Source organism: Bacillus sp. ok061, from assembly GCF_900108285.1.
Taxonomy (GTDB): Bacteria; Bacillota; Bacilli; order Bacillales; family Bacillaceae_G; genus Bacillus_A; species Bacillus_A thuringiensis_S.
Genome location: NZ_FNUW01000019.1, coordinates 57,672 through 107,311 on the forward strand (window position 1 = coordinate 57,672; position 49,640 = coordinate 107,311).

Consider the following 49,640-nt stretch of genomic DNA (forward strand, 5'->3'; position numbering starts at 1 on the left):
CAAGAGCCAAAGGAAATGGTAGGAGTTACTTTCTGCATAAAGTTATCGGTTTATTTTAAAATTCACTTCCGGGTATTTGGTTATCAGCCTTTTAAGGGTTGAGCCGTCATCCTTCTGTTTTACATACTGGTCAAAAAATGCCAGGCTGAATTCGTTAATAATATGATGAACTTCCTTTGGATTTTCACCTGGGCTCTGCAACAGAGGTGAGAACAAATGTAAATCGGTAAAGCTTGTATGATCCGTATGAGGAATGACCATTGACATACCACCGCCAGCTAACCCGCGTCCGTATCGCTCCCTCACTTCAAAGGGATCTGCTTCATCAGGCTCTTCTGCATTCATGAGCAGAAATGGTTTTCCAATGCCACTTTCAGGCAAGATTTCACCATACAATGTACCATCCATATTGATAGCTGCTTTGACACGAGAATCTTTTGCAAGTATTTGTGCTGCGGTAGCTCCACCGTAAGAGTGGCCAAACATTCCAATTCGCGAGGTATCCAGTCTTCCTGTAAAGAAACCGGTCTCATCGTTTTCGTTAAGTTTCTCTATCTGATTAAGGACAAAGCTGACATCTTCCTCCCATAATTTTATGTGACTATCTCCTTCATCAGTTAAATTGATGGGCTGTACATAAGCAGTTCGACCACCTGGAAAGACGGTAGCTGCAGCATCAAAGGTATGATCGATACTTAGAACAATATATCCTTGACTAGCCAACTCCTCAACTTGAAACGTGTTTTGATTACGAAAACCATTAAAACCATGAGAGAAGAGTAATATGGGATAGTGATTCTCTGAGTCTGAGAGTTGTAAATCCATAAACGAATGAGACTTTACCAATTCCATGTGGCTGAATGCAAATGCAGGAATAGACAATGTTTTTTCCAATCCCTTGGAAAGCTCATTTATGTTACGAATATAAGGTTCTGGATCCCCCTTGCTTTTTTCAGCTGCAGGATACCAAATTTGCACCATCAGTTCGCGCCGATTATTTGGATTTTTCGAATATGGTTCATTTCTCTGATGATCAACCCAATGATATAGCTTCGTACCGATCCTATGTGGACCAGTTGGTTCTTCAAATGAAAATACTGGCATAAGTAAGGGTAGCGCAACTGCTACAAACAAATAGATACATAGTAACGAAGTCTTAACTATGAATATACCCGAACTTCTAAAGCCCTTTTTCTGCCCAGTTAATAAATAGCATAAAATTAAGATAACTGGGGATACATATGCCGGAATCATCTGCCACCTAAAACCTTCTGCCAATAACTGAACTGTAACCATTACAACGGCAATCAAAGTAGCTAATTTAGACCACTTTTTCGTTTCTCTGCCTATTAACAGTATCCAACTCAATAGACTAAAATTCACTACTATCAAAACAACTTCCCAGAAATTCATTGGCCTATCTCCTTTGCATGCATTTTACTTCTAATTAAAGAGGTTGTTTTCAGCCTAAGCAAAAGCAGGTGAAACACCTATATAGTTGCACCGATTATGCTAATCGTTTCATCCACTCTACTCCTTTATTCAAATTAAAAACTTAAAATGCCCAGCTACCTTTACGGAAAATTGGTTCTACAGTTCCATCTGGTAGAATACCGTCGATGTCCATCTCACTGCTGCCAATCATAAAGTCCTCATGTGTTACTGAAATATTTGCCCCTAACGTTTCAAGCTGATCGTTTGCTAGATCTCTTCCACCCTCTAAGCAAGTTGGATAAGCTTTACCAATCGCTAAATGGTTCGATGCATTTTCATCAAACAATGTATTAAAATATAAAATTCCCGATGCTGAAATTGGTGATTCATGTGGTACAAGTGCTACTTCACCTAAATAGCAAGAGCCTTCATCCACATTAATAAGCTCTTGTAATAAATCATGTCCTACCTGTGCTTCAGCTTTAACAATTTTTCCTTCTTCAAATGTCAGTTTAAAGCCATCGATAATATTCCCTTGATAAACTAATGGTTTTGTATTGCTTACATAGCCATTTACACCTTGTTTCATCGGTAACGTATAAACCTCTTCTGTCGGCATATTAGCCATAAAGATAGTATTATCAGGAGTTTTACCACCTCCAGTAACCCATTTATGCTGTGGTGCTAATGCAATTGTTAAATCAGTACCTGGCGCTGTATAGTGAAGCTTCATATATTTTTTATCGTTCAGTAGGACCGCACGAGATTCTAAATTTTTTACATGTTCACGCCATTTTTCAATAGCACTGCCGTCACCAATACGAACAGCTTTAAAAATAGCCTCCCATAATGCTGGTACTTGATCCTCAGTTGCTAAACCTGGGAACACCTTCGATGCCCACTTTGGTGAAGGAACTGCTACCATCGACCAAGCTATTGAATCCTTCATTACGGCGTTGCGATTGTTTCTCAGAGCAGCTCCTGCTACCTTTTGATAGGTAGCTAGACGATCAGATGAAATACCTGTAAATTTATCAGGATCTGTAGCATCTATCATTAATAGTGCTCCTTTACGTTCGATCAGCTCATCATTCATTTTGACTATCCACTCTGGGAAGCGATTAAATTCTTCATCTGAGGCATAATCAAAGTAAGCACGTTCCATTTCTTCATCCGAAAAATTAACATGAACACGCCCTGCCCCAGCCTTATAAGCCTCTTTCACAATTATACGGGCGAAATCCAATGCATCCACTGATGTATTGACTAATAAGTATTGCCCTGGTTGAATATTGACACCGATTTTCACCGTAAGTTCTGCATATGCTTGTAATTTTTCTTCAAAAGTCATATTATTTACCTCGCTTTTATTAAATTGGTTTTGAATTCCCCTCACTAACTTACTTTCATACCATACTTTCTGAACAGGTTTTCTCAGAATTTCCATTTTCTATTTTTTACATTTTTTATCAGGACATGATAACAACTAATGGATTTTTTCTACTACTCATATATTTAATTTCTAAACTTTGATTCAATTAATATTGATTTGTTTTTCAAAAAATCTAATCGAAGGGTATCAAACACTACATAAAGTTATAGAGTTCTTTATTGTGAAAGCTCACTCAGTTCTTCCCAATCTTTTCAATGCTGCTGTACCTAAAGACTTACCATCAATGGGGCGTTTAACATTCTCAATCACTCCTTTATCTTTACAAAAGCATTTTTGATAGATAAACATATCATTTGATATAAGATTAAATCATTTTAAATGAATTATCAAGCCATAAAATTTAATTTTTAAAAAATTCGGTAAAAAACCCACATGAAAATGGATTCTATCAAAGGGAGCGATAACGAAAAGATTTTTATACACACATGGATAAAACACATGACAAACTTATATATAATTGCAAGTTCAACTCTCACAAAAAACAGGATAAAAAAATAAACAGCAGAACTAGTCCACTGTTTACTTTGCCACACCTTCATGTAATTTTTCTGTATAATCCTTTACATCTTTCCAGCTATCTTTCGCTGTATGTAAATCTTCTTTTATAAACGTAAACTCTTCTGGAGTAATTCCTTTTACGTTTTGTAGTAAATTATTATATTTTGCACCTACTGTATACCATTGATTTGATATGTTTTGTAGTGCTGTAATTGCTGCATCAATTGTTTCTGTCATGTTTGTTGTTTTATTTTTTACATCAGTCAAAATTAAGACTTCTGCTTGTGCTCCTGAAATTCTATCTTTTAAATTGGCGATTTCTCTTTCTGCATTTGCGATATCTTTTTTCGCAACCGCAATCATCGGCCCGCCAGCAAGACATGTTATTAGCGCTACGCAAAGTACGCCACCAGCAATGACCATATCATTACTCTTTTTAATTGAATCGTTATATGTATTTATTTGTTGCTCTAGAGCTGGAATACCAGCATTCGTACTTGCCAATATCGCTGTTAACTGATTTGTATCCTCTTTGAAACTATTTGTATCTTTCGCCATTCTATCGCGAAAAGCTTTCAAATTTCCTAATAATCCATCTACCTCATTTTGATTCTTTACAATATCCGCATACAACTTTTCTAAATCCGCTTTTAATTTTCCGCTATCCTTTTGATCAATCGCTATTAACATGTCATTATAATAAGATTGGAAAGTATTATTGTAATTAATAATATTTTGATCCGTTTTCATAATTTGAGGCTTCATATTATTTAACCAATATGCTGCATTAACTTTTGCATCTCTTTGATGCTGAATCATATTCCCTTTAAATTCACTATTAATCGAACTTATTTTACTTAAATCCGTCTCTTGTTGATTTTGAATTAATTTTGCATATGAATCCATTGCAAATATACTTGATGTCGTTTGTGCCATTACATCTTGGAATCCAGCTGGTCCAAGAGAATAGTTTTTCACATTTTCTTGTAACACCTTTACATTTTGTTCTGCTGCAAAAGGATGTAAAGGAAATGCGTTACTTGTTGCCACCCCAGCAATCATTACCGCTAAAAGACATTTTTTATAAAATCGTTTCTGCATATTTTTCACCTATTCTCTTTATAAGGATATCAAAAGCTCCTGCTCACAACTGAACAGGAGCTTCAAATCATTCATCAACACTTAACGCTCTAACGATTCGTATTCGATTATGCTTTTTTCGTATCTACTACTTTAATATCTTCAGCATAAATCTTTTCTGCATAGTCTTTAATGTTTTTCCAGCTATCTTTCGCAATGTTTAAATCTTCTTTAATGAAAACTAGGTCGTTTGGACTAATAGAATCTACATTTTGAAGTAAAGAATTGTATTTTGATCCCATTGTGTACCATTGGTTTGAAATATTTTGTAACGCTGTAATTGCAGTATCAATTGTATTTGTTAAATACTCTGTTTGTGTTTTAATGTTCGTTAATCCTGCTACTTCTAATTGCGCAGTTGTAACTTGTCCTGTTATCTTTTGAATTTCTGCTTGTGCATTATCAAGCTCTTTCTTCGCTAATACGATTCCAGCTGTACCACCGCCTACAGCTGCTGCACCACCTGCAATTAATGCTACTCCTAGCGGTGTTCCTGCGCCCGTAGCAATAACTACTGCACCACCGATAATTGCAATTGGTCCTAGAGCTGTCGCGACAGATGAACCGATAATAATTGCATTATATTTACTAATTGCTTCATTGTACGTTGTAATTTGATTTTGCAGAAGCGGAATTCCTGCATCTTGACTAGCTAATATAGATGTAATTTGATTTGCATCACCCTTGAAGTTTTGCGTATCCGAAGTCATTTTATTTCGGAATTTCTTCAAGTCTTCTACTAACTGATCCACTTGCGCTTTATTTTCATTAATACTACTTGATAATCTAGTTAAGCCTTTCGTAAGAGTCGCTTTATCCTTTGCATCAACTGCAGCAACTAAAGTATCATAATAGTTTTGGAATTTCGTATTGTAGTTAATGATATTTTGATTCGTTGAAATAAGCTGTGGTTTTAATACATCTAACCATTGCTTCGCATTTCCTCTCGCTGTATCTTGATGCTGAATGACTTTTCCTTTTAAAGCCGCATCAACAGACGATACATTTCCAAAGTTAACATTACCTTGTTTAATAATTGTTAAAGCATACAGATCCATTACTAAAGCATTTGAACCTGTTCTTTCCATTGCATCTTTTAAGCCTTCTGGTCCTAATGAATATTCTTCATAGTCATTATAAGCTTTTGCTACCGCATGAACTGGAGCTTGTTTCACTGTGCTTTCAGCTGCATACGTATGGGCTGGCATAATGTTTCCTCCTGCAAATACTGCCATAAGTGCTGATAGAGCCATTACTTTATATGGTTTTTTTGTCATTTTTCTTCTCTCCCTATATCGCTAATTATTTTTCTGCTTAATGTACTTCAACGTTTGTAACGTAATCTTCAAATTGATTTGTTTGTTTATTCATTTCATCACTTACTTTTTTAATTTGATTGAAATGTTTTTGAAGTAAACTACTGTCTGTATACGTGCCTTCTTCAACATTCTTTTGAATTTGGATCATATTATTGTTTAAAACTTTCCAGTCCGTTAATAACGTTTCTAAAGTTGTAATTTGACGATTGATTAGTTCTGTAAAGCTACTTACTTGGTCTTCAACGAATGTAATTTGTGTCGCCTCTGCTTCAGTTTGTGATAACTTTTGAATAAGTGGTAGTAGCTCTTTTTGCTTTTGCTGAATGCGAAGAGCTGCTTCTCTCGTTTGACTATCTGCAGCATTTACAATTTCATTACTTAAAGTACCGATAGAAACAAAATCGATTGTTTTCGTTTGTGCAGTTTGATTTGTGATTGTAAATACTTGTTTACCGATATTAATAGAACCTTTAATGATTTCTTGAGGTCTATTCAAAATAGTAGTTAGTTCAGCTTGAATTTCCCCTTGAATTCTTTTAATATCTTCTCTTAATTTCACAATATCTCCACTTGATCCTTGCAGTGTTTTTATTGCTTCATCGGCTTTAATTGATAAGTTGTTACTATCTTTGTCTAATACTGTTTTAAATCGATTTAACTCTAATAAATCTTGCTCCATACTCTCTTGGATGCTTTGTACTTGCAATTGTAATTTTCCATATGCACTCATAAAATCTGCTTTTGCTTGCTGATCTTCATTTACGTTTCCTGCTAGTTCATAGAGCTTACTATAATAGCTATTAAATCTAGTGCTGTATCTCATCATTTCTTGATTTAAGTCAATTAGCTTCGGATTATATTCATCAATCCATTCTCGTACATTCGCCTTTGCAAACTTTTGATGATTCGTTAAGCTACTCATCGCATTTACCTTAATGTCTGGCTGTTGCAAAATAATTAATCCGTATGCTTGAATAAGCGGTGATTGTGATCCTAACATTCTAATTGAATTGGATAATGTATTTGGAGCAATTACATTTTGCGCATATACTGTTTTCACTTCTGTTTGCCCCTCCTTGGCGTAAGCGCTTACAGGAATGAAGCAACTCGTAGATACTGCTGTAACCAATAACCCTGTAATTAAAGTCTTTTTCACTTTAACTCCTCCTATGTATTAGCAACTATTACTATCGCATTTTATTATTCTATTTTCTTGCCCATAATTTGAGATGGTTAAAATAGAGAACGTTCTCACCGCGATCCATGTATGAACCACCTCTCTCGTATTGCTACAGTACTTACTTATCGTCACAAAACATTTTATTATTTTTCATATGTGTTTAGTATGGATAACATTGTATAAATTTTCTATTTCATCGAAATTCCCACATTCACATAGTGAATATATTACGTAAAAATATTATTCATTTTAAACTAAACAACATGCGTAAATATGAAATTTCGTTTTGTTTTCATATATGTTTTGTACTGTAAGGTCATTTAAACACAGCTGTTTATATAACGTAAAGAAGTATTTTCATTCCCTTTATTTTCAAGCTTTCATGTCCTTATTTCAAAATATAATCCGATTCACTTTATCGATTGAAATATCTACATATCACAACAGAAAACACTACTTGCAAATAACCGATAAAATTATATCGATATAATTTTTAAACCCATATGCAATTATGCATAGGATATACACAAAAAGGATAGCTTCATTTTCACGAAGCTATCCTTCAAAAATCTTCTTATTTTTTCAAATGATATGGAACTGTCGTAATAACAACATTTCTTTTATAAAGTAAATACGCACGTATGAGTAAACTGGATTGATTATGAAGAATGTTATGCCAACCTTTTTTCGGAATGAACTGTGGTATAACGACCGTAACGCGGTAATTCGATTCACTTGCCTTATACTGCACTGTATCAATGAACTTCGTTAGCGGCTGAATAATACTTCTATAATGAGAATGTAATGTAACAAGCCTTACTTCAGGTTGCCACACCTTCCATTTCTCTTCAAATTTCTTTTCCTCTTCTCTGTCAAAAGCAACATATACAGCGATAACTTGATCTGCCGAAAGAGATTTCGCATAGTTCAATGAATTTTCTACTACATGCGTCATACCTGCTACAGGAACGACAATTACATTCCCCTCAATTGGAATAAGAGGTTCACAAGTTTTTAAACTTAATTGATCACCCACTGCATCATAATGCTTCTTAATTCGATGAAACAAGAAGATAATAGCAGGTAAGAAAATAAGAATCGACCAAACTTGTGCAAATTTAGTTAAAAAGAACATGCTCATTACGATAAAACTAATAACTGCACCAATTAAATTAACCGTTAATTTTAAAACCCATCCTTCAGGTTTTTCGCGAAGCCACTTTAATACCATCCCTGTTTGAGAAAGTGTAAATGGAATAAATACACCTACTGCATATAACGGAATTAAATGTTCTGTTTGTCCTTGGAAAGCTACAATTAAAATAATCGAAGCAACTCCAAGTATTATAATACCGTTTGAGTAACCTAGACGGTCTCCTCTAATCGTAAACATTCTCGGTATAAATTTATCTTTTGCGAGGTTAACCGCTAATAAAGGAAATGCAGAATAGCCTGTATTAGCTGCGAGAATTAATATTAAAGCTGTTGTACCTTGTATGAAATAGTACATGAAATTACGTCCAAATGTTTGTTCAGCAATTTGAGAAACAACTGTTACTTCTTTACTCGGCGTCACTCCGTAATAATAAGCTAAAAATACAATTCCTGAAAATAACACAGCAAGTAATGCACCCATTGCAAGCAATGTTTTTGCAGCATTGTTTGGCGCAGGATCTTTAAAGTTCGGAATTGCATTTGAAATTGCTTCAACACCTGTTAAAGCAGAACTACCTGATGCAAATGCTCTTAACAGTAAAAACAAACTAATGCCCGCAACCGGCGTTCCGATCGGCGTGTGTAAAGCCTGCGAAACGTGACCAGTCAAAATATTATATATGCCTACACCAATTAATATAAATAGTGCTAAAACAAATAAATAAACAGGATATGCTAAAACGGAAGCTGATTCCGTTACTCCTCTTAAATTTAAGATGGTAATAAATATAACAAATATAATCGCAATGATTACATTATGTGCATGTAAACTAGGAAAAGCAGATGTTAGCGCATCTGTACCTGCAGATACACTTACCGCAACAGTTAAAATATAGTCGACTAATAAAGATCCTCCAGCAATTAAGCCTGGATTCATCCCTAAATTTTCTTTTGATACAACATACGCTCCCCCGCCATGCGGATAAGCAAAAATAATTTGACGATAAGATAAAATAAGGGCTGTCAATAATACTAATACCCCAACAGCGATCGGAATGGAATACCAATAAGCGATCGCTCCCACACCTGCTAAAGCAATTAAAATTTGTTCTGGACCGTAAGCAACTGATGACAATGCGTCAGAAGATAAAATAGCTAAAGCTTTCGTTTTATTAAGCTTTTGTTCTCCAAGCTCTGTTGATTTTAACGGTCTTCCAATTAAAAATCTTTTAATAGATGAAACCAATGCTGTCCACTCTCCAATAATTTTGTACGAACTTTTCTGCTTGTTACAGCCAGTAAACTATTTCTTCAGAAAACAAAAAATGTCTACAAGCCATAGCGAAATAGACTTGTAGACATTATTTTTTTTGTCGCACAAGCTCCACCTTCCTTCTCAATATAACGCTTACGAGGTTAGCTGTCGGATTCGGGCCTATGAGTAGCCCTACCTTTTTCAAGGATTCACCCCATCGGATTATGTACTAATCCGTAAAAACGGGTCCCCCGTACCATGCGGTTTCAGCGATTTAGAAAATTGAAACTGTGGATTATAATACTCCTTTATTTTCAAAAAGTAAACAAAAATTTTTAATAAGAAAAAAATTAAAATGATTGCGCATAATCCGCTGAGAAATATACATAATGAATATTAAAAATCCGCAAAGGAGACCCATATGTCTAAAAAAAAGAAGCCTATTTTTTCCGATTCATATTTAGATGCAGTAGCAAATGAAATTAATCAGTTATATGGTAAACGTGAACAGGAAATAAATTTGACAGATAGAACGAAAAGAAATAAATAATTTGTCATACAAAAAAATAAAAAAGATAGCAATACACTTATATATTGCTATCTTTTTTATTTTTTCATACATCTAATTCTATTACAGATTTGTTAAAGGTCATCTCTTCATACACCTTTAAATTTTGATATATAGTGCCTAATAATGGTGCCGCTATAGAAAATTGCTCTGCTACATCCAGTAAATATCCTTGCAAGTGCTTCCCTTCAATAAACGAACCCTTTTCCATATCACGTTGCATTGATGACTTCATATCATACGAAATTTTATCAATCGTTTTCATATGTTCCTGGGCAATTTTAGCCTTTACTGGAGCTCCTAATACTCTCATGATTTGTACAGATTCCTCAAACACATTACGGATAAAATCACGGCCGCCTTCACTTTCACGGATTGGTCCAATTGGTGCACGCATTAACGTTGTCACACCTGACATTACAGTAATAAATAAATATTTATGCCACATATCTTGCGTAATATTTTCACTTAAAACAAAACTAGATTTCGTACCTGAAAATGCTTTAGAAATATGCTTTACTCTCTCTGAATTTTGAGACTTAATTTCTCCAAACACAAGTCTGTTGGCAGCGCTAGTTTGTACAATTTCTCCTTGATCGTTTAACGTCGTCTCGATAAAGCATAAACCGCCAATTACTTTTTCTTCGCCGAATTCTTTTTGTAGTAGTGATAAATGAGCGATACCATTTAACAATGGAATGATTACAGTATTTTCACCAACAAACGGCTTCAAATCTTGAATAGCCTCGTTTAAGTGATACGCTTTTGTTGAAAATAAAATAACATCAAATTGAGAAGTTCTCTCTTCTTTCGTTATTAATTTCGGTTGGAAGGAAAAATCCCCGTTAACACTTCGGATTACAAGTCCTCTTTCCTCTAATTGTTTTTTCCGTTTACTACGAACAAGAAACGTGACATCTTCTCCCTTCTCGACTAATCTGCCACCAAAAAATCCTCCGACTCCACCAGCGCCTAATACTAAAATCCGCATACAGCATCCCCCTTTTTAAAATACAATTTTATAACTTTTAGTATACATAACATTATACATGTTCCCTGCTAAATAAGCTGAATTTTCACTCTTAAACAAGTATAAAACAGTGGTTATTTTCAAATAAATTTGGGCATGTTGTTTCTATAGCATATATGGAAAGGAAACAATGTAGATGGAGGCAATACAAGCAATTGAGGAAAAAGGTGTAGCAACAGCTATATTTCAATTTATATTCCCGTTTTCGTTTAAAACTGGATATGAACAAAATATGTTCCCTTTCTTACAAAAAAACGATTTTCGTCCTTTTCGGCTCGATCATCTCGATGATGAAAATACATATTATGGGGAGTTTAAAGTTTCACATCAAAATATGGAAGCATACTATCTTTCATTTACAAATAAAATTCTCTTTCCTCACTCAGAGCATCAAAAGGGCTTGCAACGTTATTCAAAGGATCTTAACTTAACTGGACATTTAACAACAAACCTTATTTCAATTCCATTCAAGATACACTCTATTGATGTAACACTTTGTCCTTATGAACTTGGCTTCTTAACAATTCGAACAAAAGTAAACACTGCTCCAAATATGACTTTATCTGAAGCAATCGAATTCGCTGCTCGCTTCCGTGTACTTGAAACTAAAACTGATACAAATGAATCTATTTGTATTGAATGTAACGGAAAAAAGTATTCCCAAGTTGAAAAATTCATTTTTGGTTATTTATTTCATGGCGTAACTGATTTCTTTGAAAAGAAAAGATTAAGAAGTTCATACTTTCAAACCTTCCCTTTCTTTGAAGACCAAAGAATGTACGTTCAAACTTTATTGTCACTAAAAGAAGGTATGGAATTTAATGAAGTGGATGTTTATCGTACTTCCAGTCTTTCCGGATTAACAAGTGATGGTAAACCATATGTAAGCGCAAATAACCTTCCTTACATTCATGACTATTTAAAAAAACACGCTTACCAGAGATGGGCTCCAAATCGTTATTTCATAATGGAAGAACATATTTTTACATGTGTAACAAATGAAGGAGAACGCGAAATCTCTAAACTTGCTAGTCAAATGTACGGGGAATTTTATTACGCTTTATTATTAAACCTATTCCATAAAATTGTTTTATTAAAAATGGCAAACGCCTATGCTGAGCTAAATATTGAACAAGATACTAATGAAATAGAGAAATTAATTTATTCGATCAATTCGTTCACTGCTAATTATTTTTCTTTAGAATTAGTATCCCAATCACAAAGTGAAGATATTTTCTTCCGCTTAAGAAAACTTTTTAATATTGAGGTTTTATACTCGAACGCGAAACAAAATCTTGATAGTTTGTTTAAATATCAAGAAAATGTCGCCTCTAAAAAAGATAGCCTTTTATTATTAATTTTAACGCTCTACTCTGTAGTGGGCCAAATGTTAGGGTTTACTATGATCGACCTTTTAAGAAACACCGATTCAAACAAAATATCTTCACCTCTTGAATTTTTCGCTCTATTAATTGCGATTAGCGGCATTGTCATTTCACTTATTTTAGGAGCCCAAAGTTTATATCAATGGGGTCTACAGCATAAACAAAGAAAAGCTTGGGTAAAACAAACGGTACTGTCTGCTGTAAAAGAAAAAGAGGATAAAAATTAAAGAAGGTTATTTTCAAATACATGGTATGCTGCAGTAAATGAAATTTTTATTAGCGATTTTCCGATTATATCGGCGCAACTCGAAATATATCAGTGATTTTTAAGATATATCAGCGATTTTTTAAATATATCGACTTACCGACAAATGACAGGACTGGATAATAAAAAAAGGGTACTCCAAAATAAAACTTGGAGTACCTTTTTTTATTAAACGAATTCAGCTTACTTCCCTGCTTCGATTTTCTCTAATGCAGCAGCTACTTGCTCTTCCGTTAATTCATGTTGTATTACGTAGCGGTTACGTGGACTTACACGACATTCATGAGAACATGCACGTAAATATTTCGCTTCGTTTTCTTCAGAACATAAAATTTTCTTATTACATTCTGGATTTGAACAGTTTACATAGCGCTCACATGGTTCACCTGTAAAGTGGTCTTTACCAACGATAACATGTTCTTTTTGGTTTACTGGAACAGCGATACGCTCATCAAACACGTAACATTGTCCATCCCAAAGCTCACCTTGTACTTCTGGATCTTTTCCGTACGTTACAATTCCGCCGTGAAGCTGACTTACATCTTCATAACCTTCACGAACTAACCAACCTGAGAATTTCTCACAACGAATTCCACCTGTACAGTAAGTTAAAATCTTTTTACCTTCAAGGGTTTCTTTGTTTTCTCTAATCCAATCTGGTAATTCACGAAATGATTCAATATCAGGTTTAATCGCACCTTTGAAGTGTCCTAAATCAAATTCATAATCATTTCGTGCATCAATGATAACTGTATCTTCTTGTTTCATTGCTTCATAAAAATCTTTTGGCTCTAAATACTTGCCAGTTATTTCGTGTGGGTTAATGTCATCTTCTAGACGAAGTGTAACTAATTCTGGACGAGGACGTACGTGCATTTTCTTGAATGCATGGCCTTCTTCTTCATCTATTTTAAATACGATACCATCAAAACGTGGATCATTGTTCATTGCTTCCATGTATTTCTCTGTTTGCTCTACAGTTCCAGAACAAGTTCCGTTAATACCTTCTTTTGCTACAAGAATTCTTCCTTTTAATTCAAGTGAATTACAAAATTCTAAATGCTCTGCAGCAAATTCTTCTGGATTTTCAATTGTTGTGTACATGTAATATAGTAATACTCTGTATGGTTTTGTAGTTGCCAATGTATTTCTACCACCTATCTAATTTTTAAAATCATGTATAAGTTAACGTTCATATCAAAACATATATAATAAGAAAATGAATCCCATTTTCTTTATACTATTTTCTATCAGTTAACAAAATAAAAAACAAGATTACACACACCAAAACACTATGGTTATGTTGTAATCCCAATATATTATATATCATACAAATGCAATTCCATCAATTAATATGCTGTATTATCGGCTTTATGTTCACATAAATTTCAAAAACAGCCCTTTAATTCATTATGTTTCCCCACGTCATCACACCATAAACTCCCAATTTTTTTTACGTTATTACACCATCCATTGCATAAAGGCATATAATTTGCGTTAAGGAAACTTTCGTGTTCAAATAAAATTATCACATAACATATTTAAATGTATTGAAATAATGAGTAAGAATAAATACAATAATTTCATCAAGTTAACATTTTAAAGGGGAAAACTACTATGAATAAAGATATAACAAAAGATGAACATCTCCCTTCTGAAAGTACAACTGTACAATCAGCTCACTTAGCTTTAAGTGGAGAAACAAAAGGCTGGAAAAGACTGTTACCATTTTTAGGGCCCGCTTTTATCGCGTCCGTTGCTTATATTGATCCTGGCAACTTTGCTACAAATATCGCAGCTGGTTCACAATATGGATATTTACTATTATGGGTTATATTCGCTTCTAACTTAATGGCTGTATTAATCCAAACTTTATCGGCTAAATTAGGAATTGCTACAGGAAACAATTTACCCGAAATAGCTCGTGAAAACTTTCCAAAGCCTGTGTCTATCGGCTTATGGATACAAGGTGAATTAGTTATTATGGCTACAGATTTAGCGGAATTTATTGGAGCTGCATTGGGGCTTTACTTACTATTTGGAATCCCGATGCTACCTGCCGCTTTAATTACAGCAGCCGGATCATTTATTATCCTTGAATTTCAACGTAGAGGATTTCGCCCACTAGAAGCTATTATTACAGGGATGATTTTTATTGTAGTAATAGCATTTGGAATCCAAGTTTTTTATGCAAAACCAGAATTAAGTCCCCTTCTTTCAGGACTATTTATTCCGAAATTCCAAGGTGTAGACAGTATATTACTTGCAGCAGGGATATTAGGTGCGACAGTAATGCCGCATGCAATATACTTGCATTCTGCATTAACACAACGCCGCGTGGTTGGAACAACTGACGAACAAAAGAAAAAGATTTTTCGTTTCGAATTTATCGATATTATTATTGCAATGGTTATCGCTGGAGCAATTAATGCAAGTATGTTAATTGTAGCAGCTGCACTATTCTTTAAAAATGGCTTACATGTTGAAGACCTTGATGTTGCTTTTAACCAGTTCAGTACTTTAGTCGGTCCTGTATCAGCTGCTTTATTTGGAATTGGGCTCTTATCAGCAGGACTATCTAGCTCTTCTGTCGGTACAATGTCAGGTGACATTATTATGCAAGGTTTCATTCGAATGCATATTCCGTTATACTTACGCCGCTTTATTACAATGATTCCACCATTAGTTATTATCGCTTTAGGTGTAAATCCAACTTACGCTCTAGTCATGAGCCAAGTCGTCTTATCATTTGGTATTGCTTTTGCATTAGTGCCACTTATTATGTTTACAAGCAATAAAAAAATTATGGGTGCGCTCGTTAATCACCGCATAACAACCTTTATCGCTTGGATCATTGCTGCACTTGTTATCATTTTAAATATTTTCTTACTGTATCAAACGTTTGTAGGGTAATAGAAAAAGGTATTCCAATAAAACTGGAATACCTTTTTTCATTACCACTTATGTATGTACCTCTTTCTGGCATTATCACACCTTTCTCAGTTCGAAAGTAAAGTGGTAATCCTTCCGCAAGAAATATGCTCACATTTGATGGATCCTGCCTTTGATGATGAATATGTAAATGCGGCTCACTTGAACTTCCGGAGTTACCGACTTGGGCTAGAACCTCTCCTTCATTTACATGTTGGCCTTCCCTCACTTTAATTGATCCTTTCTTTAAATGGGCCAGAACCATAAATGTCCCTGATTCATCTAGTCGTAAATAAATATGATTCCCCGCCATTGACTGAAAATCATCCTCTCCTGGAACTACATCTTTTTCATCATTATTGATAGATACAACTGTTCCAGAAGCTGGTGCCATTACTTTCGCTCCATATATTCCATAATCCCCTAAATTACTACTTTTCGCTTCAGCAGGGGGAATAAGAATATCATATGCCCACCTTTCATTCGGTTTTATAACGTGATAGTTCGTTTCTAACCGATCACCACCCCATCCTACTAGTGCTCGTTCATTTAAGGGAAAACGAACGACTATTTTAGGACTCATAGTCTGTACATCTGCTGGATAAGCAATTCTACCTATATTAGCAAACCAACCGACAGGCCAAGCTCCAATGATAGAAAACAGAATAATTAAAAGTAGCGTTCTATCTATCCGCTTTCTAAAAATGCCGTTCAAAAAAAACATTATTACTGATCCTATTAAGAGAAAAACTGAAATTACACTAAAAGCCTGTATACACCACCAAACAAAGACTGATGTAACACCATTAGCTACATAAATTAAACTCCAACTTATAATTAAAAAAGGAACTATAATTACTAATAAAAATTTCTTCCACATGTCGTATCCCTACTCTCATATCCTTTTTCTCAATGATACAAAGTAAAAATTACGACATATGAAAGAAATACTTACGACTTTCTTACTTTTTTATACTGCGGTAATTTTACAGTAAAAACTGTTTCTTTATCGTTACTACGTACAGTTATATTCCCTTGATGGAGCTGTGCTATACTTTTCGAAATTGCAAGTCCTATTCCTTTCCCACCCGTATGAGAGCTACGTGATTTTTCACCACGATAAAACTTTTCAAAAACGTAAGGAAGGTCCTCATTCGGAATGCATTGTCCAAAATTTTTAATTTCTATTTCAACATTCATGTCTCTTTTAGAAACTTGAATCAAAATCTGTTTTCCGTCTTTCCCGTACATAATACTATTACTAATTACATTTTCGAATAGCCTCACCATAAGCGCTACATCCATTTCCACATGTAACTCCTTATCACCGTTAATACAAAAGCTCATATCGGCATCATCTAGTAGTGGTACAAAATCAATCATGATTTGTTCAATGAACGCTTTCATATTTACTACACTTTTATGTAATTCGATTTCTCTATAATTTATTTGACAGTATTCTAATAAATCATCTACTTGATTTTTTAATTCATAACTTTTTCGCTTTAATATACTTACATACTCTTCACATTCTTCTCCATTTGAATGAAGTTTATTTCCTAACAGGTCCGCATAACCTATTAAAGTTGTTACTGGCGTTCGTAAGTCATGAGAAATATTACTAATCATTTCATTTTTCATTTCCTGTGATTTTTTTTCATTCTCAATAGACTCTTTTAAACTTTTCGCCATTCTATTAACATTTGCCGCTAGTTCACCAATCTCATCGCTTTTCGAAATAGGTATATGTATTTCAAAATTACCATCACTTATTTTCTTCACGTTCTTATTAATTTGAGATAATCTTTTCATCATCGTTTTTGTCATGAATGCAAAGTATGTTGTAGTAAAAATCAAAAAAACTATAAAATATAAAAATGAATATTTTTCCTCTAACGCAGTAACATGACTATATATATTTCCAATTACAATTTGAAACGCTATTATACTTACAGTTGCTAACAAAATGCTACATATGAATGCGATAAAAAACTTAGTTCTAATGCTTTGTAATGATTTAATCTTCAATTTTATATCCGACTCCCCAAACATTTTGAATAAACTTCGGCTCTTTTGGATTCTCTTCAATTTTATTTCTTAATCTTGCAATATGAACCATTACTGTATTATTACTTTCATAGGCTCTTTCTTTCCAAACGCTCTCATATATTTCTTCAATAGTAAACACACGATTCTTTGCAGCAGCCATTAAGTACAAAATATCATATTCAGTTTTCGTAAGATTGATTGTTTCTCCATATAACATTACTGTTCTAGACACTTCATCTATTTCTAAACCTCTAATATTTATTTTCTTTTCTATTACTTGGACAGCATTTTGATTGAAATATGTATACCTTCTTAATTGAGCTTTCACTCTCGCTATAAATTCAATTGTACTAAACGGCTTCACAATATAATCATCTGCCCCAGTACTAAATCCAATTACTTTATCTACGTCCGATGATTTTGCGCTTAAGAACATAATTGGTAAACTATGTTTTTCTCTAATCCTTCTGCACAATTCTATCCCATCCATTTGTGGCATCATAATATCCAAAATAGCAAGTTGGATACTGTTATTATTTATTATTTTTAAAGCCTCTTCTCCGTTATGAGCACTAAAAACTTTAAAACCTTCTTGTTTTAAATTCACATTAATAAATTGAATAATATCTTTATCGTCATCTACAATTAATATTGAATTTTTTTCCATTTCCAAACCTCTTTTTTGAAATATATTCCACATCTAAGTTTATCATAAATCAAATCTACCATTACACCTTGAATAATCTTTATTTTCAGATTAAATTATATAATAACAAATACATTCTATTTTCATGTGAAAAGGAGCGAAAATATGTTTCCTTTATTAAAAACTGAAAGACTTATTTTAAGAGAACTGACCGAAGAAGATGCACCGCGTATACTACAATGCTTTTCTAATACTAATGTACTGCGCTATTATGGCCAAAAACCGTTACAAGATGTTGATCAAGTGAAACAAATCATTCATAACTTTAAGTTGAGTTACAATGCAAGAAACGGTATAAAATGGGGAATCGAATTAAAAGACAAGAAAGAACTCATCGGTACCATTGGTTTTCACGATTGGTCTTCTGAGCATAAACGAGCCAATATAAGTTATGCCTTTTTGCCTGAACACTGGGGAAAAGGATATGCGACTGAAGCTGTTTCTGAGGTTATATCATACGGTTTCCATACGATTCATTTAAAGCGGATCGGGGCAATTGTATTTCTTGAAAATGAAGCTTCCAATAAGGTACTATTAAAATTAGGCTTTGAAAAAGAAGGCGTTCTAAAAAATTATATGTATCAAGATGATATCCCATATGATACGAATTTTTACGCTTTATTAAAATTGGTTTAATAGAATTCATTTGTAAAAAACCTTACTTTTAAAAAGTAAGGTTTTTTGTATTTACTCATTAGCAATATAAGCATTCTTATAAGTATAAACACCACCAAATTGATGTTTTTCAATCCCTTTTACATAATCCTTTTGTACATACGCTGAGCCAATATGATAAAGCGGCGCCACCGCAGCATCTTCTAATAATACCTGCTCGGCTTCTCGCAACGCTTCCCATCGGTTTTCCGTATCTAGTACAAAATCCGTTTTCGCTTTCTTTATTAATTCATCGTAACGAACATTAGAATAATTCATTTTATTATTCGGATTCCCTGTCGTAAATAACTCTAAATAACTAATTGGGTCTTTATAGTCAGGTCCCCAATTTGCCATAGTTATATCGTAATCACCTGTTTGTTCTAACTGTAATTTTTGCTTAAATGGCTGTTGTTTAATTTGTATCGTTAATCCATGCAAATTCTTTTCTAAATCACCTTTTATATATTCTGCCATCCGTTTTGCATTATCTTGTTCAAACGTTAAAAACTCGAGGTTTACTTGCTCTACTTCAAGCTCTTTTTTCGCTTCTTCCCAAATTTTTTGCGCATTTTGCAAATCATATGAAGAAAGATCTCCGTTTTCTTTTCTAAAATCTTTACCGGTCACTTCATTTACATGACCAACTGGTACAAGCCCGCTTACAGGTTTTGCTCCGTTATTAATAAAGTGAGCAACGAAATCATCTTTATTTAACGCTAATGAAATAGATTGACGCACCTTTTTATTTGCTAACGCGGTATTTTTTTCATTAAAACGAAGCATAGCAATTCCAGGATCACTCGACATATGTAATTCCTTATTCCCTTTATACTTATCTACAACTTGCGAATTAATAGGTACTCGATCCAAATCTCCGGCTTCATATAAATTTACAGCTGTCATTGTATCCTTTACGATATGAAAGTTTATTTCGTCTAATTTCACTTTCTTTCGATCCCAATATGTAGCATTCTTCTTTAATTGAAACTCTTGTTCATGCTTCCATTTTTCTAATACAAATGGACCGTTATATATGAGATTACTAGGTTCCAATGCATAATTGTTTCCTTGTTCTTTCAAAAATGCTTCATGCTGTGGTAAGTATATAGGTAGTGCTAACAACTGTAAAAAATACGGAACCGGCTGTTCGAGTTCAACTTCTAACGTATAATTATTTATTGCTTTAACCCCAAGTGCATCAAGAGGCATTGTTCCCTTATTGATCTCTTTCGCATTTTTCACATAAAAGAGCATGGACGCATATTGAGATGCTGTTTCAGGGTTAATTGCACGTTTCCACGCAAATATAAAATCATTTGCTGTTACATTATCCCCATTTGACCATTTTGCATCTTTACGCAAGTCAAATGTATATTTCTTACCATCTTCACTTCTTTCAAACGATTTTGCTATGGCTGGAGTAGACTGATCTTGATCATTTAATACATATAACCCCTCAAATATATTCTGCATAACGTGCGCTGATGTACCATCCATCGTTTTCGCAGTGTCCAGAGAAGGAATTTCTTCTGATACTGTTACATTTAACACTTGTTTTTTAGCCTCTGTGTCACTTTTATTCGTTTTATTATTACAAGCTGCTAAAAATAAAGATGTAACAAGTGCCATTACCATTAAATGGCTCTTTTTTCGCTTCATGAGTTGTTCTCCTTAAATATAAAATATTATAAAGCGTAATATATTATAGCAGAAATACTAACAGAAAGATGCGACATTCTTTTGAATATTTATTCGTTCAAGAAAAAAGCTATCCTTTTAAAAGGATAGCTTTTTCAACTGCCACATAATTATCTATCTTTGCAAACCTCGTTTATAACGACTCGCTTCAAATATAATACGCTCTTCATCTAACGTTTTACATTCTCCATTCCAAACGACACGTTTTCCGTTAATGATTACATCGCTTATATCTTTTCCACTAGCAGCATATACAAGGTGCGATAACACTTCATCTGCTGGTTGTAAATGCGGCTTATTAGATGGATCAATTGTGATAAAATCGGCACACTTCCCAACCTCAAGTGACCCTGTTTGTTTCATCCCGATTACTTCAGCAGCTCCTTTAGTCGCAAGTGTAAGAGCAGTTTCAACCGGTAAAGCTGTTGCATCTTGGTGAATACCTTTTTGTAGTAAAGTCGCTATACGCATTTCTTCAAACATATCTAAATTGTTGTTTGATGCCACACTATCTGTTGCAATTCCTACTTTCATTCCTGCTTCTAGCATCGCTTTTACATTCGCTATACCAGATCCTAGTTTTAAATTACTATTCGGATTATGTGCTACTCGAACATCATGTTCTGCTAAAAATGCACGTTCATTTTCATTTAATACTACACCGTGTGCAATAACTGTTGGGCGTTTAAACAACCCGCAACTTGCTGCATATTCTACTGGACGTTTTCCGTACTGTGCTTCAATATCACGTACTTCACGCTCTGTTTCCGAAAGATGAATATGAACCATCGTTTGATTTTCTACTGCAATACGTGCGCATTCTTCTAATAATTCTGTGGAACATGTATATGGACTATGCGGTGCAACCATCGTAGTTAACATGCCACTTTCGTTATAGTAACGCTTTACATATTTTTCAGCTTCTTCAATGGCTTTCTTTTCATCATCTTTCGTTCCGAAGCTAAATAAAGTTCTTGAAACAGCAGCTCGCATCCCACTTCTTGATACCGTTTCCATAATTGCATCTTGATCTACTCCAATTGGATTAAACATGTCAGAGAATGATGTTGTACCACTTTTCACCATTTCAAGTAATCCTAATTCCGTACTAGCGACCGCAAGCTCTGGAGTAAACTGACTTTCAAGTGGCCAAATTCTCGTCTCAAGCCATGGTTGTAATAACATATCATCTCCAATACCTCTTAAGAGACTCATTACAACGTGTGTATGTGTATTTACAAGCCCTGGTAAAACCCACTTTCCTTTCATGTCAATTACTTCATCTACTTCAAAATCATTAGCGAATTCTCCGCTCTTCACATCTATAATTTGATCATTTTCTACAATGATATATCCATTTTCTATCACTTCATTTTGTTCATTCATCGTTACTATTGTAGCGTTTACATAAGTTGTTTTCAAAAGTATTTCCCCTTTCAACTCTATGAAGTTCCCTTTAATAAGTTACCACCATTATAGTAACTTATTAAAGGTTAAGAGTCAAAAGATAATTTTAATTCTTTTGTTATTTTTTCCTTCAAAATGCTATATTGCTTTTCATTTGTATCTGCAAATGCTGCTTCCCGATTTGACTTTTCATCCATATAATTCAATTTCCCATTGAATTGAGTCTCTGTAAAATCAAATCTCTGCCCATCTATAAAGTTATAAAAGTGCCATACCTCTCTTACTTTTGTCTTTTTAATTTCTCCTCCGTATATGTCTTGAACGACAAGAGCTGTAACACCACATTGTCCCTTTGCTGGATTTTCAATTGTCCACTTTGAACTTGTTTCAATCGACCACGATTTTATTAGTGCTTCATATATTCTTTTTTCCTTTACATCATCCATTCTAATCTTCCCCTACTATTAATAGTTTTACACATCATATTTCAAAAGAGGCAGTAAACGACCCTTAAAGACAGTTGATGGTGTCTCTCCTATTAACTGTGCTCCCATTTTTAAGTAATATCCTTTTGCATTCGGATCACTATCAATTGTAAAACTTTTTAATCCAAGTTCATTGGCTTTTTCTATTACATACTCCCAAAGTATTTTCCCGTAACCTTTTCCTTTGTAATGAGGATGAATGTACAAGAAATCGAGAGCTTTATCATTATGTAAAAATGAGAAGAAACCAATCTTCGCATTATCGTTTTCTAAAACATATACAAAATTATTTTTTATGTACTCTTCCGTAATTGTTAAATCTTCCTTACAAGCAAGTATGAATTCTTCACTATAATTCCACGTTGCTTTTGAATGTAGTGCGAATTCACTTAATTCATTTGCTTCCCTTAATAACGCTTCTCTTATCTTCATGATTCTTTTTCCTCACCTTCAATATGTAAACTACTAAATTGATTCGGAATGCACTTCAAAAAACCTTTTATTTTCATAAATTAGAAATTACTTTTATAAATCTTTATTATAATCAGTACGATTTTTAACAATTTATTTAAAGAAAAAGAACGCCATCCCTAAAAGTCGGCGTTCTCTTTTTCTAAAATTTAATCTTCAAGCTCACTCATTCATTTTACTATTTCGTACGATACACACCTATACAGTTTCTACTACCGCTTCAAGCATTGTTCCATTTTTAGCATAGTTCGTATGCCAAGAAAAAGCTTTTTCTAAAATATGAGGAGTTTGTCCACCTCTTGTTTTTGCTTCTTCGTAATAAGCTCGTAGCTGGGCACGATACATTGGATGTACGCAATTCTCAATAATAAGTTCCACTCTTTCTCTTGGCGCAAGTCCCCTTAAGTCAGCATACCCCTGTTCAGTGACGATAACATCTACATCATGTTCAGTATGGTCTACATGAGAAACAAAAGGAACGATGCTTGAAATGTTACCACCTTTCGCAATCGATTTAGTAACAAAGATAGCTAAGCGAGCATTTCTTGCAAAATCACCAGACCCACCAATACCATTCATCATTTTTGTACCTAAAACGTGAGTAGAGTTAACATTTCCGTATATATCTAATTCTAATGCAGTATTAATTGAGATTAATCCAAGGCGACGAATGATTTCAGGATGATTGGAAATCTCTTGTGGACGCATCATTAATTTGTCACGATATTTTTCAAAGTTAGAAAATACTTGTTGCATTTTCTCTTCAGAAAGCGTGATAGAACAACAAGAAGCAAAATTGACTTTTCCAGCATCCATAAGATCAAAAACTGCATCTTGTAAAACCTCGGAATATACTTCTAAATCTTCAAATTCTGAATCTAACATTCCATGTAATACGGCGTTAGCCACTGAACCAATTCCTGATTGTAACGGCGCTAAACGATTTGTTAATCGGCCTACTTTGACTTCTTCTCGAAGGAATTCTATTAAATGCTGTGCCATAATAACAGTTTCTTCATCCGGAGGAACAATTGTCGATGGCGAATCCAATTGATTCGTAAACACAATTCCCTTTACTTTTTCAGGATCAATTGGAATACCGATTGTTCCAATTCGGTCATCCGTTTTCACAAGCGGAATTGGAAGCCTCTCTCCTTGTTTACCTGGTTCATATAGATCATGTAGCCCCTCTAATTGCGCGGATTGAGCCATATTCATTTCAATAATAATAGACTTAGCATTTAAGGAAAACGCTAAGGAATTTCCAATTGAAGTGGTTGGAATAATCATTCCGTCCTCTGTAATCGCAACCGCTTCCAAAATAGCGAAATCTATATCCAGAACGTCAGCACGAAGTAACTCTGCTGTATGAGATAAGTGCTGATCTACAAATAAAAAGTCTCCGTTATTAATTCCTTTTCGCATTGTCGCATCAGCTTGGAAAGGCAATCGTTTCCCTAAAATTCCTGCCTCAGCAAATAATTTGTCTACATCCGAGCCTAAAGAAGCCCCAGTATAAACATTTACTTTAAAAGATTCATCATTCTTAACTCGGTTTACAAGCGCAAATGGGACTGCTTTCACATCACCTGCACGTGTAAACCCACTTAAGCCTAAAGTCATTCCACTTTGAATCCAGGAAGCTGCTTCTTCAGGTGTAACTACCCGATCTTTTAGACGTTGATCTCTGATTCTATCTAAATTGTTCTCCATATGTAATCCCTCTCTCATTGAATATTCATAATTATTTTACACATTAACACTATCAAAATAGGGATTTTAGTATACAATGCCGAAAATTCAGACAGAACAGCAAATCTAGGTTCTAAAGCAGAAAAATTTAGAATCCTAGAAGCTTACGGAAATAACTAGCGTATGATTGACTAACTGGTACCCTCTCACCATTATCCATCGAAAGTACAAAAGTAGAATGGGTATCAGGATAAATCGCTTTAATATGATTAATATTTACAATAAACGAACGGTGACATCTAATAAATGAATCTTTCGGAAGCAAGTATTCGAATTCTTGTAGAGAGTATTTATGTGTTCCTGATAACTCTTCTGAATTCACATACGTCTTTTTATCTTTAGCCTCTAAATACATAACCTTTGAAAAAGGAACCGGAATCCAGCCGTCTGTTGTTTTTAAAGTAACGACTGACTTTCCATCCGTTAAAGCTGGATAAATTGCCGTTACGCACCCTTCAAGCTTTCCATTGTTTGAAAATGGTACAGCCATTCCATGATAAGGAATACCAAAAACATCCCGATTAATAAACTCAGATGTTTTTTGATTCATCACCATCGATTTATGAGCAATCGTTCCTTCCTTTATAGGATCCCCGACACTAATTTTTAAATCAATTCGTTTACTTGGCCGGTAGTAAATATATTCTTTCGTATTCGAAACAGCAATTGAAATTTCATCTGAAAATAATTCACCAACAACATCTAGTAATAAACCTAACGTTCTATCTTCCATTCTATTAACACCTCATTCACTATTATACTACTATTATGAACAGGCATCTGTTGCTTTATAAAAAGTTTGATTTTAAGTTACTTTTAAAATTAGTTTTATTCACTATTACTTCGTTACTACAAAAAACCTCACTTCAGAAAAGTGAGGTTTCCTCTCATACAATATTTCTTTATTTTTTTAAAGACTCTAGTAACTTTTTAACAAAATAAATTGAATTATGCGAAGCAGATACACAATTATCTTCGAACACTTCTATGCCAGACGCTTCTTCTGTATCTGTTATTGATCTCACTGCTAAAAACGGAATCGTATTTGCATAGCAGACGTGGGCTATACTTGCAGTTTCCATATCTACACAAAGTGGATTGTATTTAGAGATTATTTCTGTACGACCACTCTCACTAATAAACGCTTCTCCAGTAACAACTTTTCCAAAATAAACATTTTGAGCGAATTGATTGTTCTCAACCACTTCTCTGCTTAATTCAAGCAGGTTTCTATCCGTTCTAAAATATACACTTTCCATCCAAGGATGATATTCAGTTAATATCCCTTCATCAACATCATGATATGCTATTTCTGTTGAAATTACTGTATCTCCAATTTTCAATACTTTGTCGATTGCTCCTGCAACACCTGTGACAATAATATGCGTTACATTGAATTTATCGATTAATATTTGAGTTGCAATAGCTGCATTAACTTTACATACACCACAATATAAGGCAACAACTTCTACATTCTCATATTTCCCACTGTGAAATGTTAACATCGCAAGATTCGTTATTTCCTTATTAGACATTTCTTCAATAAAAGGCGTAATTTCATCTTCTGATGGACCGATAATTCCAAATCTCATACATTCATCTCCTTACTTACACAGAGCTTGCTATCTGTTTAATTATATAGAATAAGATTTATTTTTTATTAAGTAAAGTGAATTTAAGAATTTATTGCCCCTATTTCTGTATGATAAATAATCCCAAACTACAAACAGTTTGGGATTATCTTTCTCATTTATTATGCGCATCTAACCACGAAATTAAATCTTTAAATACTTCATCCTTATTTACTTCATGAAACATTTCATGTCTACCATTTTCATATAAACGTAGTGTCACGTCTTTCACACCACATTTTTTATAGTTTTCATATACTTCTATTACACCTTTCCCCATATCGCCAACAGGATCACGATCACCAGAGAATATATGTATTGGAAGATTTTTTGGCGTCTTCTTGTATTCTTCTAGTTTATTTACTTCTAATACTCCAGAAAATAATTCTCGGTAAAAACTCGTCGTACAAATGAAACCACATAACGGATCCGCAATATATTTATCAACTTGATTATTATCTGAAGATAACCAATCAAATTTTGTACGATTTGGCTTAAAGTTCGAATTGAAGTTTCCGAAAGATAAAAAGTTTAACATTGGACTTTTCGTTTTTGCCCCACGCAATTTCATTTCGATTGTCGCTACTTTATGACCAACGGCTCCTAAAAGCCCTGGATTTCCACCTGTTCCTGAAATCAGAAATCCATCATATAGTTCACCTCTAAGTTGTACAGCACGTCTTGATAAAAAAGAACCCATACTATGTCCAAGTAAAAACAAAGGACTTGACTGCTCTTCTTTTATCCTTTCTGAAACAAAGATAACATCCGATACAACTTGATTCCACCCTATATTTGGTTCAAAATGACCATAATCTTCTTCTTTTTTTACTGTTTTCCCATGTCCTTTATGATCATGCGCATAAACACCATACCCTGCTTCCAATAAAGCATCTACAAATTCTGTATACACCCCTGCATGCTCTGTCATGCCATGTGCAATTTGAATAATTCCTCTCGGATCTCCTTCTGGTAACCATTTACGCAAATAAATTTCCGATCCATCCAATGCCGTAACGAAACTTTCCTGTACATTCATTTCGTCAGCCCCCAAATTTATTATGTATACCTTTAAGAAAAATGAATATCCATTCACTTTTCTTATTTTATATTATATGTAATTGCTTTCATTATGACAAATGATGTATTTTTCAGACTTGCTTTCAAACTAATCTCTTGACGAACCAAAAATAAAATTATATAGTTACTTACATAAAGTAATTATATAATTTTTAGGAGGTTTCTACTATTATGATGCCATCACTATTTTTAGCACATGGTTCGCCTATGCTCGCTATTCAAGATACAGACTATACACGATTTTTAAAAACACTTGGAGAAACATATAAACCGAAAGCAATTGTTATTTTCACTGCTCACTGGGAAAGTGAAGTATTAACCATTTCCTCATCAGATAACGAATATGAAACAATTTATGATTTTGGAGGTTTCCCCCCTGAGTTATACGAAATCAAATATCGTGCGAAAGGCTCTTCTAGCATTGCATCTATGTTAGAAACAAAATTTAAGAACAAAGGTATTCCAGTTCATCATAATATGACGAGAGGTTTAGATCATGGTTCATGGACACTTCTGCATCGTATGTATCCAGAAGCAAATATTCCTGTCGTGCAAATATCAGTAAATCCATTCCTTTCTGCAAAAGAACAATTTGAAATTGGAGAAGCACTTAAAGGACTCGGACAAGAAGATATTTTAGTAATCGGTAGTGGCGTTACCGTTCATAATTTACGAGCACTGAAATGGAATCAAACTACACCTGAAAAATGGGCAATTGAATTTGATGATTGGATTATTAAACATATGCAGAATAACGATAAAGATGCATTGTTTAATTGGGAGGAAAATGCTCCTCATGCACAATTAGCAGTACCAAGAGCAGAGCATTTTGTTCCTTTGTTTATTGCAATGGGAAGTGGCGAGAATAGCGGTGAAGTCATTCACCGTAGTTATGAGCTTGGTACATTAAGTTATCTCTGTCTTCGATTTTAAAGAAAAAGGATGAAGCACATGTTGCTTCATCCTTTTTCTTTTTCATTCACTTAGTTAACTAACTTCCAAACGTTGTTTCTCTGATACTTCTTCGTTCTTATTATGAAAATAAACCCAAATACACGCAATAAATAATAGTGATGATGTAGAGAGGAAAACATATTGGAAACCTGCATGCGCTGCAATTTGTCCCCCGAGCACTGGACCAATCATATTTCCTAAAAACTGAAATGATTGATTATATCCAAATATTCGTCCCGTAACATGGGTTGGTGTATGTTGTTTTAGTAGAGTTTGTACGGAAGGTAATAATCCTGCTTGTGCGATACCTAATAAAAATCGAAGAATTAATAGTTGCCAAGCTGAGGTTACAAATGCTTGCGGGATAAAAATAATTCCTGCTGCAAATAACGCTACAACTAACGTTTTTTGAGGACCGATATGATCTGATAATCTTCCTAGTCTTGGTGCTGCCAAAATAACTGCTAATCCTGTTGCTGACATAACTGCTCCCGCAATTGTTTCAATATGTGCAGTATGAGGACCTACTAAATTTTTTACGTACAATGTAACAATTGGTTGAACTGACATATTAGCAAGTTGAATAATAAATGTTGTTACAAATAAACTAATAATTAAATGCTTCGCTGGGACCATCGTCCATACTTTTTTCGGCTGTGTTTTTTTTGCTTGAGCAGAGTGATTTTCTTCATGTAGGAAGAAAAAAACGATGAGAAAGGAAAGGAATAAAAAAGCTCCTGTAACAAGAAAGACATGACGCATTCCAATTAACTCAGACAAATAACCTCCAAGTAACGGGCCAAGTAACGAACCGCTCACACCACCAGTTGAAATTGTGGAAATTGTCCAACCTGAATGTTCTTTCGGAGTTTCTGCTGCAATAAATGTCATCGCCGTTGAAAGGAAACCAGATACTGCTCCCATTAAAAATCTTAGTGCGACTAGTTGATACACATCCGTTACAAACCCCATAAGCGTCATAATAATCGCCATACCGAGGCTAGCACGAATAAGCATCAATTTCCGTCCATGTATATCACCAAGCTTTCCCCATATTGGCGATACGATCGCACCCATTAAAAATGTTACACCAAATGCAAGTCCCGACCACTGTGCAATGCTTGAAGTGCCAGTTACTCCTAATTCCTCAATATAAAAAGATAAGAAAGGAATTACTAAACTCATACCGGCTGCAGTGGTAAAACAACCTAGCCAACAAATCATTAAATTTCGTTTCCAGCTGGCCATTTTCACACCTTCTTTCTTTAGATACCCATTCTACACCCTTTCTTGTCAAAAGTTTAGTAATTTGCTTTATATGCAAGATTTACTACAAAACCCGCTATTTTCTAGTAAAAATCACTACATCTCTACATCATTTTCATAATAAAACCAACTCCTCTAGATGAAGTTGGTTAATTATTATCTATCGGTATTAAACGAGCATTACAATTTCTCTCGTAAAACTCAATGGGACCTGCTTGTCCAATAATCGCATATTCATATCCATCTTGCTTCATATTATATAAACAATGATGCAATAATTCTTTTCCTACACCTTTCACACGATTTTGTTTCGCTATGCCCATTGGACCAAACAATCCTTTCTTTCCTCTCACTACATCGTAACAGGCAAAACCAATTATCACTTCCTCCTGCTGTGCAATATAGATAGGTAACTTTTCGTTATATGTCCGAAATCCATAAACAACCGACTGTAACCACCGTTCACCAAATTCATCCGCTACAAATCGTGATAACTTATCAAAATCAGAAGGACTAGCTCTTCTTATATAACAAAATAATGTATTATAAATAGATTTAAAACGATTTAAATCTACCACTAAGTCTCTCGGGACAGCTGTAATACGTAATATATCTTCTTGCATTTGTGTATGTATAAATTCACCAATATCTGCATCTATACGAAATAATGCATACATAATATGTCCTTCATTAATTACTACTTGCTGAAAGCGTTCCATACGTTTCTTCGCTATTTGTAAAATTTCTATCGCTTTATAAGATAGTTTATATTGCCCTATTTTTTTATATTCTTGATTATGTAACTCGAATCGTTTTCGTAACGAAAGTTTTTCTAAAAAATCTGGACCCACTTTATGAAACAAATACATAAATAACTCAGCGCAAACTCCTGTACCTTCTTTACACATACCTATAAACAGATGGACCGGGTGAATTATGTTACACTCACTCTCTTTTGCTGCAATCTCCAATATTTTATGCACACGTTTTGTAAATTGAAATTCCTCCATCTGTATTCCCCTCCTCTATCAATTCACTACCAAACCGTATCCATAAATAATTGAAACGATTATCCCAACCACCAATATACCTGGAAGTAAATTCGCCACTTTAATTTTAATAAATCCGAGTAAGTTTAATCCGATTGCAGATATCATAATACCGCCCGTAGCCGTCATTTCCACTATAAATTGATTCATTAATTCTTTCGGGACGTAACTATTAATTTGTGTTGCAAAAACTGCAATACCACCCTCATATAAAATAACTGGAATCGCCGAAAATACTACCCCAATCCCTAAAGTTGTCGTTAATATAATAGAAATGAATCCATCAATAATCGCCTTTGTAAATAAAATATCATGATTTCCGCGAATCCCACTGTCCAACGCGCCAAGTATTCCCATCGCACCAATTGCAAAAATTAAAGTAGCTGTTACAAAACCTTCTGATATGCTGCCTTTCCCCTTCGATCCAACTTTATTTTCTAGCCAATCCCCTAAATGTTTTAACTTTTCTTCTAATTGTAACCATTCTCCAATTACCGTACCAATCACTAAACTCAGTATGACAACAAGAAAGTTTTCACTTTTTAATGCCATTTGAAGCCCAAGCACAGTAACCGCTAAACCGATTGCGTGCATTATCGTCCCTTTCATACTTTCTGGAATCCTACTAAATAATTTACCAAGTAAAGTACCAAATATAATACAAATCCCATTTACAACTGCTCCTAATATAACCATTTCTCATTCTTCACCCTTCGAATTCTTTATTTCTATATTTTGGTTTATACATTGATTTACAGGTTATCTATATGTTAACTTAATATTGAGAATATTAACAAATGTTTTCCACTACATAACCCGCTATTTTTTGTAACTTTAATTACCTTTAATAGATTCAGTGTTAATTTAATTGCGGGATAATATTAAAAGGGAAGGTATATATGAAAACTTTACTAAAACGATTTTTGTTAATAGCCTTTTTCATTACACCGATTGTTTTATTAATCAATTACTCTTTTATTTCAAAAGCAAAAGACAAACCCGATTTGCAAAACAAATCTAGTAAAACCGCTTCAAAAAGCGAAAAGAAAATAGAAGACCAAGAAATCACACTCACCTTCTCTGGTGATACAATGTTTGATTGGCAATTACGTCCTATAATCGAAAAGAATGGGGCTGATTACCCATTCCAACATGTAAAAGAAGAAATAAAAAAAGCTGATATTTCTTTTGTGAATTTAGAGTCGGCATTTACAACGAAAGAAAAGAAAGCACCTGGGCAATTGTTTTGGATTAAAAGTGATCCATCTACACTACAAGCTATTAAAAACACTGGATATGACATCGTAAATATTGGGAATAACCACACACTTGATTATGGGCAAGATGGATTATTAGATACGATTTCTCACGTAGAAAAATTAAAGTTCCCTTACATTGGAGCCGGAAAAAATGCGAAAGATGCATATACAGCACGAGAAATGACCGTAAAAGGGAAAAAGTTTAAATTTCTTTCCTTCGTTCGATTTATGCCTGATTCTAATTGGGTAGCTGGTGAGAATAAACCTGGCGTTGCGAATGGCTATGATTTAAATCTTGTAACAAAAACAATTAAAGAACAAAAGAAAGATGCAGACTATTTAATCGTCTATATGCATTGGGGCGTTGAAAAATCAAATCGTCCGGTAGAATACCAAAAACAATATGTACCTAAAATGGTTGAAGCAGGAGCTAACGCAATTGTCGGAAGCCATCCACATTGGTTACAAGGGTTTGAGTATTATAATAAAGTTCCTATCGCTTACTCATTAGGTAACTTTTTATTCCCAAGTTATGTGAATGGGAAAAGCGCTGAAACTGGCGTATTAACTTTAACTTTTAAAGGAAAGGATGTCCAAATGTCATTCAATCCTTATATCATTCGCAACAACCAAGTTTCCCCTGTAAATGAGGAAGAAAAGAAAAAAGCTCTTCAATATTTACAAACAATTTCAACTGATATAGAAATTGATGATACAGGGAAAATAAAAAACAAACGAAACTAGACAGCTCAAGATCTATTTCTCTGTAATATACTTTACAGAATAGGTGATAAACATGCTGAAAGACTTATTAGAAAATGTAAGTTTGTTAGAGAATATTTATAAAATATCTATAGCTGTTCTACTTTTATGTTCAATTTTCTCTGTTAGACTTCTAAAAAAAATAAAACGTGAACGAAAACTTACTACCTTTGAATTTACTATGTATGTAATCATTCGTATTGCGATACTCTTTTGGTTAACTAGCTTTATCCTTCTTGAATATGGAAAGTATATTGTTTAATTATAAAAAGATAGATACAAGTAGCGTTTCTACTGCTTGTATCTATCTTTTTTATTTCTAGTAAAACCGTATGTTATCCCTTTCCTTCTATTAAATAAGCAAATCAAACAAAATAGGATTTTTATTAAGCTCCATAAATTGAATATTATTTTCTTTAAAGCGAGTAATTAATTGCTCATAATCTTCTTTATGTTTTAACTCTACTCCGACTAATGCTGGACCATTTTCTTTATTATGTTTCTTAATATACTCAAAGCGAGTAATGTCATCTTCTGGTCCTAATCCTTTATCAAGAAATTCTCTTAGCGCACCTGAACGCTGAGGAAATTCAATGATGAAATAATGCTTTAACCCTTCGTAAATGAGAGAACGTTCTTTCATTTCTTGCATTCTATCAATATCATTATTTCCACCACTTAGCGTACATACAACTGTTTTACCCTTTATTTCATCTCTATATAAATCAAGCGCTGCAATAGAGAGTGCACCAGCCGGTTCAGCTACAATCGCATTTTTCTTATACAGTTCTAAAATCGTCGTACAAACTTTCCCCTCTGGTACTAAAACAATGTCATCAATTACATCTCTACAAGTTTCAAAAGTTAACTTTCCTACTTTTTTAACCGCTGCCCCATCAACAAAACTATCTATTTTCTCCAATGCGACATTATCATTTTGAAGAAAAGCCTCTTTCATAGATGCAGCTCCCATCGGTTCTACACCAATAACCTTTGTAGTAGGACTAACACCTTTTACATATGTACCAACACCTGATGCTAATCCACCACCGCCGATTGCTGTAAAGATATAATCAACCGATTTCTCCATATCATGCATAATTTCAACTGCCACTGTTCCTTGACCAGCAATAACATACGGATCATCGAACGGATGAACAAACGTCATTCTATTATCCTCACAATAGCGCTGTGCTTCTTGGAAAGAGCTATCGAATGTATCACCAACTAATACAATCTCTGCGAAATCACCACCGAAAAATTGTACTTGTGATACTTTTTGTTTCGGTGTTGTTGTGGGCATAAATATTTTTGACGGAATCTTCAATAAATTGCACGTATAAGCAACTCCTTGCGCATGATTACCAGCACTTGCACAAACAACACCGTTTTGCAACTTTTCTTTCGGTAAGCTTTGAATTAAATTGTACGCACCACGAATTTTGAAAGAGCGAATTAATTGTAAGTCTTCTCGTTTTACATAAACGTCACAATCATATTTCTCAGATAAAACTGTATCACGTTGTAACGGTGTTTTAATAACGATATCTTTCATGCAATTATGAGCCATTAAGATATCTTCAATTTTCACTCTCTCCTTTACCTTTTGCACCATTATATATCATCCTTATCTCTTTTAAATTGGCTCAATCAAAATGTGGGATTTTCAGGACAGCCCCTGTATTCGCCGATGTTACCATTTGTGCATAACGTCCAAGCCAGCCAGTTTTTACTTTCGGTTCTGGTCGTTTCCATTCTTTTTTACGCTTATCTAATTCTTCATTACTCACTCTTACTTCTAGTAAGCGTTCTTCAACATCAATACATACAATATCCCCTTGTTCAAGAAGTGCAATTGTTCCACCAGCTGCCGCTTCTGGTGAAATATGTCCTACTGAAATTCCACGTGAAGCACCCGAGAAACGTCCATCCGTTAATAATGCAACCTCAGCACCTAATCCCATTCCAACAATTGCTGATGTTGGTGCTAACATTTCTGGCATACCAGGGCCACCTCTTGGTCCTTCATAACGAATGACAACTACATCTCCTTTTTTCACTTTCCCAAGCATAATGCCAGCAAGTGCCTCATCTTGTGAATTAAAAATAACGCAAGGTCCTTCAAAACGCTTTACCTCTGTTGCACCGCTTTTAATAACTGCTCCATCTTTCGCAAGGTTGCCTTTTAATATACGCAATCCTCCTTCCTCACTATGAGGGTTTTCGAGAGAGTGAATAACTTCCTTATCTTTAATCTCTGCCTCAGCAATATTTTCTCTTAATGTTTGCCCCGTAGCAGTTATTCGATCAAGATGAAGTACTCCTTCTTTTCGGCTCATCTCTTTCAAAATTGCACTAATCCCGCCCGCACGATCAATATCTTCCATATGCCAATTTGAGGCTGGACTTACTTTACATAAATGAGGTACACGTCTTGAAACTGCATCAATACGGTTCATATCATAATCTAGTCCTGCCTCTTGTGCGAGTGCTAGCGTATGTAATACTGTATTCGTTGATCCACCCATCGCCATATCAAGTGCAAAAGCATCGTCAATTGCTTCTTCCGTTACAATATCACGCGGCTTAATATCTCTTTCAATTAAAATTTTCAATTTCTCTGCTGCTTGTTTAATTAACTCTTCACGTCTTGGATCAATTGCTAAAATACTCCCGTTACCAGGAAGAGCTAAACCTAACACTTCACATAAACAATTCATAGAGTTCGCGGTAAACATACCCGAACAAGAGCCACAAGATGGACAGCCATGATCTTCAATATCTTTTAATTCTTCTTCTGAAATTTTCCCAGATTGATAAGCTCCTACTCCTTCAAAAACGGAACTCAGATCAACAACTTCTCCTTTAGATGTTTTTCCTGCTGCCATCGGGCCGCCTGAAACAAACACAGTCGGAATATTAATACGTAGTGCCGCCATCATCATACCTGGTGTAATTTTGTCACAGTTTGGGATACAAATCATGCCGTCAAACCAGTGTGCATTTACAACCGTTTCTACTGAATCTGCAATTATTTCACGACTCGGAAGAGAATAACGCATACCGATATGTCCCATCGCAATACCATCGTCAACTCCAATTGTATTGAATTCGAATGGTACCATACCTGCCGCACGAACTGCCTCTTTTACAAGTTTCCCAAACTCGTTCAAGTGTTTATGCCCTGGAATAATTTCAATAAAAGAATTACAAATCGCTATGAATGGTTTTTCAAAATCTTCATCTTTCAAACCAGTTGCTTTTAATAAACTACGGTGCGGCGCTTTATCAAAACCTTTTTTAATCATGTCACTTCTCATCTTGTCAAATCCCCTCTTACGTATTTTTCATTTATACTCTCTTACTCTATTTCTTTACTAATTCTTTCGGTGCATGAATCCAGCTCATCATTTCACGAAGCTCTGCTCCCACTTTCTCTAATTGATGATTTTGTTCTGCTTTTTTCATTGCGTTATACGTCGGACGCCCTGCTTGATTTTCTAAAATCCATTTCTTCGCAAATTCACCTTGCTGAATTTCTGTAAGAACACGCTTCATTTCCTTCTTCGTTTCATCTGTAACAATTCTCGATCCTGTTGCATAATCTCCAAACTCTGCCGTATCTGAAATAGAATGGCGCATATTCGTTAATCCACCTTCGTACATTAAGTCAACAATTAGCTTTAATTCATGCAAACATTCAAAGTATGCAATTTCAGGACGATATCCACCTTCCGTTAACGTTTCGAACCCGGCCTTCACAAGTGCAGTTACCCCGCCGCAAAGTACAGCTTGCTCACCGAATAAATCCGTTTCGGTTTCTTCTTGGAATGTCGTTTCAATTACACCCGCACGTGTACAACCTACACCTTTTGCATACGCTAATGCTACATGTAGCGCTGTTCCCGTCGCATCTTGATGCACTGCGACTAATGCCGGAACACCATTTCCTTCTTGATATACACGGCGAACGAGATGACCTGGACTTTTTGGCGCAACCATTGCTACATCTACGTAACTTGGCGGATTAATTTGGCCGAAGTGAATGTTAAATCCATGTGAGAAAAGTAACATTTGTCCTTCACGGAGATTCTCTTCTACTTCTGATTTATATACATGTGCTTGCTGTTCATCTGGCAATAACATTTGTACAACTTGTGCGGTTCGAACCGCTTCTGAAACAGACATTACTTCAAACCCATCCGCTTTCGCTACTTCATACGACTTACCAGAACGAACACCAACTACTACTTCTACACCAGAATCACGTAAATTTTGTGCTTGCGCATGACCTTGTGATCCATAACCAACTACTGCAACAGTTTTCCCTTGTAATAACTCTACATTTGCATCTTTCTCATAATACGTTTTCATATTCCATACACTCCTTATAATTTATTTACTTGTAGAACATCAATTAATTTTTTCAACTGACTAACAAGTAATGTCGCTTCATTTTCAGTACAAACTGCTGTGAGTTTCATTTCAGAAACACCACTAGTATCTCTTTCGTTTAAATGTAAAGAAGAAATATAATAACCACGCCGAGCAAAAATCCCACTTATACGTAATAAGACACTTGGCTCGTTATGAATAACGAGTGAAAAAGTATGACTCATTCTTCCCACCTCTTCATAATCATTTCGTTATTTCCTTTGTTTGGCGGAACCATCGGAAATACGTTTTCACCTTCTTCTACACAAAAATCAACTACGACAGGACCTTCATAAGCAAATGCTTCTAACATCACTTGTTTCGCCTCGGTTGAATTTGTTGCTCTTAATCCCTTGACTCCATAAGCTTCTGCTACTTTCACAAAATCTGGTGATCCAATTTTTGACTCTGATAAACGATTTTCATAAAACATTTCTTGCCATTGCCTTACCATCCCTAAAAATTTGTTATTTATGATAAATACTTTTACAGGGATATTATTTTCAGCAATTGTTTGTAGTTCTTGAATGTTCATTTGAAAAGAAGCGTCACCTGCAATACAAATAACAAGTTCTTCTTTTTTAGCTAGCTGAGCACCGATTGCTGCTGGAAAACCAAACCCCATCGTTCCTAATCCTCCAGAAGTAAGGAACGTCCGAGGTTTTCTTGCTTTATAGAAGTGAGCAGCCCACATTTGATGCTGTCCTACTTCTGTTGTGACAATTGCTTCACCATTCGTTAATTCACTTACTAAGTTGATCACATTCTGTGGTTTTAACTCAGATTCTTTTTGCTTATAAGAAAGTGGATATTCTTCTTTCCATGCCTTTACTTTCTGAAGCCATTCGTCTGTTTGTGTATAAATAGACATATGTAACAACATGTGTAACGCTTTTTTCACATCACCAACAATCGGATGCTCTACAGTTACATTTTTATGAAACTCAGAAGGATCAATATCAATATGTACTTTTTTCGAGTGCGGAGAAAAAAGTTCTAATTTCCCTGTTACACGATCATCGAAGCGAACACCTAATGCAAGTAGTAAATCACATTCTGTTACCGCCATATTAGCAGCGTATGTCCCATGCATACCAAGCATCCCTAGAAACAATGGATCTCCCGGTGGATATGCACCAAGTCCCATTAAAGTTGAAACGACTGGAATACGGTTCTCCCTTGCGAATTCGAAGAGTTCATCGGATCCACCTGAATGAATGACACCTCCTCCAATATAAAGAAGTGGACGCTTTGATTTTGAAATTGCTTTAGCCACCTCTCTAAGTTTCATGCTGTCTGGTACAAGTTCTGGTTTGTACCCCGGAATATCAACTTCTTCATTAAAGAAACTGGTGACTTTTGCATTTTGAACATCTTTTGGAATATCGATTAATACTGGTCCCGGTCGTCCGCTTTTGGCGATGTAAAAAGCTTCTTGCACAACTTGTGATACATGATTTACATCACGAACTTGGTAATTATGCTTCGTAACAGGTACTGTAATTCCGACAACATCCGCTTCTTGAAATCCATCTTTACCAATTAAAGGCGTCGCAACTTGGCCGGTAATGACAACTAAAGGAATCGAATCCATATAAGCGTCTGCTAAGCCCGTAACTAAATTTGTCGCCCCTGGGCCAGAGGTAGCAAAGACTACCCCGACCTTTCCAGAAGCTCTCGCATATCCTTCAGCCGCATGAATGGCAGCTTGTTCATGACGAGTTAAAACATGTTTCAAACCACTTTCGTATAACGCATCGTATACTGGTAAAATCGCTCCGCCTGGATAGCCGAAAACGGTCGTTACACCCAATTTCTTCAAACATTGAATCACGTGCCCAGCGCCTGTCATTTCTTCACACTGTAACTTCTCATACGCTGTATACTGCTGCTTCATTTCAATTAACTCCTCTCCTTATTTATGCTAAGCTTTCCGTCAGCCCGGGAACACGTACTCCTCTTTCTCTCGTTAATTTTTTAAATTCTTCGGTCAATTGTTTCGTTACACTTCCTGGTTTCCCATCTCCAATTTCTCTCGAATCAACTTTTACAACTGGAATTAACTCCGCTGCTGTTCCTGTTAAAAATACTTCATCCGCTACGTATACGTCATGGCGAGTGAATGGTCTTTCCTCACATGGAATACTCAATCGTTCACATAGCTCGATAACACTATTTCTCGTAATACCTTCTAATGCTCCTAAATAGGATGGCGGGGTTAATACTTTTCCATCTTTCACAACGAAAACATTATCGCCAGAACCTTCACAAACATATCCTTGTTGATTTAACATAAGAGCCTCTAACACTCCTGCTTGTGCCGCCTCAATTTTTACAAGTACGTTATTTAAATAATTCATTGACTTAATACGTGGATCTAACGCGTCTGGCGTATTACGTCTTGATGCAACAGATACAACGCTTAGCCCATTATCATAAAATTCTTGTGGGAATAACTTTAATTGTTCTGCAATGATAATTACGCTCGGCTTCACACAACTTCTCGGATCGAGCCCTAAGTCACCTTTTCCTCTTGAGACAATTAAGCGAATGTAAGCATCAGCATATTCGTTTTTTTGGAGTGTATGTAAAACTGCTTCTTCCATTTCTTCTACCGTCATTGGAATTGTTAGTAAAATAGATTTCGCTGATTCATACAATCGTTTCACATGTTCTTTTAAACAAAATACATTTCCTCCGTAACTACGAATCCCTTCAAATACACCGTCTCCGTATAAAAAACCGTGATCATATACTGAAACAACTGCCTTTTCTTTTTCTACAAATTCCCCATTCATATAAATGTACTGGTTTCCCATCTCACATCGCTCCTCTTTTTTTCTCTCTATTTTTGCAATCTATTTCTATATCGATTGCTGAGATGAGTATTTTTAACAGAATATTCAGTATATAAACCTTAAAAATATACTCGTCTCAACAATCGATTACATACATACTTGTAGCAATCCATTGCTGAGACGAGGGAATCGCGGTACCACTCAGCTTCCTTACACTTCTCACGAAATATAAGCTCTGCAAGTCCAATTAGACTTTTGTTTTTCTATCGGAAACAACTCCGCTACTTTTTACTAGTTTCAAAAGTAGTGCTCCGAGGTGATCTTCAATGATTAAATTGTTACCGCCCTCACAGCTTCTAGGCGGCTCTCTGAAACAATTTTTATCATTTACTCTCCTCTTCTACGCATTCTCTTCTTCTATTTTTAAAAATAAAAACTCTCGCCTCAGCAATCAACTACTACAATTTAGTAGCTTTGATTGCTGAGGCGAGAGTTTCGCGTTACCACTCAGCTTCCTTATACTTCTCACGAAATATAAGCTTTGTAGGTCCAATCAGACCTCCGTCCTTTTACCGGAGACGATGCCGCCGCCCTCTACTCAGTTTCCCTTTCGCAAGCGATGCTCCGAGGTGATCTTCAATGATTCGATTGTTACTACCCTCACAGCCTTGGAGTAGCTCTCTGAAACGATCATAATCATCTACTTTCCTCTTCTTTGCATATACAACATATAAAGTTAGAAAATTCTTAATTAACTTTTATTTGTTACACGTATTATAGGACGTTGTTCTTTTCCTTGTCAACATGTTTTTTCAAAAAAATCAAAATTGGAATGCATTACTTACATACACTCATATATTACTTAAGTATGTTTGCATTACTACATAAAGAAAAACTTATAAAGTTTATGAGGAGATGAGGAAACTATGTTAAAAGGGAAAGTAGCGTTAGTTACAGGAGCAAGCCGAGGAATTGGACGAGCGATCGCTAAACGTTTAGCAAATGACGGTGCATTGGTTGCTATTCATTACGGAAATCGAAAAGAAGATGCTGAAGAAACTGTTTATGAAATTCAATCAAATGGCGGATCTGCTTTTTCTATCGGTGCAAACCTTGAATCTTTACATGGTGTAGAAACCCTTTATAGTTCTTTAGATAGCGAATTACAAAAAAGAACTGGTAGTACTAAATTTGATATTTTAATAAACAACGCTGGAATTGGTCCTGGTGCTTTTATTGAAGAAACGACTGAACAATTTTTTGATAGAATGTTTTCAGTTAATGCAAAAGCACCATTCTTTATCATTCAACAAGCACTGCCACGTTTACGTGACAATAGCCGAATTATTAATATTTCATCCGCTGCGACCCGCATTTCTTTACCTGATTTTGTTGCATATAGTATGACGAAAGGCGCTATTAATACAATGACTTTCACACTAGCAAAACAGCTCGGAGCACGAGGAATAACAGTGAATGCAATACTTCCTGGATTTATTAAAACAGATATGAATGCGGAACTCTTGAGCGACCCAATGATGAAACAGTACGCTACTACCATTTCCGCTTTTAATCGCTTAGGTGAAGTAGAAGATATTGCCGATACCGCGGCATTTCTCGCTTCTCCAGACAGCCGCTGGGTTACTGGACAATTAATTGATGTTAGCGGAGGATCTTGTTTGTAATTTCTTAATCTACTTACGCAAAAAAAGCCAGCATTTTTGCTGGCCTTTTTCACTGTGTAAAACGATATCCTACTCCCCAAATTGTTTCGATATATGATTTATCGAATGGATCGAGTTCAATTTTTTGACGAATATTTTTCACATGTACAGCAACCGTTGCTGCATCACCAATTACATCCATCCCCCATACAGTTTCAAAGAGACGATCTTTACTAAATACTTGATTTGGATGTTCTGCCATACAAGTTAATAAATCAAATTCTTTTCCGGTTAACATGACCTCAGTTCCATTTACAAATACACGTCGGGCCGATTTATCAATAAACAATCCTCGAATACGAATTTCATCTTTTATTAGCTCTCGTTTTCCTGTTAAACGATCATAACGAGCTAGATGAGCATTTACACGTGCCACCATTTCACTCGGGCTAAACGGTTTTATAATATAATCATCTGCTCCAAAACCTAACCCTTTAATTTTATCGATTTCCTCTTGTTTTGCGGACACCATAAGTATTGGTATGTCCTTTTCCAATCGAACTTGTTTACAAATTTCATATCCATCTATTCCCGGTAACATTATGTCTAAAATTAACAAGTCATAATCCTCTAGAAGAACTCTTTGTAAACCTTTTTCGCCAGAGTAATCAATATCTACTGTATACCCAGCAACCTCTAAATAATCCTTTTCTAACTCTGCTATAATAGCTTCATCTTCAATAATTAAAATTCTTTTCAAGATGCTCTCCTTTTTCTAATTGATTTTTTGTAATGTAAATGCCAGCGTCGTTCCTTTACCTTTTTTGCTTTCTACCCAAATATCACCACCATGTTGTGTGATAATCTGATGTGCAATTGACAAACCAAGTCCGCTTCCACCTGTTTTAGAATTTCTAGAATGATCTGCACGATAAAACCTTTCAAATATATGAGGCAACGCCTTCTCTTCTATTCCTACCCCATTATCTTTTATGTAAATCGTTACATAATCAATAGATTCGGTCATGCGAATTCCTATATATCCTTCTTCTTTATCCATATACTTCACACTATTCCAAATGATATTTGTAATAACACGACGTAATTTTTCACGATCACCTTTTACCAAAATAGAAGTATCCTTTTGAGCATCCCATCTCACTGCAATTCCCTTATTTTGTAATTCAAGCTGTAGTTCTTCTATGCAATCAGATAAGTATTGATTAATTTCAACCTCTTCAAATTGAAACGGTTCCTCTTTTAAATCAAGTTTTGAAAAGAGAAAAAGCTCGTCAATTAATTGATCCATATCAAACACTTTATGATAAATAATCGTTAAATATTTATCTAATTGTTCTGGAGTTCGAGCGATACCCTCTTTAATTCCTTGTACATAACCTTTAATAGCCGTTATTGGCGTCCGTAAATCATGAGAAATATTTGAAAGCAACTCTTTACGATTTTTTTCATATTGCATTTGCAACTCGACCGATTCCTTCAACCTGCCACGCATCTCTTCAAACGATAAACTTAATTCACCTATTTCATCTTTCGCAAGTGGCTTTACTTGAAAATCTAAATCACCCTTTTGAATTCTTTCCGTTGCCTGCTTTAATGAATGCAATGGTTTAATAATACTCCGTGATATAAAATATGTTAATATTCCATTCGTAATAATTAACCCAAGTATTAAAGAAAATACGAAATACGGGAAAAATTCTCTAATCATTTCTTCTAAAGGATTTACATACTCAAATACAAAAATACTTACCTTATCCTTCTCTTCATCGTAGTAATCAAATTGCTTATAGTAAAAAGAATTACCCTCTATTTTCACATCCATTCCTTTTCTTTGTCCTTCCGTTTCAAATGCGGGTAGGTATTTATCAAACGAAGAGATTTTAAAATATGGGGATGAATATGTAAGCTCATCATTTTTTCGAATTAGTAATCCTGCTTGATTATCGTTTAATTCTTTATCAGTTTCCTTTAAAAAATTTATATCCTCCAATTTATCTGGAGCATACGATGAAAGAATTTTCAACCTACTAAAAATATCATCTTCATCTTCTTTTGTACGAATAGCTCCCTCCTGCTCTTTATCAATGAGAGAATGACTATTTTGATTAAGACCAATGATTGCTTTTGCAATACGAATATCACCAAATAAAGTAACACTAATTAACATAACTGCTATACCGCAAAAAACGATTGGAATAATTACCATCGCAACATACGACAACAGCAATCTAATACGGATTGACATTACAGAACTCCTATGAACATTATAATTTTAGCTTGTTACAGAATTCACCGGAAACGAAACTTGACTCATCCAAATACCAGCTAATAATACGAGTATAGCTAGAACAATTTCTAAGAGCAATAAACGGCGATTAACTGTTCCAATATCGTTACCCCATGTTTTCGTTTGTCTCCATGCTACAATTGTAATTATACATACAGTAAGAATCTTTATATTTAAAAGGTTCGTCCATATTGAATTAAAATTAAAAAACACCCAATTCCTTGTCTGTAAAAACACAATTAATTCCCCAGAAAGAAATGCTAGAATAAATGAAATACCAGCAATAATACTAAAATGTTTACGGAAACGCTTTTGATCAAATGTAATTTTGTATAATGTTGTCCACGCTATAACAAGAGCTAAATAAATAAGTGCTCCTAGCCACACTGCAATACTCATAACATGGACCATTCTAATTATAACTGCTGCCCAATTTGGATTAGTAATCCATACATGACCTGTGAAAGAAAAACTCGCAACAAGAAATCCCCAAACTAGCGCATACCATTCGTTCCCCATATGCTGCAAAGACATAAGAACTAATAATAGCAGTTGAATCATAATAATAACTGAAAATGGCGAATGAATAAGTAAACTCTCCTTCGGAATAATTGACTTATACACTATTAATTCGGCTATTAATCCTACTACAAGTATAGAGAAAAAAATCTTTTTCATATTCTTCATTCTTTGCAATATGGAAGGTAATCTATAACGTTTTACAAACATATCGAGCCACTTTACTCCTGCTCCAATTAAAATCATTCCCTCTACAATATAGCGTAGTGTTACTATCATAACATCTGAAAATACTGAGCCACTCCCACTCGCATTTCCCTCTACCACTACATTAGTTTGTACTTCTTCTCCAATTGAAAAGGGATAGCCTCCCTCACTCGGATGTCCGTCTGCAGAAATCATAGACCACCTTACTGTGTAAGTACCATTATTTAAGTTTGGTAATTTCACTTTTATTTTTGTTGGGTTATCTAATATTTCAACCTTTGATACTTGCACTCTCTTTGCACTTGGATCTAGCAGTTCAATATTGACTACATTTCCTGTAACTGGTTCACTAAATTCAAGAATAATCTGTTCCGGTTGTACTGTAAGAACCTCCCCCTCTTTAGGGGTGGCTCCTACAACACTTGTATGAGCAAATACACTACTATGAGAAAATAAAAATATACTTACACTTGTTAAAATAAATACTATCATTCTATAAAGCATGAAAACCTCCGTATTATTATTCTGGATGATTACCTGAGTGATCTCCGGTAGAAAATGGAGTAGTTACCCCCTCATAATTCATCATCGTATGCATTCCTTTTTCCGCATGAACGAGATGATGACAATGAACCATCCATAGTCCACTATTATTTGCCTCTAAACCAATTTCATATTCTTCTCCCGGAAAAACATTAACTGTATCTAAGTAAATCGGACTTCCCTCCATTGGTTTACCATTTTTAGAAATAACTTGGAATGTATGTCCATGCAAATGCATTGGATGAATTTCTTCTCCCTTATTTTTAAAGCGAATCTTAACTTTATCTCCTTTCTCTACTTTAATGGGTGGAATATTAGGTGATGTCTTTCCATTAATCGTATACACCCATTTTTCTTGTCCATTTACATCTTTCACACCTTCTGCCAAATCCATATCATAGACCTTTGTAAACTTTGAATCTATCGTAAACTTGCCAACTTCTTTTTCTCCATATTTCGTAAAGTCAAACCATGGATAACTCTTTATATCAATAGGTTTTTTCGGCAAAGAACCGTTCCCAATAGTCGCCGTTAACATACGATTCATTTTCTTAGATGGATCCACATTAATAAGTTTTACACTCGTTGTTTCCGGCATTTTAAAAACAAGGTCATAACGTTGTGCAGCTCCCATCGGAAGAATTGCTTTATCTAGCTCGTCCCCACCTTTTATATCACGACCATCTAATGCGATAATTTGAAATGGCACCCCAACTAATGTCATTAAATGCGTATTATTCCCAGCATTAATTAAGCGAAGGCGTACTGTTTCACCTGGTTTTGCATCCAATCGTAGTCCCTCACTTGTATCATTTAATGTAAATACATCATAATCATCTCCATCAGATAAATCTTTGAGTTGATCATTACTTGGCATCATTAACGGGCCTTCTAAAGTTTGCGCCTTTTCATTTCGAATATGATTGCTAGGGTAGCTATCCCAATCTTTATCTTGTTCGCCATTATGCTTACGGGTTTTTATGGCTCCTGTTTTCCATTCATGGATCGCCACTGTATAATCCTTTTCATATTTTACAGCTGGTTTATTCGGTTCAATAACAATGGTTCCAAATAGTCCCCACCTGATCAGCATTAAATGCGTATGTATATGTTTCACCTGGTTTTATAGCATTTTGCGTAACACCTGGAACACCGTCTACCGCCGCAGGAACATCTAATCCGTGCCAATGGATTGTAACTGGTTCTGGCAATTCATTTTTCAAATTTACAACAATACGTTCACCTTGTTTAACTCGAATTTGAGTACCCGGTGATGTTCCATCAAAGGTCCATGCATCTACCTTTTTCCCATTTCCCAAATCTACACTTGCTACTTTCGCCGTAATATTAAAAGTTTTTGTAACCCTTTTTTTGGCATCTGAATTAGCAATAGATGTAATTGATTCTGAAGTAGATGTTGCATCTGTTAACTTCTTTTTTTCATTTGTACCTGGGTAATTATTTATTAAAAAATATCCAAAAATAACTAACCCTAATAGTAAGCATGCCGCAATTAATATATTTCTTAAATCGCTTTGTATAAATTCCTTTTTCATATTAGTCTCTCTTTCATTTTTTGTTGTAAACTATTAATTTTCATATATGGATTCATTGCCTATCACCTCACATATTCACTTCGATTTACATCATAACACTCAGAAAAAAAGAAACTTTGAAGGAATTTTAAAGACTTTATAAAGAAATATATTTCAATTTTTCTTTACTTCTAAATTTTTTTTATTGCGCAATAAAAAAAATTGTATAATACTATATAAAACATATACATTTAGGAGGATTACAACAATGTCCGAAAAAACATACGAACTCGCAACCTTCGCAGGCGGTTGCTTTTGGTGCATGGTAAAGCCATTTGATGAACTTCCTGGTATTCATAAAGTACTTTCTGGCTATGCAGGTGGTCATGTAGAAAACCCAACATATGAACAAGTAAAAGCTGGTACATCTGGTCATTTAGAAGTTGTACAAATTACATTCGATCCTTCTATTTTTCCATATGAAAAATTACTAGATTTATATTGGCCACAAATCGATCCAACTGATGATGGCGGACAATTCTTTGACCGTGGTCCCTCTTACCGCACTGCTATTTTTTATCATAATGAAACGCAAAAAGAGCTTGCTGAAAAATCAAAACAAGCTCTTGCAGAAAGCGGTATGTTTAAAGAGCCAATCGTAACTGAAATTCGCTCGGCTGCACCTTTTTATGAGGCTGAAGAATACCATCAACATTTCTATAAAAAGAACCCAGAAAAATATGCTAATGAGCAAAAAGAATCTGGCCGTGAAGACTTTATAAAAGAAAATTGGCAAAAATAATAATAAAAATGCATCGTACCTTTTAAGTACGATGCATTTTTATCTTTGAAAAAAGTGCCATGCAATGATGAGAACAACCGCTGTCAATGTCCAAAGTGCGATTTCATTTTTCACTCTACTCTTCTTCTTAGTCATTTCATTCCCTCCTAATAGCAATACAACATATTCAAGATTCCCTCTGTTTAATTGTCCATCTTATATACGTGAATACATCCGTACAAATTCTTATAACAAGACCACCAATGATTCCGATTGCAATTAAAATTACTAACGTCTGTCCAAAACTAAAAGTAGTTGTGTATGTTATGTAGAGAACAACGCATACAAGTAAAACATCCGGTAAAGAAAGCAAAAACTTTTTAAGCATTTCTTCAGCTCTCCTATGCTTTATTTATCTCTTCTACTGTAGCTTTGAAATAAAGCTTGTTTAAAAATTCTATTTAGATACTTATTTTACGCAAAAAGAATAAGAACCCCTTTTGAAAAGAGATTCTTATTCATCAAATGCAAATTTGATTATTTTCTACATATCCTTTACCATAATTACTCCTAAAATAGAATAATATTACTAATGATTTGTTGTACATTAACTATTTGCCAGGCAATCGGATGTTGCGCCAACTACCTACATCGCATTGACCGTATGTATTATCACCTACTGCTACCACGGTGCCATCTAATTTAAGACCGACCGTATGCGCACAACCAGCTGCTACCGCTATAATATCGCGCCAATCACTTACATTACATTGACCATACTCATTCCAGCCTACTGCCACCACGGTACCGTCTGATTTAAGTCCGATTGTATGATTCGTACCAGCTGCTATTGCCATAATATCTTTCCAGCTGCCTAAATCGCATTGACCAAGCTTATTATTACCCACGGCCATCACTTTGCCATCCGGTTTCAAACCAACAGTATGAAGGTAACCTGCCGCCAACTCCACCATACCACGCCATCCACTTACATTGCATTGGCCATATCGATTATTCCCCACTGCCGTCACTGCGCCGTCCAATTTAAGACCGACTGTATGCCAATCACCCGCCGTGACCGCCACAATATTTCTCCAGCTACTTACATTACATTCTCCTTCTTTATTTCGCCCCACCGCTATTACCGTGCCATCCGGTTTAAGACCAATGGTACGACGCCATCCCGCCGCAACCGATACAATATTATGCCATTCGTTTACATCACATTGATTATGCTTATTCCACCCCACCGCTTCCACAGTATTATCACTTTTCAGAGCGATTGTATGAGCATTACCCGTGTTCGTCGCCATATGAACATTGCCCGCTGCGACTGCTTCAATATCACACCAACCGCTTACATTGCATTCTCCTTCTTTATTTCGCCCCACTGCCACAACTGTGCCATCCGATTTAAGAGCAACTGTATGACCACGACCTGCCGCTATCGTACCTTTAGGCCACCGTTTCACTTTTAACATTTCTTCTTTCGGTGAAATGTAATTCATGTTTTACCTCCTCGCATATAAGCAACTGTATCCAAATAGATATTTTTATCTAATTTCATTATAAATGACCCGACTTTTTTTATAAATTTACAGCTACAAAAGAAGCCTATTATTACTTCTTCAAAAAATAAAAACCTCCAGTTTAAATGAAGTGAACCCGAATAGTGGTACATGAAAAAACACCTCCTGAATTCGCATACTAAGTATGCAAATTCATTGGAGGTGTTTTTCGTTTGAAGACAAGAGTTCATTACCCAGAAGAAACAAAGTGGAAAGTCATTGAAATGAAGAAAGACGGTTATTCAAATCGTGCAATTATGGAGAAACTCGGAATTAAAAATGTTTCCCAAATTAAGACATGGATGAAATGGTATCGTACAGATCAAACGTATCGTTTTCAACAACCTGTAGGAAAACAATATTCTTATGGAAAAGGACCAAAAGAGCTCAGTGAATTAGAACAGCTACGTTTAGAAAATAAACATCTAAAAACAAAATTACTTG

At 35.0% G+C, this 49,640-nt stretch carries 45 protein-coding genes, 1 riboswitch and 2 other annotated features; of the genes, 10 read left to right on the plus strand and 35 right to left on the minus strand.

Annotated elements, in window-relative coordinates; all coding sequences use genetic code 11:
* Positions 1-42: 42 nt before the first annotated feature.
* From C4S65_RS22310 to C4S65_RS22340, 6 genes are all read right to left on the minus strand, one after another.
* A complete protein-coding gene (locus tag C4S65_RS22310; protein WP_029441998.1) occupies positions 43-1,413 on the minus strand; it encodes a carboxylic ester hydrolase in 1,371 nt (456 codons plus the stop codon).
* Positions 1,414-1,555: 142 nt separating this feature from the next.
* Complete coding sequence (locus C4S65_RS22315) at positions 1,556-2,785, minus strand: aminopeptidase (protein ID WP_086407302.1); 1,230 nt, start codon at positions 2,783-2,785, stop codon at positions 1,556-1,558.
* A 621-nt stretch (positions 2,786-3,406) separates the two neighbouring features.
* On the minus strand, positions 3,407-4,486 hold the full coding sequence (nheC, locus tag C4S65_RS22320; protein ID WP_086407301.1) for a non-hemolytic enterotoxin NHE subunit C: 1,080 nt from the start codon (positions 4,484-4,486) through the stop codon (positions 3,407-3,409).
* Between the two features lie 107 nt (positions 4,487-4,593).
* Positions 4,594-5,802, minus strand: coding sequence for a non-hemolytic enterotoxin NHE subunit B (gene nheB, locus C4S65_RS22325; RefSeq protein ID WP_103945449.1), 1,209 nt, complete (start codon positions 5,800-5,802; stop codon positions 4,594-4,596).
* 37 nt (positions 5,803-5,839) lie between these two features.
* Positions 5,840-7,000 (minus strand): non-hemolytic enterotoxin NHE subunit A, encoded by a 1,161-nt coding sequence (gene nheA, locus C4S65_RS22330; RefSeq protein ID WP_029441994.1) that lies wholly within the window; start codon positions 6,998-7,000, stop codon positions 5,840-5,842.
* A gap of 598 nt (positions 7,001-7,598) precedes the next feature.
* Entirely contained in the window at positions 7,599-9,425 is a 1,827-nt protein-coding gene (locus C4S65_RS22340; RefSeq protein ID WP_086407299.1) for an APC family permease, read from the minus strand.
* Positions 9,426-9,569: 144 nt separating this feature from the next.
* Positions 9,570-9,716, minus strand: a riboswitch (cyclic di-AMP (ydaO/yuaA leader).
* Between the two features lie 139 nt (positions 9,717-9,855).
* Between C4S65_RS22340 and C4S65_RS35325 the strand changes: the two genes are divergently transcribed.
* Positions 9,856-9,984, plus strand: coding sequence for a hypothetical protein (locus C4S65_RS35325; protein WP_254905308.1), 129 nt, complete (start codon positions 9,856-9,858; stop codon positions 9,982-9,984).
* Positions 9,985-10,048: 64 nt separating this feature from the next.
* Here the strand turns inward: C4S65_RS35325 and panE are convergent, their stop codons facing one another.
* Positions 10,049-10,993 (minus strand): 2-dehydropantoate 2-reductase, encoded by a 945-nt coding sequence (gene panE, locus C4S65_RS22345; RefSeq protein WP_086407298.1) that lies wholly within the window; start codon positions 10,991-10,993, stop codon positions 10,049-10,051.
* A 175-nt stretch (positions 10,994-11,168) separates the two neighbouring features.
* Here panE and C4S65_RS22350 point away from each other — a divergent pair, with 175 nt between their 5' ends.
* Positions 11,169-12,644, plus strand: a complete 1,476-nt coding sequence (locus C4S65_RS22350; protein WP_086407297.1) for a hypothetical protein — start codon at positions 11,169-11,171, stop codon at positions 12,642-12,644.
* A 221-nt stretch (positions 12,645-12,865) separates the two neighbouring features.
* On the opposite strand, the gene C4S65_RS22355 is transcribed toward C4S65_RS22350, so the two are convergent.
* Positions 12,866-13,825: a rhodanese-related sulfurtransferase gene (locus tag C4S65_RS22355; protein ID WP_061666774.1), complete on the minus strand. Its 960-nt coding sequence runs from the start codon at positions 13,823-13,825 to the stop codon at positions 12,866-12,868.
* 474 nt (positions 13,826-14,299) lie between these two features.
* Between C4S65_RS22355 and C4S65_RS22360 the strand changes: the two genes are divergently transcribed.
* Complete coding sequence (locus C4S65_RS22360; RefSeq protein WP_061666775.1) at positions 14,300-15,595, plus strand: Nramp family divalent metal transporter; 1,296 nt, start codon at positions 14,300-14,302, stop codon at positions 15,593-15,595.
* On the opposite strand, the gene C4S65_RS22365 is transcribed toward C4S65_RS22360, so the two are convergent.
* The 3 genes from C4S65_RS22365 to C4S65_RS22375 form a co-directional block, all read right to left on the minus strand.
* Positions 15,552-16,493 (minus strand): M23 family metallopeptidase, encoded by a 942-nt coding sequence (locus C4S65_RS22365; RefSeq protein ID WP_086407296.1) that lies wholly within the window; start codon positions 16,491-16,493, stop codon positions 15,552-15,554. The two genes, C4S65_RS22360 and C4S65_RS22365, sit on opposite strands and share 44 nt — an antisense overlap.
* A gap of 71 nt (positions 16,494-16,564) precedes the next feature.
* Positions 16,565-17,641, minus strand: a complete 1,077-nt coding sequence (locus C4S65_RS22370; RefSeq protein WP_103945450.1) for a HAMP domain-containing sensor histidine kinase — start codon at positions 17,639-17,641, stop codon at positions 16,565-16,567.
* Positions 17,631-18,329 carry a response regulator transcription factor gene (locus C4S65_RS22375; protein ID WP_086407294.1) on the minus strand — a complete coding sequence of 233 codons (699 nt, stop codon included), beginning with the start codon at positions 18,327-18,329 and terminating at the stop codon, positions 17,631-17,633. Before C4S65_RS22375 ends, C4S65_RS22370 begins: the two co-directional genes overlap by 11 nt.
* A gap of 144 nt (positions 18,330-18,473) precedes the next feature.
* Between C4S65_RS22375 and C4S65_RS22380 the strand changes: the two genes are divergently transcribed.
* A complete protein-coding gene (locus C4S65_RS22380; protein ID WP_086407293.1) occupies positions 18,474-19,004 on the plus strand; it encodes a GNAT family N-acetyltransferase in 531 nt (176 codons plus the stop codon).
* Between the two features lie 51 nt (positions 19,005-19,055).
* On the opposite strand, the gene C4S65_RS22385 is transcribed toward C4S65_RS22380, so the two are convergent.
* The 8 genes from C4S65_RS22385 to C4S65_RS22420 form a co-directional block, all read right to left on the minus strand.
* Entirely contained in the window at positions 19,056-20,684 is a 1,629-nt protein-coding gene (locus C4S65_RS22385; protein WP_086407292.1) for a peptide ABC transporter substrate-binding protein, read from the minus strand.
* Between the two features lie 153 nt (positions 20,685-20,837).
* Positions 20,838-22,163 (minus strand): bifunctional S-methyl-5'-thioadenosine deaminase/S-adenosylhomocysteine deaminase, encoded by a 1,326-nt coding sequence (locus C4S65_RS22390; protein WP_113938121.1) that lies wholly within the window; start codon positions 22,161-22,163, stop codon positions 20,838-20,840.
* A gap of 53 nt (positions 22,164-22,216) precedes the next feature.
* On the minus strand, positions 22,217-22,576 hold the full coding sequence (locus C4S65_RS22395) for a hypothetical protein (protein ID WP_086407291.1): 360 nt from the start codon (positions 22,574-22,576) through the stop codon (positions 22,217-22,219).
* A gap of 27 nt (positions 22,577-22,603) precedes the next feature.
* The gene (locus tag C4S65_RS22400) at positions 22,604-23,047 is read right to left on the minus strand and encodes a GNAT family N-acetyltransferase (RefSeq protein ID WP_086407290.1); all 444 of its coding nucleotides are present in this window, start codon (positions 23,045-23,047) and stop codon (positions 22,604-22,606) included.
* Between the two features lie 237 nt (positions 23,048-23,284).
* Entirely contained in the window at positions 23,285-24,799 is a 1,515-nt protein-coding gene (locus C4S65_RS22405) for an acetyl-CoA hydrolase/transferase family protein (protein ID WP_097821015.1), read from the minus strand.
* A 127-nt stretch (positions 24,800-24,926) separates the two neighbouring features.
* Positions 24,927-25,571 (minus strand): LytTR family DNA-binding domain-containing protein, encoded by a 645-nt coding sequence (locus C4S65_RS22410; RefSeq protein ID WP_086407288.1) that lies wholly within the window; start codon positions 25,569-25,571, stop codon positions 24,927-24,929.
* A gap of 169 nt (positions 25,572-25,740) precedes the next feature.
* Positions 25,741-26,430 (minus strand): 5'-methylthioadenosine/adenosylhomocysteine nucleosidase, encoded by a 690-nt coding sequence (locus tag C4S65_RS22415; protein WP_016082075.1) that lies wholly within the window; start codon positions 26,428-26,430, stop codon positions 25,741-25,743.
* A 154-nt stretch (positions 26,431-26,584) separates the two neighbouring features.
* Positions 26,585-27,508 (minus strand): alpha/beta hydrolase, encoded by a 924-nt coding sequence (locus C4S65_RS22420; protein ID WP_086407287.1) that lies wholly within the window; start codon positions 27,506-27,508, stop codon positions 26,585-26,587.
* 212 nt (positions 27,509-27,720) lie between these two features.
* Here C4S65_RS22420 and C4S65_RS22425 point away from each other — a divergent pair, with 212 nt between their 5' ends.
* Entirely contained in the window at positions 27,721-28,482 is a 762-nt protein-coding gene (locus C4S65_RS22425) for a class III extradiol ring-cleavage dioxygenase (RefSeq protein ID WP_086407286.1), read from the plus strand.
* 54 nt (positions 28,483-28,536) lie between these two features.
* Here C4S65_RS22425 and C4S65_RS22430 read toward each other — a convergent pair whose 3' ends face one another.
* The 3 genes from C4S65_RS22430 to C4S65_RS22440 form a co-directional block, all read right to left on the minus strand.
* Complete coding sequence (locus tag C4S65_RS22430; RefSeq protein ID WP_103945451.1) at positions 28,537-29,751, minus strand: multidrug efflux MFS transporter; 1,215 nt, start codon at positions 29,749-29,751, stop codon at positions 28,537-28,539.
* Between the two features lie 167 nt (positions 29,752-29,918).
* Positions 29,919-30,779, minus strand: a complete 861-nt coding sequence (locus tag C4S65_RS22435) for a GNAT family N-acetyltransferase (protein ID WP_086407285.1) — start codon at positions 30,777-30,779, stop codon at positions 29,919-29,921.
* An 18-nt stretch (positions 30,780-30,797) separates the two neighbouring features.
* The gene (locus C4S65_RS22440) at positions 30,798-31,514 is read right to left on the minus strand and encodes a DUF554 domain-containing protein (RefSeq protein ID WP_086407284.1); all 717 of its coding nucleotides are present in this window, start codon (positions 31,512-31,514) and stop codon (positions 30,798-30,800) included.
* A gap of 203 nt (positions 31,515-31,717) precedes the next feature.
* On the opposite strand from C4S65_RS22440, the gene C4S65_RS22445 reads away from it, so the two are divergent.
* Both C4S65_RS22445 and C4S65_RS22450 read left to right on the plus strand, forming a co-directional pair.
* Positions 31,718-32,821 (plus strand): CapA family protein, encoded by a 1,104-nt coding sequence (locus C4S65_RS22445; RefSeq protein ID WP_086407283.1) that lies wholly within the window; start codon positions 31,718-31,720, stop codon positions 32,819-32,821.
* Between the two features lie 52 nt (positions 32,822-32,873).
* Complete coding sequence (locus tag C4S65_RS22450; protein WP_086407282.1) at positions 32,874-33,101, plus strand: hypothetical protein; 228 nt, start codon at positions 32,874-32,876, stop codon at positions 33,099-33,101.
* 90 nt (positions 33,102-33,191) lie between these two features.
* Here the strand turns inward: C4S65_RS22450 and ilvA are convergent, their stop codons facing one another.
* The 6 genes from ilvA to ilvE are packed head-to-tail and all read right to left on the minus strand — an operon-like array spanning position 33,192 to position 40,092.
* Positions 33,192-34,454 carry a threonine ammonia-lyase IlvA gene (gene ilvA / locus C4S65_RS22455; RefSeq protein ID WP_086407281.1) on the minus strand — a complete coding sequence of 421 codons (1,263 nt, stop codon included), beginning with the start codon at positions 34,452-34,454 and terminating at the stop codon, positions 33,192-33,194.
* Between the two features lie 31 nt (positions 34,455-34,485).
* The gene (gene ilvD, locus C4S65_RS22460) at positions 34,486-36,159 is read right to left on the minus strand and encodes a dihydroxy-acid dehydratase (RefSeq protein WP_086407280.1); all 1,674 of its coding nucleotides are present in this window, start codon (positions 36,157-36,159) and stop codon (positions 34,486-34,488) included.
* A gap of 46 nt (positions 36,160-36,205) precedes the next feature.
* Complete coding sequence (ilvC, locus tag C4S65_RS22465; RefSeq protein WP_086407279.1) at positions 36,206-37,213, minus strand: ketol-acid reductoisomerase; 1,008 nt, start codon at positions 37,211-37,213, stop codon at positions 36,206-36,208.
* 14 nt (positions 37,214-37,227) lie between these two features.
* Complete coding sequence (locus C4S65_RS22470) at positions 37,228-37,458, minus strand: ACT domain-containing protein (RefSeq protein ID WP_000019916.1); 231 nt, start codon at positions 37,456-37,458, stop codon at positions 37,228-37,230.
* Positions 37,455-39,170 (minus strand): acetolactate synthase large subunit, encoded by a 1,716-nt coding sequence (gene ilvB, locus C4S65_RS22475; RefSeq protein WP_086407278.1) that lies wholly within the window; start codon positions 39,168-39,170, stop codon positions 37,455-37,457. Before ilvB ends, C4S65_RS22470 begins: the two co-directional genes overlap by 4 nt.
* Positions 39,171-39,192: 22 nt before the next feature.
* A complete protein-coding gene (ilvE, locus tag C4S65_RS22480) occupies positions 39,193-40,092 on the minus strand; it encodes a branched-chain-amino-acid transaminase (RefSeq protein WP_000528156.1) in 900 nt (299 codons plus the stop codon).
* 152 nt (positions 40,093-40,244) lie between these two features.
* Positions 40,245-40,483 (minus strand) — a binding site (T-box leader).
* A 67-nt stretch (positions 40,484-40,550) separates the two neighbouring features.
* Positions 40,551-40,796 (minus strand) — a binding site (T-box leader).
* 201 nt (positions 40,797-40,997) lie between these two features.
* Between ilvE and C4S65_RS22485 the strand changes: the two genes are divergently transcribed.
* The gene (locus tag C4S65_RS22485; protein ID WP_097821017.1) at positions 40,998-41,756 is read left to right on the plus strand and encodes an SDR family oxidoreductase; all 759 of its coding nucleotides are present in this window, start codon (positions 40,998-41,000) and stop codon (positions 41,754-41,756) included.
* A 49-nt stretch (positions 41,757-41,805) separates the two neighbouring features.
* Here the strand turns inward: C4S65_RS22485 and C4S65_RS22490 are convergent, their stop codons facing one another.
* From C4S65_RS22490 to C4S65_RS35330, 5 genes are read right to left on the minus strand one after another with little or no spacing between them, the layout of a single operon-like run.
* The gene (locus C4S65_RS22490; protein ID WP_000821645.1) at positions 41,806-42,495 is read right to left on the minus strand and encodes a response regulator transcription factor; all 690 of its coding nucleotides are present in this window, start codon (positions 42,493-42,495) and stop codon (positions 41,806-41,808) included.
* Between the two features lie 15 nt (positions 42,496-42,510).
* On the minus strand, positions 42,511-44,001 hold the full coding sequence (locus tag C4S65_RS22495; RefSeq protein ID WP_061666784.1) for a HAMP domain-containing sensor histidine kinase: 1,491 nt from the start codon (positions 43,999-44,001) through the stop codon (positions 42,511-42,513).
* Between the two features lie 27 nt (positions 44,002-44,028).
* On the minus strand, positions 44,029-45,273 hold the full coding sequence (locus C4S65_RS22500) for a copper resistance protein CopC (protein ID WP_086407275.1): 1,245 nt from the start codon (positions 45,271-45,273) through the stop codon (positions 44,029-44,031).
* Positions 45,274-45,289: 16 nt separating this feature from the next.
* The gene (locus C4S65_RS22505) at positions 45,290-46,429 is read right to left on the minus strand and encodes a multicopper oxidase domain-containing protein (protein ID WP_258043879.1); all 1,140 of its coding nucleotides are present in this window, start codon (positions 46,427-46,429) and stop codon (positions 45,290-45,292) included.
* Positions 46,365-46,868 (minus strand): multicopper oxidase domain-containing protein, encoded by a 504-nt coding sequence (locus tag C4S65_RS35330; protein WP_258043880.1) that lies wholly within the window; start codon positions 46,866-46,868, stop codon positions 46,365-46,367. The genes C4S65_RS22505 and C4S65_RS35330 overlap by 65 nt, the downstream gene beginning before the upstream one ends.
* A 247-nt stretch (positions 46,869-47,115) precedes the next feature.
* On the opposite strand from C4S65_RS35330, the gene msrA reads away from it, so the two are divergent.
* On the plus strand, positions 47,116-47,649 hold the full coding sequence (gene msrA / locus C4S65_RS22510) for a peptide-methionine (S)-S-oxide reductase MsrA (RefSeq protein WP_086407273.1): 534 nt from the start codon (positions 47,116-47,118) through the stop codon (positions 47,647-47,649).
* Positions 47,650-47,815: 166 nt separating this feature from the next.
* Here msrA and C4S65_RS22520 read toward each other — a convergent pair whose 3' ends face one another.
* Both C4S65_RS22520 and C4S65_RS22525 read right to left on the minus strand, forming a co-directional pair.
* Positions 47,816-48,016, minus strand: coding sequence for a hypothetical protein (locus C4S65_RS22520; protein ID WP_061666787.1), 201 nt, complete (start codon positions 48,014-48,016; stop codon positions 47,816-47,818).
* A 223-nt stretch (positions 48,017-48,239) separates the two neighbouring features.
* Positions 48,240-49,136 carry a chromosome condensation regulator gene (locus tag C4S65_RS22525; RefSeq protein WP_086407272.1) on the minus strand — a complete coding sequence of 299 codons (897 nt, stop codon included), beginning with the start codon at positions 49,134-49,136 and terminating at the stop codon, positions 48,240-48,242.
* Positions 49,137-49,369: 233 nt separating this feature from the next.
* Here C4S65_RS22525 and C4S65_RS22530 point away from each other — a divergent pair.
* On the plus strand, positions 49,370-49,640 hold a 271-nt coding region (locus C4S65_RS22530), incomplete at its 3' end, for a helix-turn-helix domain-containing protein (protein ID WP_142391572.1).

Coding starts and splice junctions, on each gene's coding strand:
- C4S65_RS22310 (WP_029441998.1), bottom strand. CDS start 1,413: ATGAATTTCTGGGAAGTTGTTTTGATAGTAGTGAATTTTAGTCTATTG.
- C4S65_RS22315 (WP_086407302.1), bottom strand. CDS start 2,785: ATGACTTTTGAAGAAAAATTACAAGCATATGCAGAACTTACGGTGAAA.
- nheC (WP_086407301.1), bottom strand. CDS start 4,486: ATGCAGAAACGATTTTATAAAAAATGTCTTTTAGCGGTAATGATTGCT.
- nheB (WP_103945449.1), bottom strand. CDS start 5,802: ATGACAAAAAAACCATATAAAGTAATGGCTCTATCAGCACTTATGGCA.
- C4S65_RS35325 (WP_254905308.1), top strand. CDS start 9,856: ATGTCTAAAAAAAAGAAGCCTATTTTTTCCGATTCATATTTAGATGCA.
- panE (WP_086407298.1), bottom strand. CDS start 10,993: ATGCGGATTTTAGTATTAGGCGCTGGTGGAGTCGGAGGATTTTTTGGT.
- C4S65_RS22350 (WP_086407297.1), top strand. CDS start 11,169: ATGGAGGCAATACAAGCAATTGAGGAAAAAGGTGTAGCAACAGCTATA.
- C4S65_RS22360 (WP_061666775.1), top strand. CDS start 14,300: ATGAATAAAGATATAACAAAAGATGAACATCTCCCTTCTGAAAGTACA.
- C4S65_RS22365 (WP_086407296.1), bottom strand. CDS start 16,493: ATGTGGAAGAAATTTTTATTAGTAATTATAGTTCCTTTTTTAATTATA.
- C4S65_RS22375 (WP_086407294.1), bottom strand. CDS start 18,329: ATGGAAAAAAATTCAATATTAATTGTAGATGACGATAAAGATATTATT.
- C4S65_RS22380 (WP_086407293.1), top strand. CDS start 18,474: ATGTTTCCTTTATTAAAAACTGAAAGACTTATTTTAAGAGAACTGACC.
- C4S65_RS22385 (WP_086407292.1), bottom strand. CDS start 20,684: ATGAAGCGAAAAAAGAGCCATTTAATGGTAATGGCACTTGTTACATCT.
- C4S65_RS22395 (WP_086407291.1), bottom strand. CDS start 22,576: ATGGATGATGTAAAGGAAAAAAGAATATATGAAGCACTAATAAAATCG.
- C4S65_RS22400 (WP_086407290.1), bottom strand. CDS start 23,047: ATGAAGATAAGAGAAGCGTTATTAAGGGAAGCAAATGAATTAAGTGAA.
- C4S65_RS22405 (WP_097821015.1), bottom strand. CDS start 24,799: ATGGAGAACAATTTAGATAGAATCAGAGATCAACGTCTAAAAGATCGG.
- C4S65_RS22410 (WP_086407288.1), bottom strand. CDS start 25,571: ATGGAAGATAGAACGTTAGGTTTATTACTAGATGTTGTTGGTGAATTA.
- C4S65_RS22415 (WP_016082075.1), bottom strand. CDS start 26,430: ATGAGATTTGGAATTATCGGTCCATCAGAAGATGAAATTACGCCTTTT.
- C4S65_RS22420 (WP_086407287.1), bottom strand. CDS start 27,508: ATGAATGTACAGGAAAGTTTCGTTACGGCATTGGATGGATCGGAAATT.
- C4S65_RS22425 (WP_086407286.1), top strand. CDS start 27,721: ATGATGCCATCACTATTTTTAGCACATGGTTCGCCTATGCTCGCTATT.
- C4S65_RS22430 (WP_103945451.1), bottom strand. CDS start 29,751: ATGGCCAGCTGGAAACGAAATTTAATGATTTGTTGGCTAGGTTGTTTT.
- C4S65_RS22435 (WP_086407285.1), bottom strand. CDS start 30,779: ATGGAGGAATTTCAATTTACAAAACGTGTGCATAAAATATTGGAGATT.
- C4S65_RS22440 (WP_086407284.1), bottom strand. CDS start 31,514: ATGGTTATATTAGGAGCAGTTGTAAATGGGATTTGTATTATATTTGGT.
- C4S65_RS22445 (WP_086407283.1), top strand. CDS start 31,718: ATGAAAACTTTACTAAAACGATTTTTGTTAATAGCCTTTTTCATTACA.
- C4S65_RS22450 (WP_086407282.1), top strand. CDS start 32,874: ATGCTGAAAGACTTATTAGAAAATGTAAGTTTGTTAGAGAATATTTAT.
- ilvA (WP_086407281.1), bottom strand. CDS start 34,454: ATGGTGCAAAAGGTAAAGGAGAGAGTGAAAATTGAAGATATCTTAATG.
- ilvD (WP_086407280.1), bottom strand. CDS start 36,159: ATGAGAAGTGACATGATTAAAAAAGGTTTTGATAAAGCGCCGCACCGT.
- ilvC (WP_086407279.1), bottom strand. CDS start 37,213: ATGAAAACGTATTATGAGAAAGATGCAAATGTAGAGTTATTACAAGGG.
- C4S65_RS22470 (WP_000019916.1), bottom strand. CDS start 37,458: ATGAGTCATACTTTTTCACTCGTTATTCATAACGAGCCAAGTGTCTTA.
- ilvB (WP_086407278.1), bottom strand. CDS start 39,170: ATGAAGCAGCAGTATACAGCGTATGAGAAGTTACAGTGTGAAGAAATG.
- ilvE (WP_000528156.1), bottom strand. CDS start 40,092: ATGGGAAACCAGTACATTTATATGAATGGGGAATTTGTAGAAAAAGAA.
- C4S65_RS22485 (WP_097821017.1), top strand. CDS start 40,998: ATGTTAAAAGGGAAAGTAGCGTTAGTTACAGGAGCAAGCCGAGGAATT.
- C4S65_RS22495 (WP_061666784.1), bottom strand. CDS start 44,001: ATGTCAATCCGTATTAGATTGCTGTTGTCGTATGTTGCGATGGTAATT.
- C4S65_RS22500 (WP_086407275.1), bottom strand. CDS start 45,273: ATGCTTTATAGAATGATAGTATTTATTTTAACAAGTGTAAGTATATTT.
- C4S65_RS35330 (WP_258043880.1), bottom strand. CDS start 46,868: ATGAAAAAGGAATTTATACAAAGCGATTTAAGAAATATATTAATTGCG.
- msrA (WP_086407273.1), top strand. CDS start 47,116: ATGTCCGAAAAAACATACGAACTCGCAACCTTCGCAGGCGGTTGCTTT.
- C4S65_RS22520 (WP_061666787.1), bottom strand. CDS start 48,016: ATGCTTAAAAAGTTTTTGCTTTCTTTACCGGATGTTTTACTTGTATGC.
- C4S65_RS22525 (WP_086407272.1), bottom strand. CDS start 49,136: ATGAATTACATTTCACCGAAAGAAGAAATGTTAAAAGTGAAACGGTGG.